58 protein-coding genes (1 of these 58 running past the window's edge) are annotated in these 55,659 nt (G+C 65.3%); 23 read left to right on the plus strand and 35 right to left on the minus strand.

Translation table 11 applies throughout. From position 1 onward, the window contains the following. Positions 1 to 293: the 5' portion of a cyclic pyranopterin monophosphate synthase MoaC gene (moaC, locus tag AC5Y4H_RS04690; protein WP_499978949.1), read on the minus strand. The gene continues 238 nt to the left of window position 1, outside the view; the window shows 293 of its 531 coding nt (coding positions 1–293); it begins with the start codon at positions 291 to 293; its stop codon lies beyond the left edge, outside the window. Between the two features lie 8 nt (positions 294 to 301). Further along, on the minus strand, positions 302 to 502 hold the full coding sequence (locus AC5Y4H_RS04695) for a hypothetical protein (protein ID WP_499978951.1): 201 nt from the start codon (positions 500 to 502) through the stop codon (positions 302 to 304). 150 nt (positions 503 to 652) lie between these two features. Here AC5Y4H_RS04695 and AC5Y4H_RS04700 point away from each other — a divergent pair, with 150 nt between their 5' ends. Both AC5Y4H_RS04700 and AC5Y4H_RS04705 read left to right on the plus strand, forming a co-directional pair. Beyond that, positions 653 to 2,911 (plus strand): helicase-associated domain-containing protein, encoded by a 2,259-nt coding sequence (locus AC5Y4H_RS04700; RefSeq protein ID WP_499978953.1) that lies wholly within the window; start codon positions 653 to 655, stop codon positions 2,909 to 2,911. Positions 2,912 to 2,960: 49 nt separating this feature from the next. Then, complete coding sequence (locus tag AC5Y4H_RS04705; protein ID WP_499978955.1) at positions 2,961 to 4,610, plus strand: DNA repair helicase XPB; 1,650 nt, start codon at positions 2,961 to 2,963, stop codon at positions 4,608 to 4,610. A gap of 56 nt (positions 4,611 to 4,666) precedes the next feature. Here AC5Y4H_RS04705 and AC5Y4H_RS04710 read toward each other — a convergent pair whose 3' ends face one another. Next, positions 4,667 to 5,215, minus strand: coding sequence for a SpoIIAA family protein (locus AC5Y4H_RS04710; protein ID WP_499978957.1), 549 nt, complete (start codon positions 5,213 to 5,215; stop codon positions 4,667 to 4,669). A gap of 76 nt (positions 5,216 to 5,291) precedes the next feature. Between AC5Y4H_RS04710 and AC5Y4H_RS04715 the strand changes: the two genes are divergently transcribed. Beyond that, entirely contained in the window at positions 5,292 to 6,476 is a 1,185-nt protein-coding gene (locus AC5Y4H_RS04715; protein WP_499978959.1) for an FAD-binding domain, read from the plus strand. Positions 6,477 to 6,522: 46 nt separating this feature from the next. On the opposite strand, the gene AC5Y4H_RS04720 is transcribed toward AC5Y4H_RS04715, so the two are convergent. Continuing rightward, the gene (locus tag AC5Y4H_RS04720) at positions 6,523 to 7,668 is read right to left on the minus strand and encodes a thiolase family protein (protein ID WP_499978960.1); all 1,146 of its coding nucleotides are present in this window, start codon (positions 7,666 to 7,668) and stop codon (positions 6,523 to 6,525) included. 16 nt (positions 7,669 to 7,684) lie between these two features. Continuing rightward, positions 7,685 to 8,098, minus strand: a complete 414-nt coding sequence (locus AC5Y4H_RS04725) for a Zn-ribbon domain-containing OB-fold protein (protein WP_499978961.1) — start codon at positions 8,096 to 8,098, stop codon at positions 7,685 to 7,687. A gap of 143 nt (positions 8,099 to 8,241) precedes the next feature. On the opposite strand from AC5Y4H_RS04725, the gene AC5Y4H_RS04730 reads away from it, so the two are divergent. Further along, on the plus strand, positions 8,242 to 8,535 hold the full coding sequence (locus AC5Y4H_RS04730; RefSeq protein WP_499978963.1) for a putative quinol monooxygenase: 294 nt from the start codon (positions 8,242 to 8,244) through the stop codon (positions 8,533 to 8,535). Here AC5Y4H_RS04730 and AC5Y4H_RS04735 read toward each other — a convergent pair. Then, positions 8,532 to 9,515, minus strand: coding sequence for an LLM class F420-dependent oxidoreductase (locus AC5Y4H_RS04735; protein ID WP_499978964.1), 984 nt, complete (start codon positions 9,513 to 9,515; stop codon positions 8,532 to 8,534). The genes AC5Y4H_RS04730 and AC5Y4H_RS04735 overlap by 4 nt on opposite strands. Before the next feature lie 86 nt (positions 9,516 to 9,601). After that, the gene (locus tag AC5Y4H_RS04740) at positions 9,602 to 10,138 is read right to left on the minus strand and encodes a TetR/AcrR family transcriptional regulator (RefSeq protein ID WP_499978965.1); all 537 of its coding nucleotides are present in this window, start codon (positions 10,136 to 10,138) and stop codon (positions 9,602 to 9,604) included. A gap of 79 nt (positions 10,139 to 10,217) precedes the next feature. Between AC5Y4H_RS04740 and AC5Y4H_RS04745 the strand changes: the two genes are divergently transcribed. The 3 genes from AC5Y4H_RS04745 to AC5Y4H_RS04755 all read left to right on the plus strand — a co-directional run bounded on the left by AC5Y4H_RS04745 (position 10,218) and on the right by AC5Y4H_RS04755 (position 12,988). After that, positions 10,218 to 11,426 carry an FAD-dependent monooxygenase gene (locus AC5Y4H_RS04745; protein ID WP_499978967.1) on the plus strand — a complete coding sequence of 403 codons (1,209 nt, stop codon included), beginning with the start codon at positions 10,218 to 10,220 and terminating at the stop codon, positions 11,424 to 11,426. 69 nt (positions 11,427 to 11,495) lie between these two features. After that, positions 11,496 to 12,356: an LLM class F420-dependent oxidoreductase gene (locus AC5Y4H_RS04750; RefSeq protein WP_499978969.1), complete on the plus strand. Its 861-nt coding sequence runs from the start codon at positions 11,496 to 11,498 to the stop codon at positions 12,354 to 12,356. A gap of 26 nt (positions 12,357 to 12,382) precedes the next feature. Further along, entirely contained in the window at positions 12,383 to 12,988 is a 606-nt protein-coding gene (locus AC5Y4H_RS04755) for a class I SAM-dependent methyltransferase (RefSeq protein WP_499978970.1), read from the plus strand. Positions 12,989 to 13,064: 76 nt separating this feature from the next. On the opposite strand, the gene AC5Y4H_RS04760 is transcribed toward AC5Y4H_RS04755, so the two are convergent. Together AC5Y4H_RS04760 and AC5Y4H_RS04765 are read right to left on the minus strand one after the other, a co-directional pair. Beyond that, complete coding sequence (locus AC5Y4H_RS04760; RefSeq protein WP_499978972.1) at positions 13,065 to 15,209, minus strand: 3-hydroxyacyl-CoA dehydrogenase NAD-binding domain-containing protein; 2,145 nt, start codon at positions 15,207 to 15,209, stop codon at positions 13,065 to 13,067. A gap of 4 nt (positions 15,210 to 15,213) precedes the next feature. Beyond that, entirely contained in the window at positions 15,214 to 16,425 is a 1,212-nt protein-coding gene (locus tag AC5Y4H_RS04765; RefSeq protein WP_499978973.1) for an acetyl-CoA C-acetyltransferase, read from the minus strand. 200 nt (positions 16,426 to 16,625) lie between these two features. Here AC5Y4H_RS04765 and AC5Y4H_RS04770 point away from each other — a divergent pair, with 200 nt between their 5' ends. Beyond that, entirely contained in the window at positions 16,626 to 17,801 is a 1,176-nt protein-coding gene (locus AC5Y4H_RS04770) for a pyridoxal phosphate-dependent aminotransferase (RefSeq protein ID WP_499978974.1), read from the plus strand. Here the strand turns inward: AC5Y4H_RS04770 and AC5Y4H_RS04775 are convergent. The 4 genes from AC5Y4H_RS04775 to AC5Y4H_RS04790 form a co-directional block, all read right to left on the minus strand. Then, positions 17,798 to 18,253, minus strand: a complete 456-nt coding sequence (locus tag AC5Y4H_RS04775; protein WP_499978976.1) for an SRPBCC family protein — start codon at positions 18,251 to 18,253, stop codon at positions 17,798 to 17,800. The two genes, AC5Y4H_RS04770 and AC5Y4H_RS04775, sit on opposite strands and share 4 nt — an antisense overlap. A 63-nt stretch (positions 18,254 to 18,316) precedes the next feature. Then, positions 18,317 to 18,769, minus strand: coding sequence for an SRPBCC family protein (locus AC5Y4H_RS04780; RefSeq protein WP_499978977.1), 453 nt, complete (start codon positions 18,767 to 18,769; stop codon positions 18,317 to 18,319). Positions 18,770 to 18,827: 58 nt separating this feature from the next. Beyond that, entirely contained in the window at positions 18,828 to 19,910 is a 1,083-nt protein-coding gene (locus AC5Y4H_RS04785; RefSeq protein WP_499978978.1) for a CaiB/BaiF CoA transferase family protein, read from the minus strand. A gap of 5 nt (positions 19,911 to 19,915) precedes the next feature. Further along, positions 19,916 to 20,359: an SRPBCC family protein gene (locus AC5Y4H_RS04790; protein ID WP_499978979.1), complete on the minus strand. Its 444-nt coding sequence runs from the start codon at positions 20,357 to 20,359 to the stop codon at positions 19,916 to 19,918. A 65-nt stretch (positions 20,360 to 20,424) separates the two neighbouring features. Between AC5Y4H_RS04790 and AC5Y4H_RS04795 the strand changes: the two genes are divergently transcribed. After that, on the plus strand, positions 20,425 to 22,110 hold the full coding sequence (locus tag AC5Y4H_RS04795) for an alpha-keto acid decarboxylase family protein (RefSeq protein WP_499978981.1): 1,686 nt from the start codon (positions 20,425 to 20,427) through the stop codon (positions 22,108 to 22,110). Between the two features lie 4 nt (positions 22,111 to 22,114). On the opposite strand, the gene AC5Y4H_RS04800 is transcribed toward AC5Y4H_RS04795, so the two are convergent. The 5 genes from AC5Y4H_RS04800 to AC5Y4H_RS04820 all read right to left on the minus strand — a co-directional run bounded on the left by AC5Y4H_RS04800 (position 22,115) and on the right by AC5Y4H_RS04820 (position 26,144). Further along, complete coding sequence (locus tag AC5Y4H_RS04800; protein WP_499978982.1) at positions 22,115 to 22,300, minus strand: (2Fe-2S)-binding protein; 186 nt, start codon at positions 22,298 to 22,300, stop codon at positions 22,115 to 22,117. A 10-nt stretch (positions 22,301 to 22,310) separates the two neighbouring features. Beyond that, a complete protein-coding gene (locus tag AC5Y4H_RS04805; RefSeq protein WP_499978983.1) occupies positions 22,311 to 22,937 on the minus strand; it encodes a fatty-acid--CoA ligase in 627 nt (208 codons plus the stop codon). Further along, complete coding sequence (locus tag AC5Y4H_RS04810; protein WP_499978984.1) at positions 22,934 to 24,337, minus strand: FadD3 family acyl-CoA ligase; 1,404 nt, start codon at positions 24,335 to 24,337, stop codon at positions 22,934 to 22,936. The genes AC5Y4H_RS04805 and AC5Y4H_RS04810 overlap by 4 nt, the downstream gene beginning before the upstream one ends. 113 nt (positions 24,338 to 24,450) lie before the next feature. Next, positions 24,451 to 25,641 carry an amidohydrolase family protein gene (locus AC5Y4H_RS04815; protein WP_499978986.1) on the minus strand — a complete coding sequence of 397 codons (1,191 nt, stop codon included), beginning with the start codon at positions 25,639 to 25,641 and terminating at the stop codon, positions 24,451 to 24,453. Positions 25,642 to 25,727: 86 nt separating this feature from the next. Further along, positions 25,728 to 26,144, minus strand: coding sequence for a lipoprotein LpqH (locus tag AC5Y4H_RS04820; RefSeq protein WP_499978988.1), 417 nt, complete (start codon positions 26,142 to 26,144; stop codon positions 25,728 to 25,730). A gap of 109 nt (positions 26,145 to 26,253) precedes the next feature. On the opposite strand from AC5Y4H_RS04820, the gene AC5Y4H_RS04825 reads away from it, so the two are divergent. Together AC5Y4H_RS04825 and AC5Y4H_RS04830 are read left to right on the plus strand one after the other, a co-directional pair. Continuing rightward, positions 26,254 to 27,006, plus strand: a complete 753-nt coding sequence (locus AC5Y4H_RS04825; RefSeq protein ID WP_499978989.1) for an enoyl-CoA hydratase/isomerase family protein — start codon at positions 26,254 to 26,256, stop codon at positions 27,004 to 27,006. Further along, the gene (locus AC5Y4H_RS04830; RefSeq protein ID WP_499978990.1) at positions 27,006 to 27,440 is read left to right on the plus strand and encodes an Rv2576c family protein; all 435 of its coding nucleotides are present in this window, start codon (positions 27,006 to 27,008) and stop codon (positions 27,438 to 27,440) included. The genes AC5Y4H_RS04825 and AC5Y4H_RS04830 overlap by 1 nt, the downstream gene beginning before the upstream one ends. Here AC5Y4H_RS04830 and AC5Y4H_RS04835 read toward each other — a convergent pair. Then, a complete protein-coding gene (locus tag AC5Y4H_RS04835) occupies positions 27,356 to 28,075 on the minus strand; it encodes a TetR/AcrR family transcriptional regulator (protein ID WP_499978992.1) in 720 nt (239 codons plus the stop codon). The genes AC5Y4H_RS04830 and AC5Y4H_RS04835 overlap by 85 nt on opposite strands. Before the next feature lie 193 nt (positions 28,076 to 28,268). Between AC5Y4H_RS04835 and AC5Y4H_RS04840 the strand changes: the two genes are divergently transcribed. Further along, entirely contained in the window at positions 28,269 to 29,564 is a 1,296-nt protein-coding gene (locus AC5Y4H_RS04840; RefSeq protein WP_499978993.1) for a cytochrome P450, read from the plus strand. A 21-nt stretch (positions 29,565 to 29,585) separates the two neighbouring features. Here the strand turns inward: AC5Y4H_RS04840 and AC5Y4H_RS04845 are convergent, their stop codons facing one another. Genes AC5Y4H_RS04845 through AC5Y4H_RS04860 form a run of 4 tightly spaced genes read right to left on the minus strand, consistent with a single transcriptional unit; the run spans position 29,586 to position 32,032 of the window. Continuing rightward, positions 29,586 to 29,867, minus strand: a complete 282-nt coding sequence (locus tag AC5Y4H_RS04845; protein ID WP_499978995.1) for a cytochrome C oxidase subunit IV family protein — start codon at positions 29,865 to 29,867, stop codon at positions 29,586 to 29,588. Between the two features lie 4 nt (positions 29,868 to 29,871). Further along, positions 29,872 to 30,450, minus strand: a complete 579-nt coding sequence (locus AC5Y4H_RS04850) for a cytochrome c oxidase subunit 3 family protein (RefSeq protein WP_499978997.1) — start codon at positions 30,448 to 30,450, stop codon at positions 29,872 to 29,874. Then, positions 30,447 to 31,250 carry a hypothetical protein gene (locus AC5Y4H_RS04855; protein WP_499979000.1) on the minus strand — a complete coding sequence of 268 codons (804 nt, stop codon included), beginning with the start codon at positions 31,248 to 31,250 and terminating at the stop codon, positions 30,447 to 30,449. Before AC5Y4H_RS04855 ends, AC5Y4H_RS04850 begins: the two co-directional genes overlap by 4 nt. Continuing rightward, positions 31,247 to 32,032, minus strand: a complete 786-nt coding sequence (locus tag AC5Y4H_RS04860) for a hypothetical protein (protein WP_499979004.1) — start codon at positions 32,030 to 32,032, stop codon at positions 31,247 to 31,249. The genes AC5Y4H_RS04855 and AC5Y4H_RS04860 overlap by 4 nt, the downstream gene beginning before the upstream one ends. 100 nt (positions 32,033 to 32,132) lie before the next feature. Here AC5Y4H_RS04860 and AC5Y4H_RS04865 point away from each other — a divergent pair, with 100 nt between their 5' ends. Next, complete coding sequence (locus AC5Y4H_RS04865) at positions 32,133 to 32,735, plus strand: TetR/AcrR family transcriptional regulator (protein WP_499979008.1); 603 nt, start codon at positions 32,133 to 32,135, stop codon at positions 32,733 to 32,735. 5 nt (positions 32,736 to 32,740) lie between these two features. On the opposite strand, the gene AC5Y4H_RS04870 is transcribed toward AC5Y4H_RS04865, so the two are convergent. Further along, positions 32,741 to 33,130 (minus strand): hypothetical protein, encoded by a 390-nt coding sequence (locus AC5Y4H_RS04870; protein ID WP_499979185.1) that lies wholly within the window; start codon positions 33,128 to 33,130, stop codon positions 32,741 to 32,743. Between the two features lie 211 nt (positions 33,131 to 33,341). Between AC5Y4H_RS04870 and AC5Y4H_RS04875 the strand changes: the two genes are divergently transcribed. The 3 genes from AC5Y4H_RS04875 (at position 33,342) to AC5Y4H_RS04885 (ending at position 35,412) form a co-directional block, all read left to right on the plus strand. Further along, entirely contained in the window at positions 33,342 to 34,124 is a 783-nt protein-coding gene (locus AC5Y4H_RS04875; RefSeq protein WP_499979012.1) for an Rv1363c family protein, read from the plus strand. Further along, on the plus strand, positions 34,121 to 34,759 hold the full coding sequence (locus AC5Y4H_RS04880) for an Rv1363c family protein (protein WP_499979014.1): 639 nt from the start codon (positions 34,121 to 34,123) through the stop codon (positions 34,757 to 34,759). The genes AC5Y4H_RS04875 and AC5Y4H_RS04880 overlap by 4 nt, the downstream gene beginning before the upstream one ends. 131 nt (positions 34,760 to 34,890) lie before the next feature. Continuing rightward, complete coding sequence (locus AC5Y4H_RS04885; RefSeq protein ID WP_499979016.1) at positions 34,891 to 35,412, plus strand: Rv2253/PknI dimerization domain-containing protein; 522 nt, start codon at positions 34,891 to 34,893, stop codon at positions 35,410 to 35,412. A gap of 54 nt (positions 35,413 to 35,466) precedes the next feature. Here the strand turns inward: AC5Y4H_RS04885 and AC5Y4H_RS04890 are convergent, their stop codons facing one another. The 9 genes from AC5Y4H_RS04890 to AC5Y4H_RS04930 all read right to left on the minus strand — a co-directional run bounded on the left by AC5Y4H_RS04890 (position 35,467) and on the right by AC5Y4H_RS04930 (position 46,690). Then, the gene (locus tag AC5Y4H_RS04890) at positions 35,467 to 37,236 is read right to left on the minus strand and encodes an MCE family protein (protein WP_499979017.1); all 1,770 of its coding nucleotides are present in this window, start codon (positions 37,234 to 37,236) and stop codon (positions 35,467 to 35,469) included. Then, positions 37,237 to 38,589, minus strand: coding sequence for an MCE family protein (locus AC5Y4H_RS04895; protein WP_499979018.1), 1,353 nt, complete (start codon positions 38,587 to 38,589; stop codon positions 37,237 to 37,239). Then, positions 38,586 to 40,016 (minus strand): MCE family protein, encoded by a 1,431-nt coding sequence (locus tag AC5Y4H_RS04900; RefSeq protein ID WP_499979019.1) that lies wholly within the window; start codon positions 40,014 to 40,016, stop codon positions 38,586 to 38,588. Before AC5Y4H_RS04900 ends, AC5Y4H_RS04895 begins: the two co-directional genes overlap by 4 nt. Continuing rightward, positions 40,013 to 41,131, minus strand: a complete 1,119-nt coding sequence (locus tag AC5Y4H_RS04905) for an MCE family protein (RefSeq protein WP_067357585.1) — start codon at positions 41,129 to 41,131, stop codon at positions 40,013 to 40,015. Before AC5Y4H_RS04905 ends, AC5Y4H_RS04900 begins: the two co-directional genes overlap by 4 nt. Further along, the gene (locus AC5Y4H_RS04910) at positions 41,131 to 42,153 is read right to left on the minus strand and encodes an MCE family protein (protein ID WP_499979021.1); all 1,023 of its coding nucleotides are present in this window, start codon (positions 42,151 to 42,153) and stop codon (positions 41,131 to 41,133) included. The genes AC5Y4H_RS04905 and AC5Y4H_RS04910 overlap by 1 nt, the downstream gene beginning before the upstream one ends. Next, complete coding sequence (locus AC5Y4H_RS04915) at positions 42,150 to 43,409, minus strand: MCE family protein (protein WP_499979024.1); 1,260 nt, start codon at positions 43,407 to 43,409, stop codon at positions 42,150 to 42,152. The genes AC5Y4H_RS04910 and AC5Y4H_RS04915 overlap by 4 nt, the downstream gene beginning before the upstream one ends. 19 nt (positions 43,410 to 43,428) lie before the next feature. After that, positions 43,429 to 44,274, minus strand: coding sequence for an ABC transporter permease (locus tag AC5Y4H_RS04920; protein WP_067357593.1), 846 nt, complete (start codon positions 44,272 to 44,274; stop codon positions 43,429 to 43,431). A gap of 7 nt (positions 44,275 to 44,281) precedes the next feature. Next, positions 44,282 to 45,100, minus strand: coding sequence for an MlaE family ABC transporter permease (locus tag AC5Y4H_RS04925; RefSeq protein ID WP_499979026.1), 819 nt, complete (start codon positions 45,098 to 45,100; stop codon positions 44,282 to 44,284). A 384-nt stretch (positions 45,101 to 45,484) separates the two neighbouring features. Next, the gene (locus AC5Y4H_RS04930; RefSeq protein WP_499979028.1) at positions 45,485 to 46,690 is read right to left on the minus strand and encodes a CaiB/BaiF CoA transferase family protein; all 1,206 of its coding nucleotides are present in this window, start codon (positions 46,688 to 46,690) and stop codon (positions 45,485 to 45,487) included. A gap of 367 nt (positions 46,691 to 47,057) precedes the next feature. Between AC5Y4H_RS04930 and AC5Y4H_RS04935 the strand changes: the two genes are divergently transcribed. From AC5Y4H_RS04935 to AC5Y4H_RS04965, 7 genes are all read left to right on the plus strand, one after another. Beyond that, on the plus strand, positions 47,058 to 47,759 hold the full coding sequence (locus AC5Y4H_RS04935; protein WP_499979030.1) for an SDR family NAD(P)-dependent oxidoreductase: 702 nt from the start codon (positions 47,058 to 47,060) through the stop codon (positions 47,757 to 47,759). Positions 47,760 to 47,812: 53 nt separating this feature from the next. Beyond that, positions 47,813 to 48,010: a ferredoxin gene (locus AC5Y4H_RS04940; RefSeq protein WP_499979033.1), complete on the plus strand. Its 198-nt coding sequence runs from the start codon at positions 47,813 to 47,815 to the stop codon at positions 48,008 to 48,010. A 46-nt stretch (positions 48,011 to 48,056) separates the two neighbouring features. Next, a complete protein-coding gene (locus AC5Y4H_RS04945; RefSeq protein ID WP_499979035.1) occupies positions 48,057 to 49,421 on the plus strand; it encodes a cytochrome P450 in 1,365 nt (454 codons plus the stop codon). A 75-nt stretch (positions 49,422 to 49,496) separates the two neighbouring features. Then, positions 49,497 to 49,940, plus strand: a complete 444-nt coding sequence (locus AC5Y4H_RS04950) for a hypothetical protein (RefSeq protein WP_499979037.1) — start codon at positions 49,497 to 49,499, stop codon at positions 49,938 to 49,940. 55 nt (positions 49,941 to 49,995) lie between these two features. Continuing rightward, entirely contained in the window at positions 49,996 to 50,886 is an 891-nt protein-coding gene (locus tag AC5Y4H_RS04955) for an Rv1363c family protein (RefSeq protein WP_499979039.1), read from the plus strand. Then, positions 50,883 to 51,452, plus strand: coding sequence for a hypothetical protein (locus tag AC5Y4H_RS04960; RefSeq protein WP_499979041.1), 570 nt, complete (start codon positions 50,883 to 50,885; stop codon positions 51,450 to 51,452). Before AC5Y4H_RS04955 ends, AC5Y4H_RS04960 begins: the two co-directional genes overlap by 4 nt. Positions 51,453 to 51,659: 207 nt before the next feature. Continuing rightward, complete coding sequence (locus tag AC5Y4H_RS04965) at positions 51,660 to 53,039, plus strand: alpha/beta hydrolase (protein ID WP_499979043.1); 1,380 nt, start codon at positions 51,660 to 51,662, stop codon at positions 53,037 to 53,039. A gap of 4 nt (positions 53,040 to 53,043) precedes the next feature. Here AC5Y4H_RS04965 and AC5Y4H_RS04970 read toward each other — a convergent pair whose 3' ends face one another. Together AC5Y4H_RS04970 and AC5Y4H_RS04975 are read right to left on the minus strand one after the other, a co-directional pair. After that, positions 53,044 to 54,231, minus strand: a complete 1,188-nt coding sequence (locus AC5Y4H_RS04970) for an acyl-CoA dehydrogenase family protein (RefSeq protein WP_499979044.1) — start codon at positions 54,229 to 54,231, stop codon at positions 53,044 to 53,046. Then, positions 54,215 to 55,213 (minus strand): acyl-CoA dehydrogenase family protein, encoded by a 999-nt coding sequence (locus tag AC5Y4H_RS04975; protein WP_499979046.1) that lies wholly within the window; start codon positions 55,211 to 55,213, stop codon positions 54,215 to 54,217. Before AC5Y4H_RS04975 ends, AC5Y4H_RS04970 begins: the two co-directional genes overlap by 17 nt. Positions 55,214 to 55,659: the final 446 nt, after the last annotated feature.

The following is a 55,659-nucleotide window of genomic DNA, read 5'->3' on the forward strand; positions in this document are numbered from 1 at the left end:
TGATGACACAGCGGGATGAGTTCGCTGGTGCGCTTGGCCGCCTGAATGCCGGCTATCCGCGCGGTGGCCAGGGCATCGCCCTTGGGCAGACCGCCGGTCGAGATCAGCGCCAGCACGTGCGCCGACGAGCGCAGGACCCCGGCGGCCACCGCGGTCCGCTTGCTGGCTGCCTTCTCGCTGACGTCGACCATGTGCGCCGCCCCGTGGTCGTCCAGGTGTGACAGGGCGCCCGGGCCGGAGTCTTGCGGCGCCCAGCTCGCCGAGCCTTCGGAGTTCTCAGGGGCCGTGGCCATGTGGCGGCCTACCGATTGACGACGGTGACCGGATGTACGTAGGGCAGGTCGGTGGAGGGCAGCGGGAACACCAGCTCGCCGAAGGGCGACAGCGCGCCCGTGCGATCGGTCACGAGTTCACTGACCGCGTGGTCGTCGGGGTCCGTCGTCGGCCAGCCGTTGTCGACATACTTGGTCTTGCGTGCTTTGCCCTCAGCAGTGTCAGCCACGGGGTCCATTCTGACAGGTGGCCCAACTACACGCGGCGCAAGACCGGAGTTTGGGGACGCGTCGCCGTCGCCGCCGCTGGTCACGGGCTGGTCGGGCGATGGCTCTTCGGGTCTGCTGGGTGCCCCCGACCTGCTTTACGCTGGTCAGCAATGACCGACAACACCCCGGATATCCCGCTGGGGTCGTGGCTGGCCGAGTTATCCGATGAGCAGCTGATTCGACTGTTGGAATTGCGGCCGGACCTCGCCCAGCCCCCACCCGGCAGCATCGCCGCACTGGCCGCGCGCGCCCAGGCTCGCCAGTCGATCAAGGCCGGCTCCGACGACCTCGACTTCCTGCGGCTGGCCGTCCTCGACGCGCTGCTGGTGCTGCAGGCCGACGCGGAACCGGTGCCCGCTGCGAAGTTGCTGGCGCTGATCGGTGACCGCGCCCCCGAAACCGACGTCCTCGACGCGGTGGACGACCTCCGGCAACGCGCCTTGGTCTGGGGTGCGGCCGCGCTGCGCGTCGCCGCCGACGCCGCGACGGGACTGCCATGGCACCCGGGGCAGGTCATTCTCGAGGACACCTCGCGCAGCGCCGAGCAGATCGCCGGCCTGATCGACGACCTCAACCAGGCACAGCTCGACGTCTTGGAGAAGCTTCTCGAGGGTTCCCCGATGGGCCGCACCCGCGACGCCGCGCCCGGAGCGCCCACCGACCGGCCGGTGCCCCAGCTGCTCGCCATGGGGCTGCTGCGGCGCATCGACGCCGAGACGGTGATCTTGCCCCGCCACGTCGCGCAGGTGCTGCGCGGCGAGCAGCCCGGCCCCATGCAGCTGACCGCACCTGACCCCGTTGTCTCCACGACGACGGCTCACGACGCCGACGCGGTTTCCGCCGGGGCCGTCATCGACTTGCTGCACGAGGTCGACGTCCTCCTCGAAACGCTCTCCGCCGCACCGGTTTCCGAGCTGCGCAGCGGCGGCCTGGGAATTCGCGACGTCAAGCGACTGAGCAAGGTGACCGGCATCGACGAGCCGCGACTGGGATTGATCCTCGAAATCGCGGCCGCGGCCGGATTGATCGCCAGCGGCATGCCCGACCCCGAGCCCCTCACCGGCGAGGCGCCGTACTGGGCTCCGACGATCGCCACCGACCGATACACGGCGATGTCGGTGGCCGAACGCTGGCAGCTGTTGGCCGGCAGCTGGCTCGACCTTCCCGGCCGGCCGGCGCTGATCGGCAGTCGCGGCCCCGACGCCAAGCCCTACGGGGCCCTCACCGACGGCCTGTACTCCACGGCCGCGCCGCTGGACCGCCGGCTATTGCTCGGCATGTTGTCCGAGCTGCCTCCCGGTGCCGGCGTCAACGCGGCGGAGGCCTCGGCGGCGCTGATCTGGCGACGTCCGCGCTGGGCCAAGCGGTTGCAGCCCGGGCCCGTCGGGGATCTGCTCGCCGAGAGCACCGCCCTGGGTCTGGTGGGCCGCGGCGCGATCAGCACACCCGGCCGCGCGCTGCTGGACGACGACGGAGATCCGCAGGTCGCGATCGAAGCGATGAACCGGGCGCTGCCCAAGCCGGTCGACCACTTCCTGGTGCAGGCGGACCTGACCGTGGTCGTGCCCGGGCCTTTGGACCGCGACCTGGCCGAACAACTCGCCGTCGTCGCCACCGTCGAATCGGCCGGCGCCGCGATGGTGTACCGCGTCAGCGAGCAATCGATCCGGCACGCACTCGATGTCGGCAAGACCCGCGACTGGATGCATTCCTTGTTCGCCAGGCACTCCAAAACGCCAGTGCCGCAGGGGCTTACCTACCTGATCGATGATGTCGCGCGCCGGCACGGACAGCTGCGGATCGGCATGGCCGCGTCGTTCGTGCGCTGCGAGGACCCCGCCCTGCTGGCCCAGGCCGTGGCCGCGCCTGCGACCGAGGAAGTGCAATTGCGGGCCCTGGCGCCGACGGTCGCGGTGTCACCGGCTCCGATCGGCGAGGTGCTCGCCGCCTTGCGGGCCGCGGGCTTCGCGCCGGCGGCCGAGGATTCGTCCGGCGCCATCGTCGACGTGCGTCCGCGCGGCGCCCGGGTGGCCACCCCGCAACAGCGCCGGCCCTACCGCCCCATCCGGCGTCCCAACAGCGAAAGCCTCAACGCGGTGGTGGCGGTGCTGCGCAAGGTGACCGCGGCACCGTTCGGCAATATCCGCGTCGATCCGGCGGTCACCATGACGCAGCTGCAGCGCGCGGCCAAGGAACAAGACACCCTGGTGATCGGTTATCTGGATGCGGCCGGCGTGGCCACCCAGCGGGTGGTGTCGCCCATCACCATCAAGGGCGGCCAGCTGGTGGCGTTCGACTCCGCGTCCGGACGGTTGCGTGACTTCGCCATTCACCGCATCACGTCGGTGGTGTCGGCCACCGGCCGATAATGGTTCGCAAGCCCGACGTGAACGCAGATCAGGAGGAGTGGCGCTGAATATGTCTGACGGACCTTTGATCGTGCAGTCCGATAAGACGGTGTTGCTCGAGGTGGACCACGAGCTGGCCGGCGCCGCGCGCGCCGCCATTGCGCCGTTCGCGGAGCTGGAACGCGCACCCGAACACGTGCACACGTACCGCATCACGCCGCTGGCGCTGTGGAACGCGCGCGCCGCCGGTCATGACGCCGAGCAGGTCGTCGACGCGCTGGTCAGCTTCTCGCGTTACGCGGTGCCCCAGCCGCTGCTGGTCGACATCGTCGACACCATGGCCCGCTACGGTCGCTTGCAGCTGGTGAAGAACCCCGCGCACGGCCTGACACTGGTGAGCCTGGATCGCGCGGTGCTCGAAGAGGTGTTGCGCAACAAGAAGATTGCCCCGATGCTCGGCGCCCGCATCGACGACGACACCGTCATCGTCCACCCGAGCGAACGCGGCCGCGTCAAGCAGATGCTGCTGAAGATCGGTTGGCCCGCCGAAGATCTCGCGGGCTACGTCGACGGCGAAGCGCATCCGATCAGCCTGGCCCAGGACGGCTGGCACCTGCGCGACTATCAGCAGATGGCCACGGATTCGTTCTGGTCCGGCGGATCCGGGGTGGTGGTGCTTCCGTGCGGCGCCGGTAAGACGCTGGTGGGAGCGGCCGCAATGGCGAAGGCCGGCGCGACGACGCTGATTCTGGTCACCAATATCGTCGCGGCGCGGCAGTGGAAGCGCGAGCTGATCGCGCGCACGTCGCTCACCGAGGACGAGATCGGCGAATACTCCGGAGAGCGCAAGGAGATCCGGCCGGTGACCATCTCGACCTATCAGATGATCACTCGTCGCACCAAGGGCGAGTACCGGCACCTGGAGCTCTTCGACAGCCGGGACTGGGGACTGATCATCTACGACGAGGTCCATCTGCTGCCCGCGCCGGTGTTCCGGATGACCGCGGACCTGCAGTCCAAGCGGCGCCTGGGCCTGACGGCCACGCTGGTCCGCGAGGACGGCCGGGAGGGCGACGTGTTCTCGCTGATCGGCCCGAAACGCTATGACGCGCCGTGGAAGGACATCGAGGCGCAGGGATGGATCGCGCCGGCCGAGTGCGTCGAGGTGCGCGTCACCATGACCGACAACGAGCGGATGCTCTACGCCACCGCCGAACCCGAGGAGCGCTACAAGCTGTGCTCGACGGTGCACACCAAGATCGCTGTGGTGAAATCGATCCTCGCTAAGCATCCCGGCGAGCAGACGCTGGTGATCGGCGCCTACCTCGATCAGCTCGACGAGCTCGGCGCCGAGCTGAACGCCCCGGTGATCCAGGGGTCCACCCGGACCAAGGAACGCGAGGAGCTGTTCGACGCCTTCCGGCGTGGCAAATTGTCCACCCTGGTGGTGTCCAAAGTCGCGAACTTCTCCATCGACCTGCCGGAAGCCTCTGTGGCGGTGCAGGTCTCGGGAACGTTCGGCTCACGCCAGGAGGAGGCGCAACGGCTGGGCCGACTGCTGCGGCCCAAGTCCGACGGTGGGGGCGCCATCTTCTATTCCGTGGTGGCGCGCGACAGCCTGGATGCCGAGTACGCCGCGCACCGGCAGCGCTTCCTGGCCGAGCAGGGCTACGGCTACATCATCCGCGACGCGGACGACCTGCTGGGCCCGGCGATTTAGGTTGTGAAGGGGTCGCCGCTTAGCGCAGCGGCGGCCATAGTGTCGACGCCCCATCATCAACGAAAACTATTGCGCTTCTTGAGATCCTTCGAGACGACGAACCCACCGAGGCTAACAAGACCAGCTCCGACTCCGCCGATGTAGGCCTTGACCATATCGCGGGCGGACACGTCAGCGCGTTCCGGTAGCGAGGCCAGCCACGCGACGGCGTGATCGCGTTGACCGTTGTCGTACAACCGAAGCGGGCATGGCATCCATGAACCGATGGCGCGGCTTGATGCCCGAATCCAGCCAATATCACTCACGACAGCGCATCCGTCGAGCAAGCGCAGATAGGCCGATCCGAGTCGCGCGTCCGCCCACAGCGCTCCCGCCGTGATGTGCTGGAATTCCGGGCCGAACACATACAGCAGCCGCATCCGGTCCCCCGCGCGTCCTGTCTGCTCGATAATCGGCGCGAAGACCCGTTCGTAATCTGCTGCGGTCACTGTCCCGACGGCCTCCAGCGCTCGAATGCCCGCGGGCATGCCAATGAGTTCCTTCAACACCGCTGTCTCCTCTCCGTCGTCGACGGGCAGATCGACGCGCTCGTCGGAACCCTCCAAACCAAATTACTATCCCAGCGCAACTATTGCCTAGTGCTATGATAATTCCGACCTTACTCGCCGCGGAGGTACGCACATGAAGGTTGCCGTCGTCGGTGCTGGCATCGCCGGTCCCACACTTGCGTACTGGCTCTCGCGCCATGGCCACGAGCCCACCCTCATCGAGAAGGCGGGGCGTCTTCGCACCGGCGGCTATGCAGTGGACTTTTGGGGCGGCGGGTATGCCGTTGCCGAACGGATGGGTCTTACCGCTGAATTGCACGCCGCCGGATACGCGGTCCAGGAGGTGCGAATCGTGGACCGGAATTCGCGCAAGGTGGGCGGCTTTTCGGCTGAAGCGTTCCGGCGGAACGTCGATGGCCGGTTCGTGACGGTGCCCCGCGGCGATTTGGCGGCAATGATCTATCGCTCCATCGACAACCATGCCGAAACTCTGTTCGGTGAGAGCGTTTCGGCGATCGAACAACACGCCTCAGGCGTGCAGGTGACTCTGGATCGCGGCGGGTCACGACAATTCGACCTGCTCGTTGGCGCCGGCGGTATCCATTCGCCCGTGCGGAATTTGGTATTCGGCCCGCAACCCCGGTACGAGGTCGACCTCGGCTACCGAGTCGCGGCGTTCGAGACCGAGGGCTATCGACCGCGTGATGAACTCGTCTACGTCGCGCACACCATGCCCGGCCGCATGATCGCACGATTAACGATGCGCGATGATAAGACGATGTTTCTTTTCGTCTTCACGCCTGATCACATGAGCGGCCCCGATCCGCGAGATGTGTTACAGGCCAAGGCGACCCTTCATCAGGTCTTCGGCAACGCGGGCTGGGAATGCCCGGAGATCCTGCGTCAGCTCGACGACGCCTCCGATGTCTACTTCGATCGCGTCAGCCAAATCGTCATGGACCACTGGTCGGATGGGCGTGTAGCGCTCATCGGTGACGCCGCGGCCGCGGTCTCGCTGCTGGCTGGTGAGGGAACGGGTCTCGCGATGGTGCAGGCCTACATACTGGCCGGCGAAATCAATGGCGCAGGAGCCAATCACCGGGATGCGTTTATCAGCTATGAGCGGAAGCTGCGTCCGATCGTCGAGGCCAGGCAGCGCTCGGCACGCGCATTCGCCACGATGTTCGCGCCAAAGACGGCGCTGGGCGTGTGGACCCGCAACCAGGCGTCGAAACTGCTGAACATCCCGCGGCTGGCCGATTGGGCCATCCGCAGCGAATTCCGCGACGACATCGCATTACCCGAATATGCCGCATAGCCGGGCCGACGACTATTGACCTGAAAAGCGTTGCGAATCGGACGATTCAGAGCGACAGGATGGTCGCCGACGCGGTGCCGGGCGCGCCGTACACCTGGGCCAGCCCGACGCGCGGGCTGCCGGGAACCTGACGCTCCCCCGCCTCGCCGCGCAGCTGACGCACCAATTCGTGCATCTGCCGCAGTCCCGACGCGCCGATCGGCTCGCCGTTGGCGATGAGCCCGCCGTCGGTGTTGACCGGCATCGAGCCGTGGATCTCGGTGGCGCCGTCGGCCAGCAGCTTCTCCTGCTCGCCGTCGGCGCACAGGCCGGTCTCGGCCATGTGGATGACCTCGTTGCCGGCGTCGGTGTCCTGCAGCTGGGCGACGTCGACGTCCTCGGGCCCGATGCCCGCGGCTTCGTAAGCCGCCTTAGCCGCGTACACCGTCGGGGAGACGTCCTCGTCGAGCGGTGCGAAGGTGGCATGCACCTCATACGCTCCGAACGTGCGGGTGCGGATCTCACAGGCGCGCACGTACACCGGCTTGTCGGTGAACTTGTGCGCGATGTCCGCGCGGCACATGATGACGGCCGCGGCGCCCTCGTCGGGCGCGCAGAACATGTACTGCGTCAACGGGTAGTTGAGCACGGCCGAATTGAGGATCTCTTCGACCGAGATCTCCTTGCGCCGGAAGGCGTTCGGGTTCAGTGCGCCATTGCGGAAGTTCTTGTTGGCCACCCGCGCCAGCGTCTCCTGCGAGATGTTGTGGTCGTGCAGGTATTTGTTGGCCTTCATCCCGAAGAACTTGGTGGTGACGAACTGCCCGTTCTGGGCGTACCACTGCGGCAGCGCCAGTTTGGCGGGGTCGTCGGTGAAGGCGCCGCGGGGGTGCTTGTCCAAGCCGATGGCGATCCCGATGTCGTACTTCCCCAGCCGGATGGTGTCCGCGGTCTGCGCAATGGCACTGGCGGCGGTGGCGCAGGCGTTGAAGACGTTGGTGAAGGTGATGCCGGTCAGTCCGACCAGACGGGTCACGGCGTCCGGGTTGGACACTTCGTGACTGCCGCCAAAGCCGAACTGGATGTCTTTCCACTGCACACCGGCATCGGTGAGCGCGTTTTGGATCGCTTCGGCGCCCATCTGCATTGCGGTCTTCTCGAACCGGCCGAAGGGATGCAGGCCCACACCGATGATCGCTACATCGTTGGTCATCTCAGGCTCCCTCTGTCTAGACCGGCTGGAACGCGAACGTGATGATCTCGTTGCCGTCCGCGTCGGTGGTGAAAGGCACCATGGTCAGCTCGACCTCCTGGCCGAACTTCAGCTTGGCGGGGTCGTTCTCGGTCAGCCGGCCCTCGACACGGATGACGTCACCGAGCTGGACCAGACCCACGCCGAACGGCACGAAGTCCTTGCCGGTCGGGCCGGCATACGGGGCCCCGGGCGGGAAGCCCTGGGTGGTCCAGGCGACGACGGTGCCAGTCCGCGGCAACAGCACGTCGCTCATCGCGCCGCCGCTGCACCGCGGGCACCGCTCCTGCACCGGGAATGTCGTGGCGCTGCAATCGCCGCACCGACTGCCGATCAGCTGCGGGTTCTCGTCGGGCCAAGTTGAGATCTCGGGAGCGAGTGCCTTCTGCATTGAGGGGTCCTCCAGGAACGTCCACGGTGTGCCAAAGTCTGACTGAACCGTATAACAGCTTTCCGAAAAGTGGAAACCGCATTCTCATCATCGGAAGGACGGGCGGGCCGTCGACCTACCGGGCGCGACGATATGTTGGGCCCATGACGGTCACGGTGATACTCGAGCTCAGGTTCAAGCCCGACGAGGTCGCTGCGGGGCGCGAGCTGATGGGCCGGGCGCTACAGGACACCCGCGCGTTCGACGGCAACGTCCGCACCGACGTGCTTGTCGACGAGGACGATGAAGCGCACTGGCTCATCTACGAGATCTGGGAGTCGGTCGAAAACGACGAGGCTTACCGCGCGTTTCGCGCCGGGGAAGGCAAGCTCACCCAGCTTCCTCCGCTGCTGGCCGCGCCTCCCGTCAAGACCCGGTACGTCACCAGCGACGTCTAACTCAGCGCGGGAATGACCTCGCGTTCGAACAGTTCGATACCGGAGCGGTCGTAGGCCGCCTCGGGGAAGTAGCAGATTGCGTACTCGCAACCAAGGTCGCGGACCTTGGCGATCCGCTCGATGACTTGTTCCGTTGTGCCCGTTGCCCCCTCCGAACCGCCGGAGAGCATCGCATCCGCCGCGGCTTCCGGGACGTAACGCGACATTCGGTCGCGTATCCGCCGCCGCCGGTCTTCGACGTCGGCGTCGGAGCTGCCGACGATTGCGCTGAAGTTGGCCGAGCGCACGATGGCGTCGAAGTCGGTGCCCACCGCACGGCAGTGCTCGGCCAGCACGTCCGATTTGTGCTTGAAGGCCTCGAGCTCCGGGGTGAAGTTGGTGTATTGCGCGTACTGCGCGGCAATGCGCAACGTCACCTTCTCGCCGCCACCGGCGATCCAGAAGGGAATTCCCCCGTCCTGCAACGGCTTCGGCTCGACGATCGCGCCGTCGACCTGATAATGCTTGCCGTCCAAGCTGACCTTGCCGTCGCGCCACGCATCGCGCATGATCTGCACGCCCTCGTCCAGTCGGCCCAATCGCACACCCGCCGAGGGGAACCCGTAACCGTAAGCGCGCCATTCATGTTCGTACCAACCGCCGCCGATGCCCATCTGAATACGGCCACCGGAGATGATGTCGGCCGTGGCGGCCACCTTGGCCAGGTAGACGGGGTTGCGGTAGCTCATCGCCGTGCACATCTGGCCGAGTTTGATCCGCGACGTGGTTGCCGCGTAGGCCGCCATCAGTGACCACGCTTCGTGCGTCGCCTCGCCCGTCGGCATCGGCACCGTGTGGAAGTGGTCGTAGACCCACAGCGAGTCCCACGCGCTGTTGTCAGCGTAGGTGGCCAGGTCGCGCATCACCGCCCAGTGTTCTGCGGGTTCGATGTCGACCAGATCCATTCGCCAGCCCTGCGGAATGAAGAGTCCAAAGCGCATAACTAGGGACTGTAGCCCGCACGGGCTCACAGCGGATCGATAGTCGCGACCAGCCGCCGCCAGCGGCCGGCGTAACTGCCTGCGCCTCACCCGCCGAGCGCGTCGAGAGAGGCCGCAACCGACTTCTCGCGTAGTTCTTCGTGTGGCGCATCGGGAAACTGCACGCAGCAATCCTGCAAGCCGCCGAACGCGACCACCGCCCGAGTGGACTGCGCGAGCGTCGGCTTCTTGCCGAACACCAGCCTGGCCAGCCGCTCACGCCACGCCAGCACGGTGTCGATGAGGTCGAGGTCGATGAGCGTCGACAGCTCGGTCAACAACAGCACCAGGTCCCGGCGGTGCCGATAGTGGAAATCGAAATAACCCTCCAGCAGCTCGCGCGCATCGTTGCGGCGGCGGCCCTCGTGCTCGGCGACGAAGCGCTCACCCTCGTCGATCAGCGGCACCAGGATGCTGCGTACCAAGTCTTCTCGCGAGGGAAAGTGATAGTACAACGCGGGTTTGGTGATGCCCAGCTGGTTCGCGATGTCCTGCAGACTGGTGCGCTGCACGCCGCGCTGCGAGAAGAGCTCGCGGGCGACCTCTTGGATGCGCTCACGGGTGTCCGATCGGGGCCTGCTCACCCTCACGAGTTTATCTGACTTACCGATAGGTAAGTGGGATGTTACGCTTACCGAACGTTAAGTAAGCGCGGAGGTGATCATGCGGATACTCATCTCGGGCGCCAGCATCGCCGGCCCGGTTCTGGCGTACTGGCTGACCCGGTACGGCTTCGACGTCACCGTCGTAGAACGTGCACCGACGCTGCGCAAGACCGGTGGCCACGCCGTCGACTTGTTCCGTCCCGCAATGGAAATCTCGACGAAGATGGGTGTGCTTCCGCGCATCGAGGCGCGGGCCACCGGAACGGAACGGTTGACGATGTACCGCGAAGGGCGGACGAAGGCCATCGAGGTCGACCTCACCAAGATCTACGCCGCGACCTCCGATTCGCACGTGGAAATCATGCGCGACGACCTGAGCGAGATCTACTACGACGCCGCCCGCGACGATGTCGAGTACGTGTTCGGTGATTCCATCACCGCGATCGAGCACGACGGCACCGTGACATTCGAGCGTTCGCCGGCGCGTACCTTCGACGTCATCGTGGGCGCCGACGGTCTGCATTCCAACGTTCGGCGCCTGACCTTCCGCGGGGAAGCCAGCCTGACGCGTTTTCTCGGCGGATACCTGTCGGTGTTGTCGGCGCCCAAGGCGCTGGTCGAATCCGGCGAGATGGTCGGCCATGTCGGCGTCGGCCGCTTCGCCGGAATCTATACGGCGGATCACCTGGACGACGCCCGAGCGGTATTCCTGTTCCGCAGCAAAGAGGAATTGGACTACGGCCATCGAGATGCGTTGCGGCAGAAGGAAATACTGCGTGAGGCATTCGGCGGAATGCACGAACAGGTGGACACCTGGCTGGCAGAACTGGAGCGCACGCCCACCTTCTACTTCGACTCGATCACCCAACTGCGCACCGACCGGTGGTCCCGGCGTCGGGTCACCCTGGTAGGCGACGCGGGATACTGCCCGGGACCCGCGGTGGGCGGCAGCACCAGCCTCGCCGTCCTCGGCGCCTATGTGCTGGCCGGAGAACTCGCCGAGGCGGACGGCGACCACCTGCGCGCATTCGCCGCCTACGAACTGCGGATGCACCAATCGGTGCAGCGCAGCAGGACTTTCGCCCGCGGTGCCGCCAAAGGCATCATCCCCGGTTCACGAATCGGAGTGTGGGCGTTAACTCGTGGAGCTCAGCTGATCTCGGCGATGCCCGGGTCGCTGTCCCGGTCTGTGGCGAAGCTCAACACCAAGGGCATCCGGATGCACGATTCGATGCCGGTGCCCGAATACACCGGATGCGACGTCTGACAGCATGTCGTGTAGGCCGCGGCCGCGGGGCCACCGCGGCCGGCGCGCACCACGACGGGGAGGCTGCACATGGAACTGACCGGTGTTGGCATCTGGAGCAGTCAACTGCGCTACGGCGACCCAGCCGAATCCGCCGAGGCCGCAGCCGAACTCGACGAACTGGGGTTCCCGGCGCTGTGGATACCCGATGTCGGTGGGCCGGTGTTCGACGCGGTGGGGAATCTACTGGCCGCGACCAGGCGGACGGTGATCGCCACCGGAATCCTGAACCTGTGGATGCATTCGCCCGGCGACGTCGCCGACTCCTACGCGACCCTGACCGCCGAGCATGGTGACCGCTTCCTGCTCGGGATCGGTGTCAGCCATGCCCCGCTGATCGATGCCGGCCAACCCGGGCGCTATCGCAAACCGCTCGCGGCAACCGCATCCTTCCTGGACGGCCTGGACGCCGCGCCGCGGCCGGTCCCCACCGAGCGCCGGGTGCTTGCCGCGCTGGGCCCGAAGATGCTGACGCTGTCGGCGACCCGCGCCGGTGGCGCCCACCCGTACCTCGTGACCCCTGAGCACACCGCTTCTGCCCGTTCGACTTTGGGCCGCGGTCCGTTGCTGCTGCCCGAACAAACCGTGATCTTGACCGACAGTGCCGACGAGGCCCGCCAGATCGGAACCGATTGGCTGCGGTCGTATTTGGCTTTGCCCAACTACGCCAACAACCTGTTGCGCAGCGGCTTCACCGAAGAAGATCTGTCGCAGGTGAGCGATCGGCTGTTCGACGCGATCATCGCGTGGGGGGATGAAGAGGCCATCATGCGCCGCGTCGCCGAGCATCGTTCTGCGGGCGCCGACCATGTCTGCGTCCAGGTGCTGCTGCCCGATCCCCGGGCATTCCCGAGGGAGCAATGGCGCCGCATCGCCGCCGCTTCCAGGTAAGCCGCCCTGCGGGCCTAGGGTGAGCTATGGCTTCCAAACAAACGCTGTTTCAGATCTTTTACCGCATAGGGTTCACTCCATGGGACGGTCATCCCCTCGCGCAGAGCCTCCGGGAGCTGGTCGAGGGAACGCGTGACGCCGCCGCGCTGCGCGCCGGGTCGGCCCTGGAGGTAGGCTGCGGCACCGGTGACTGCTCCATCTACCTCGCCCAACACGGCTGGAAGGTCACCGCGGTCGACTTCGTGGCGAAGCCGCTGGAGCGCGCACGTGCCAAGGCAAGCGCGGCCGGCGCAGCCGTCGACTTCCTCCGGGCCGACGTCACGCAGCTGAGCCGGGCCGGCATCGGCGCGAACTTCGACTTGATCGTCGACAACGGCTGCCTGCACAACATGAGCGACGCCGACCGTGACGCCTACGTCCGGGAAATCAGTGCCCTGGCGGCACCGGACGCGCGGCTGCTGATCGTCGCGTTCGTCCCGGGCGGTCGTGTCGGGGTGCGCGGAGTCGACCGCGCCGAGATGGAACGTCGATTTACGCAAAGTTGGACGCTGTTGTCGGCCGGCCCCGAACGCGAGCTGGACCGCGCCGAGAAGACACCGGCGTGGTACTACCTGTTTCAAAGGCGCCGTTAGCCTTTCGCGGCCAATGCATGCAGAAGCCCCCGGAACGTCGTTGTTCCGGGGGCTTTTGCGCCTGCGTGACGCAGGACTAGTTCAGCGACGCCGGCGGCAGGAAGCGGTCGCCGTACCTGGCGGCCAGTTCCTTGGCCCGGGCCACGAAGGCTTCCTTGCCGACACCGTGCGCACCCTCGTAACCGACGATGAACTGCGCGCTACCGCCGGTGTACGGCGGGAAGCCGATGCCCATGATGGACCCGATGTTGGCGTCGGCGGTCGACGTCAGCACGCCCTCGTCGAGGCACTTCTGCGTCTCGAGCGCCTCGGCGAACAGCATGCGATCGATCATGTCCTGCAACGGGATTTCCGCGCTGCCGGACTTGAACGTCTCGCGCAGGCCCGGCCACAACCGGGTCCGCTTGCCGTCGACGTACTCGTAGAAGCCGGCGCCCTTCAACCGCGAGGGCCGCTCCAGCTCGATCATCTTCTCCACGACGGCCTCGGCCGGGTGCGGCTCGTACGTGCCGCCCGCGTCCTCCACACCCTTGCGGGTGGCCGTCGCGATCTTGTGCATCAGCTCCAGGTTGAGCTCGTCGGACAGCTGCAGCGGCGGCGCCGGGTAGCCGGCCTGCGAACCGGCGTGCTCGACGCTCGCGGGCTCCACGCCCTCGCCCAGCATCGCCAGCGCCTCGTTGACGAAGGTGCCGATGACGCGGCTGGTGAAGAACCCGCGGCTGTCGTTCACCACGATCGGGGTCTTGCCGATGGCCAGCGTGTAGTCGAACACGCGGGCCAGCGCCTCGTCAGAGGTCTTCTCGCCCTTGATGATTTCGACCAGCGGCATCTTGTCGACCGGCGAGAAGAAGTGGATCCCGATGAAGTCCTCCTGGCGCTTCACACCGGTCGCCAGACCGGTGATCGGCAGCGTCGAGGTGTTCGACCCCAGCAGCGCGTTGGGCTCGACGATGTCCTCGATCTCCTGGAACACCTTGTGCTTGAGGTCCTGGTTCTCGAAGACGGCCTCGATGACGAAGTCGACGCCCTTCAACGCCTCGGGGTCAGCGGCGGGGGTGATGCGGTCCAGCAGCGCCTTGCTCTTCTCCTCGGTGGTCTTGCCCCGCTGAAGTGCCTTGGCCTCAAGCTTTTCCGAGTAGCCCTTGCCCTTCTGGGCGGCCTCGAGGCTGACGTCCTTGAGCACCACGTCGTAGCCGGCCTTGGCCGACACGTAGGCGATACCGGCGCCCATCATGCCCGCGCCCAGCACACCGATCTTGTTGATCTTGACGGGCTCGATGCCGTCCGGCCGGGAACCGCCGCCGTTGATGTGCTGCAGGTCGAAGAAGAACGCCTGGATCATGTTCTTGGCGACCTGGCCGGTGACCAGCTGGGTGAAGTAGCGGCTCTCGATGCGGCTGGCGGTGTCGAAGTCCACCTGCGCGCCCTCGACGGCCGCGTCCAGGATGGCCCGCGGCGCCGGCATCGGCGCCCCCTTGAGCTGCTTCTTCAGCAGCGCCGGGAAGGCCGGCAAGTTCGCCGCCAGCGCGGGGCTGGACGGGGTGCCGCCGGGCATCTTGTAACCCTTTTTGTCCCAAGGCTGTTCGTGTGAATCGGGGTTGGCCTTGATCCACGCCTTGGCGGCGGGCACCAATTCGTCTACCGAGCCGACGAGCTCGTCGACCAGGCCCATCTCCTTGGCCTTGTCGGCCTTGAAGCGGGTGCCCTGCGACAGGATGTTCATGAACGCGTTCTGGATGCCGAACATCCGCACGGTGCGGGTCACCCCGCCGCCGCCGGGCAGCAGCCCCAGCGTGACCTCGGGCAGGCCGACGACCAGACCCTTGACGTCCGCGGCGATGCGGTGATGACAGGCCAGCGCGATCTCCAGGCCTCCGCCCAGCGCGGCGCCGTTAATGGCCGCGACGACCGGCTTGCCGAGGGTCTCCAGGGCGCGCAGGTCACGCTTGACCGACTCGACGGTGTCGAATGCCTCGCCCGCGTTCTCCGGGCCGAGGTTGATCATGCCCTTGAGGTCACCGCCGGCGAAGAAGGTCTTCTTCGCGCTGGTGATGACCACGCCAGTGATCGAATCCTTTTCGGCGGCAAGGCGTTCCACAGCGTTGTGCATGGACTCGCTGTAGTGCTCGTTCATCACGTTGGCCGACCCGGTGGGGTCGTCCAGGGTCAGCGTGACGATGCCGTCGGCGTCCTTGTCCCAAGCAATGGTGTTCTCTGCCATGGTCTTAAACCCTCTCGATGATGGTGGCGACACCCATGCCGCCGCCGATGCACAGCGTGACCAGGGCGCGACGCGCGTTGCGGCGCTCGAGCTCGTCGACCATGGTGCCGGTGATCATGGCGCCGGTGGCGCCCAGCGGGTGGCCCATCGCGATGGCGCCACCGTTGACGTTGAGCTTCTCGTCCGGGATGTTGAGGTCCTTCTGGAACTTCAGCACCACCGACGCGAATGCCTCGTTGAGCTCGAACAGGTCGATGTCGTCGATCGTCATGCCCGCGCGGTCGAGCACCTTGCGGGTGGCCGGGGTCGGGCCGGTGAGCATGATGACCGGGTCGGAGCCGCTCGTGGCGGTAGCCACGATGCGGGCCCGCGGGGTCAGCCCCTGCGACTTGCCCGCAGCTTCCGAACCGACCAGCACCAGCGCGGCGCCGTCGACGATGCCGGAGCTGTTACCGCCGGTGTGGACGTGGTTGATCTTCTCGACGTAGTGGTACTTGGTCAGCGCCACGTCGTCGAAGCCGCCCATCTCGCCGATGCCGTCGAACGCGGTCTTGAGCTTGCCCAGGCCCTCGAGGGTGGTGTCGGGGCGCATGTGCTCGTCGTGGTCGAGGATGACCAGACCGTTCTGGTCGCGCACCGGCACGACCGACTTGGCGAAGTAGCCGCCGGACCATGCCGCGGCCGCCTTCTCCTGTGAGCGCAGCGCGTAGCGGTCGACGTCCTCGCGGGAGAAGCCCTCGATGGTGGCGATCAGGTCCGCGCCGATGCCCTGGGGCACGAACCCGATCTGGTAGTTGGTCTCGGGGTCGGTCGCCCAGGCGCCGCCGTCGGAGCCCATCGGGACGCGGCTCATCGACTCGACACCGCCGGCCAGCACCAGGTCGTCCCAGCCGGACCGCACCTTCTGCGCGGCGGTGTTGACGGCCTCCAGGCCGGAGGCGCAGAACCGGTTGAGCTGCACGCCGCCGGTGGTCTCGGGCAGCCCGGCGGCCAGCACCGCGGTGCGGGCGATGTCGCCGCCCTGGTCACCGACCGGGGAGACGACGCCGAGGATCATGTCGCTGATCAGGTTCTCGTCGAGATCGGGGAAACGACGCCGGAGCTCGTCAACCAGGCCCACGACCAGGTTGAGTGGCTTCACCTCGTTCAGCGAACCGTTGCGCTGCTTGCCTCGCGGGGTGCGGATGGCCTCATAGATAAAAGCTTCTTCGGACATGGCGACTTCCTGATCTGGCGAATAGGGTTCGAATCCGTCTTCAAGACTAGATCCCGCCCCACCCTAACAGGGCCCCCGGCCAACCTGTTGGTTGGCAAGTTCGCCGCTGGTCACGGCCCCGAACGTGACGCGACAGTCACATTCGGCGCCGAACGTGACGCTGCAGTCGCGCTGGGAGCCGGAAGTTAAGCTCGACCACCATGACGGTGTCGCGACTGCGCCCCTACGCGACCACGGTGTTCGCCGAAATGTCGGCGCTGGCCGCGCGGATCGGAGCGGTGAACCTCGGCCAGGGGTTCCCCGACGAGGACGGACCCCCGGCGATGCTGAAGGCCGCCCAGGAGGCCATCGCCGACGGTGTCAACCAATACCCACCGGGCATCGGCATCGCACCGCTGCGCCACGCCATCGCCGCCCAGCGGCAGCGCCGCTACGACATCGAATACGACCCCGACACCGAGGTGCTGGTGACGGTCGGGGCGACCGAGGCCATCGCCTCGGCGGTGATCGGCCTGGTCGAACCCGGCTCCGAGGTCCTACTCATCGAGCCGTTCTACGACTCCTACTCGCCGGTGGTGGCGATGGCCTCCTCGCAACGGGTGGCCGTCCCGCTGGTCCCCCATGGCCGCGGCTTCGCCCTGGACGCCGTCGCCCTGCGCCGGGCGGTGACGCCACGGACCCGCGCGCTGATCCTCAACTCCCCGCACAACCCGACCGGGACGGTGCTGAGTGCCGAGGAGTTGGCAGCCGTCGCCGAGGTCGCGATCGCGGCCGACCTGCTGGTGATCACCGATGAGGTCTACGAGCACCTGGTGTTCGACGGGCGGCAGCATGTCCCGCTGGCCGGATTCGACGGCATGGCCGAGCGGACCATCACCATCTCCAGCGCCGCCAAGATGTTCAACTGCACCGGCTGGAAGATTGGCTGGGCTTGCGGCCCAGCGCATCTCATCGCGGGGATGCGCGCCGCGAAACAGTATCTGAGCTATGTCGGCGGCGCCCCGTTCCAGCCGGCGGTGGCACTGGCGCTGGAAACCGAGGACGCGTGGGTGGCCGACCTGCGCGCCACTTTGCAGGCCAGACGCGATCGACTGGCCACCGGGCTGATCGACGTCGGATTCGAGGTGCACGACAGCGCCGGCACCTACTTCCTGTGCGCCGATCCGCGTCCGCTGGGTTACGACAACAGCAGCGCGTTCTGCGCGGCGCTCCCGGAAAAGGTTGGAGTCGCTGCGATCCCGATGTCGGCTTTCTGCGACCCGGCCGCAACGCAGGGCCCGGCCGATGTGTGGAACCACTTGGTGCGCTTCACCTTCTGCAAACGCGACGACACCCTCGACGAGGCGATCAAGCGACTCGCCACGCTGCGCCGCTAATTAGCCGGGCCGAAACCCTGTAGTCCAACCACCCGCGTGCGCAAACCTTCCAGAGCCGCATGAAGGATTTTCTTGCGGGCCCGGGCGACCCAGAACTCCGGTAGGGGCGCCCACGGCTCGACTGTGATAGTGAATCGCACCCGGGTCTGGTCGTCGCCCAGCCGGCTCAAGTTGTACTCACCGTGCTGGCCGTGTTGCTGCGCCGTCTTGTGGGCATCCCACACCATCCAGTCCGGACCCCAGTGGTACTCCAGCAATTCAGTGTCGTGGATGCCGGTCACCGAGATCGTGACCTTCACATGATGCGGTCGCCCGTCGGGGTGCTTGTCGACCACCTCGACCCGCTTGTGTACCGACGACCATGACGGTACCGCGTCCATATCGGCGAGCGCCTCCATGATGAGTTCCGGAGGCGCGTCAATGACGATTTCCGACGATGCTTGTACAGCCACCGCTTATAAGTTAACAACAGCGTCGGCGCCGGCGAAGGCTAAAACCGCAGACGGCGCGGACCATCAGGACTCGGGCGGACGATTTCCGTTCTTCACCAATTCGCACAATCCCGTTACCGCGGCGTCGAGAACACTCTCGGCTGCCCGCCGCACGATGAACGCAGGCATGGGCCGGCCGGGTTCGACGGTGATGTCGAAGCGCACCCGAGTCTGGTCGACCCCTTCGGGTTTGAGGGTGTATTCAACGTGTTGCCCGTGCTGCTGTGAGGTCCTTTTGGCGTCGTAGACAACCCAATCAGGTCCCCAGTGGTATTCCAGGACCTCTTTGTCGACCAGCCCGAGAACCTTGATGGTGGCGTTGACGTGGTGCGGCCGGCCGTCCGGATACCGATCAATCACTTCGATGTGTTTGTGCAGTGGCGACCACGATGACAGAACGCCGACGTCTGTCAGCGCTTCCATGACCACTTCTGGCGGCGCGTTGACGACAAATTCCCGTGATGCTTTTACGGCCACTGAGGATCAACTTAGCAACGGCGACCGCGGCGCGGACCGGTTCGCCTTAACCGATTTTCTACCAGTCGATTTCGTCGAGCGGTGTGGTCGCCGCCGGAGGCGGTGCGACGGGCCCGGCGGAGGTCCGCGAAAAGCGTGGCGCAGGTGCGGCCTGGTCGACGCCGTGGGCGGTGATGATCGTGGACCGCCCCCGCAGGTGGTCGTCCGCGGCCGCCTCGCTCCACGTCAGCACCGGGGTGACGCACGCATCGGTGCCGGCGAACGTCCGCGCCCATTCGTCACGGCTTCGGCTGGCGAATCGTTGGGTGAAGATCTCGCGCATGCGTGGGTAGGACGCTCGGTCATGCTGGGCGGGCACGTCGTCGGGTGACAGGCCAAGCCCATCGAGCAGGGCCGAGAAGAATTGCGGTTCGATCGCGCCGACGGCGACGTACCGCGCGTCGGCCGTTTCGTAGCAGCCGTAGAACGGGGCGCCACCGTCGAGCAGAAAGGATTCGCGTCGGTCCCGCAAGGCGCCAGTGGACTTCATGGTCCACATGATCTGGGCTAGCGAGCTGACCCCGTCGACCATCGCCGCGTCGATCACCTGCCCCGCGCCCGAACGTTCCCGTTCGTAGAGGGCGGCCGCGATGCCGATCACCACCAGCATCGAGCCGCCGCCGAAGTCGGCGACCAGGTTCAGCGGTGGCATCGGGGGCCGGTCGGCATACCCCAGCGCCGACAGTGCACCGGTCCGCGACAGGTAGTTGATGTCGTGACCGGCGGTCCGCGCCAGCGGCCCGTCCTGTCCCCAGCCGGTCATCCGAGCGTAGATCAGCCGCGGATTGACCGCCTCGCAGTCGTGCGGCCCGATGCCGAGTCGCTCGCAGGTTCCCGGCCGGAAGCAGTCCACCAGCACGTCGGCCTTCGCGGCCAGGTCCAGCAGCGTTTGCGGCTGCGCCTTGACGTCCAGGTCGACGATTCGCTTGCCGCGGTGCAGCAGATCGCGCGCCTCGGCCGGCATCGTGAGCCCGCCCGCCGGGCGGCGCACCCGCACCACGTCGGCTCCCAGATCGGCGAGCAGCATTCCCGCGTGCGGCCCCGGCCCGATGCCGCCGAGTTCGATGACCCGCACCCCGGCCAGCGGGCCCTCGCCGCTCACCGTGGCTATTTGCCCTTCTTCACCTGGAGCACCCGGTCGCGCAGCGCCTTCGTCGCCGAATCGATCGTTCCCTTCACCGCGCGCTTGAGCACAAAACCGGGCAGCGGCACATTCGGGTCCGCGAGAAGTTCGAACTGGACCAAAGTCTCGTTACCTTTCGGCACCAGGGTGTACTTCCCGTCCTGCGCCTTCTGCTGCGAAGAGCTGACCAGCTTCCAGCTCACCACGTTGTCACCCCACGTGTAGGCGACCACCTGTTCGTCGGTGATCCCGGCGACCTTGACCTTCATCTTCACTTGGCGGGGGCGCCCGTCGTCGCCGGTGTCGAGGATCTCCGCACTCTGATGCGGTTCCGACCATTCGGGCATCGCTTCGAAGTCGGCGATGACGTCCAGAATCTCCTCCGGACTGGCTTCGATGACGATGTCGCGGGATTCTTTGAGTGCCATGGCCCGCACGATACTGGCCGGGCGTCTCACCCGGAACAGATTCGGCCGAGCGTACCGTCGTGCCTGTGACTGATGCCGCGACCGAGCCCGCATACACCGTCGGTGACTACCTGTTGGACCGTCTCGCCGAGCTCGGCGTCTCGGAGATCTTCGGCGTTCCTGGCGATTACAACCTGGAATTCCTCGACCACATCGTCGCCCATCCCAGCATTCGCTGGGTCGGCAACGCCAACGAGCTGAACGCCGGCTACGCCGCGGACGGCTATGGGCGGTTACGCGGAATGTCGGCTTTGGTCACGACTTTCGGCGTCGGCGAGCTCTCCGCGGCCAACGCTGTCGCGGGCAGTTATGCCGAGCAGGTACCCGTCGTACACATCGTCGGCGGCCCGTCCAAGGACGCCCAAGGCACCCGCCGGGCGCTGCACCATTCACTCGGCGACGGGGACTTCGAGCGCTTCTTCCGGATCAGTCGCGAAATCACCTGCGCCCAAGCCAATCTCATGCCCGCGACGGCCCGCCGCGAGATCGATCGGGTGCTGTCCGAGGTACGTGAGCAGAAGCGCCCCGGGTACATCCTGCTGTCCATCGACGTGGCCCGCTTCCCCACCGAGCCGCCCGAGGCACCGTTGCCCCGCTACACCGGTGGCACCAGTCCCCGCGCCCTGGCGATGTTCGCCGAGGCCGCGGCCGGCCTCATCGGCGACCACCAGCTCACCGTGCTCGCCGACTTGCTGGTGCACCGGCTACATGCGATCAAAGAACTCGAGGCCTTGCTGGCGGCGGATGTGGTGCCGCACGCCACACTGATGTGGGGAAAAAGCCTGCTCGACGAGAGTTCGCCCAACTTCCTTGGTATCTACGCCGGGTCGGCAAGCGCTCCCGCGGTGCGCACCGCGATCGAAGAGGCGCCCGTGTTGGTCACCGCCGGCGTGGTGTTCACCGACATGGTCAGCGGATTCTTCAGCCAGCGCATCGACCCGGCCCGGACGATCGATGTCGGCCAGTATCAGAGCAGTGTGGCCGGAGAAGTCTTCGCGCCGTTGGAAATGGGTACCGCGCTCGAGGCGCTGACCACGATCCTGGTCCGCCGCGGAATCTCTTCGCCACCGGTGATGTCGCCGCCGGCCGAGCCCGTGCCGCAGTCCCCGCCGCGCGACCAGCCACTCACCCAGAAGATGTTGTGGGACCGCCTTTGTGTGGCCCTCACGCCCGGCAACGTAGTGCTGGCGGATCAGGGCACCTCGTTCTACGGCATGGCCGACCATCGGCTGCCGCACGGCGTGACCTTTATAGGCCAACCGCTTTGGGGCTCAATCGGTTACACGTTGCCGGCCGCGCTCGGGGCGGCGGTGGCACATCCGGACCGCAGAACGGTGTTACTCATCGGGGATGGCGCCGCGCAGTTGACCGTCCAAGAGCTGGGCATCTTTTCGCGGGAAGGCCTGTCCCCCGTCATCGTGGTGGTCAACAACGATGGCTACACCGTCGAACGGGCGATTCACGGCGAAACCGCGCCGTATAACGACATCGTCAATTGGCAGTGGACGGACGTTCCCAGCGCGCTGGGGGTCACCGACCACCTGGCGTTCCAGGTCCGGACCTACGGCGAACTCGACGACGCCCTGACCGCCGCCGCCGAGCACCGGGACCGCATGGTGTTCGTCGAGGTGATGTTGCCGCGACTCGAAATTCCCGACCTGCTAGTCGAACTCGTCCAGCCGGCATCCCCGGATGGCAGTCCGCGCCGCTGACGCACTAGTGCGAGTTCGGGCTTCGATCGGGGCTGGAAGAGCGCAGGAGGGCCTGCACCGTGCGCCGGCAGCGTCCGCAATCGGCTCCCGCACCGCACGCCTGGGCGACTTCCTTCGTGGTCGACGCCCCGCACTCGACGGCCTCGCACACCGTCTGAGTGGTCACTCCATTGCACAGGCACACGAACAACGGCGAATCCTCAGTCCGCCTCGATGCGCATCATGTCGAAGAACCGGCCGACGAACAATGGCGGGTAGGCACCCATGCCCGCCCCGGACATCCACTGCGCCGAGGCGTCGGGGTGGTCGATCCACTCCAGGGCGGTTTCTTCGTCGGGGAACTCCTGCAGGATCAGCACTTCGTGGTCGTCGTCGAAAGCCTGGAATACCCACGTCTTTCGGATGCCGGCGGTGGTGAATCTGTCGATGGCCGTGCTGACTTCGGAGGTCAGCAGGGACACGTCGTTGACGGAGGCGATGGCGGCCACCACGACGCCCGGCGCCGCCGGGGTTTTCGGTGGCTCCGCGATGAACCTGTCGACGATTTCCCCGGCGAAGACGGCGGGAATGTCTTCGACGCCGGCCTCGTCGAACCAATCGAAGAAGACCCGGGAGCGCAGCAGCTCCACGATCGGCTCACGGCTGTGCACGCCGATCATCACCAGTACCCGACCGTGGTCACGGGTTGAGGTGTAGACCAGCACGTGGTGCGCGCCGATATCGGCCAGGGCGGCCTTGTTCCGTTCCAGCAGCGGCCACACTCGGGTGGGATCGGGAACGCGATAGTCGGACGCGATCACCATCGAATGAATATCGCCGTTGTTCATCGGAGTTGGTCCTTCATCACTTTCCCCGTCGCGTTGAGTGGGAGTGAATTGAGGAACTCTACCGTGCGTGGCACCTTGAACCCGGCCATACGGTCACGACACCAGCCGATCAATTCGTCGGCACTGAGATCGCCGTTGGGCACCACGAACGCTTTTCCGACTTGGCCCATCCGTTCGTCGGGGACGCCGATGACGGCGGCCTGTGCCACGGCCGGATGGTTGAGCAGAAAGCCCTCGATCTCGGCCGGGTACGCGTTGAAGCCGCCGACGATGAACATGTCCTTCTTCCGGCCGACGATGCGCAGCCGCCCGGTCTGCGTGAAGTCCCCGAGGTCTCCGGTGTGCAGCCAGCCGTCACCGTCGATCGCTTCGGCGGTGGCCTCCGGTTCGTCGAGATACCCTCGCATGACTCCGTAGCCACGAACCAGCACCTCGCCGTCGTCGGCGATGCGCACCTCGACCCCCTCGCACGGCACGCCCGCGGTGGTGGCGACATCCTCGAAGGAATCGCCCGGCAGAGAAAGGGTGACGTTGCCGGCCTCGGTGAGCCCGTAACCGGTCATCAGCGTCTCAAACGGCAGTTCGTCGTGGATGCGACGCACCAATTCGACGGGGATGTCGGCGGCGCCGGTCACTCCCGCACGCAACGACGACAGTCTGGACTTGTCCGGCACCGTCAGCAACGAGTGATACAGCGTCGGCGGGCCGGGGAGCATCGTGATGCGTTCGCGCTCAATGAGATCTACCACCGCGTCGACGTCGAACACCGCGACGGGCAGCATCGTGGCACCGCGCAGGAAAGACGTGACCAAACCCGCCTTCAGCCCGAAGGTGTGGAAGTACGGGTTGATCTGCAAATAACGGTCACCCTCGCGCAAATCCGCAAGCGTCGCCCATTCCTCATACATGCGCAGCGTTTGACCGTGATTGAGCATCGCGCCCTTGGGGCGCCCGGTCGTGCCCGAGGTGAAGATGATGTCCGAGATGTCCGTACCGCTCACCGGCCGCTCGAATGGCGATCCACTGGACAGGAAGTCGGACTTGAGGTCGATGACCGGCACCCCGGCTGGCGCGGTGTAATCCTGGTCCAGGAAACCCTTTTGGACCAAGACGGCCTTCACCCTGCTGCGGACGATGATGTCGCCGGCTTCCTCGGTCTTGAACCGCGTGTTCACCGGGACGAGCACGCCGCCGGCGGTGAGCAACCCGAAGGCCGCGATGATCCACTCGGCCGAGTTGGGCGCCCAGACGGCGACCCGGTCGCCTTTTTCGACACCGAGGTCGGCGAATGCACCTGCGGCGCAACGGATTCGCTCGACCGCCTGCCCGAATGTCAAGCGCAGCGAACCGTCGACGATCGCTTCCGCGTCGCCGAAGCGGTCCGCTGCGCTCAGGACCATCTCGGGGATGGTCCGCCATGGTTGACTGGCCGGCTCTCCCCCGCAAGCGGGCGGTGCCCCCACCTCATGCACGCTTCGCGCCCTGCATCGTCACCGCCCGGGTTGCGCTCGGGTCACACCGTGACGAGCCGACCGAGGTTGCCACCCATGATCTTTGCCTGGTCTTCGACGGACAGGTGCGACAGCGCATTGACGTAGAACGTCGGCTCCGCCAGCCCTTCCGGGTGCGGCCAGTCCGAGCCGTACAGCACCTGGTCCACACCGACGAGGTTGACCAAATCGTCGATGCCGTCCTCGAAGAACGGACTCACGTGGATCCGGTTCTTGACCATCTCGACGGGGTCGCTCGGGAAGACCTCCGGGGCCTTCCGGAAGACCTCGGCCAGGCCGTCCAGTAACGGGGTCATCCACTTCGAACCCGCCTCGACGATCGCGACCTTCAGCTTCGGGTGGCGATACAGCGCGCCGTGAATCACCCAGGAGCCCACCGCGTCCTGGATCGGCCGCCACTCGTTGAGGATGCCCATCGCATTGGTCTGGAAGGGCAGCATCTCTTGTTCGGCGCCGTCCCACTCGGAGGTGTAGCGGGAGTAGCCGCTGTCGCTGGAGTGCATGCCGACCAGCAGGTCGTGCTCGACGACCCGCTCCCAGAACGGGTCGAATTCGGGCACCGCGAACGAACGCGGGCCACGGAAGCCGGGGACCGGCGCCGGACGGACCAGAATGCAACGCGCACCGCGCTTGACGGCCCACTCCAGTTCCTCGATCGCCTTCTCGACGATCGGCAGGGTGATGACGGGGGTGGTGAAGATCCTGTTCTGGTAGTTGAAGCCCCAGACCTCGTCGAGCCACTCGTTCAGCGCGTGGATCAGGACGTGGACGGCGACCGGGTCGTCGCGCAGCCGTTCCTCGAGCAGGCTGGCCAGCGTCGGGAACATCAGGGTGCGGTCCAGACCCAGCTCGTTCATCTTCTCCAGGCGCGGGCCGGGCTCGAAGAACGCGGGGATCGCGCGCATCGGCTCACCGAAGAGCTCGCGCTTGCTCTTGCCGTCCGGGTTGCCGTACTTGAAGTACTCCTCCCAGGCGCCCGGCCGGGCGACGACCTCGAAGGTCGGGTTGGGGATGTAGTTGCTGATGTGTCCGCGGATCGCGATCTTGGTGCGGCCGTTGATCTGCACGTACTGAACGAAGTCCTTGTACTCCTTGGGTAGGAACTTGGTCAGCGCCTCCGGCGGCTCGTACAGGTGGTTATCCGCGTCAAAGATCGGGAATGGGACGTCTTCCCGATGCGACAACTGGCCCATGAAATCCTCCTTCTTGATTTGTGAGAATACTATTCTCTATGCGAGCGTAATCGCAACGTGGCCCTCTGGATCCTGGTTTGACGTGGTCAGCACGCCACGGAGATCTTGTACGTGGCGGTGGCCGGTTCGCCGGGTTTGGCGGTCAGGTAGCCGTTGGCGGTGCCGCTGACGGTGAATTTGTCACCGGTCATGTTCATGCCGGCGTCCCCGTCGCCGCCCCGGGAGTACATGCCACTGAAGCCACCCAGGTTCTGGATGTGTACCGACTCGACCGTCGCGGGTTGCGCGCTTTCGTCGATGACGAGTTTGGCTCCGGCAAAGTCGCTGCCGATGTCGACCGTCCGGGTCCACTCCCGCTGACCGCACTTGACGACGTGAAAAGTGCGGTCGTTGCCGTTGACGGTCACCGATGCCGTGCTGGCGATCTGGCTCGGTGGCCGCGACGTGCACGCCCCGACCAAGACGCTAAGGACCGCGGCGGCGGCCACAACTCTGTTCCGCATCGAGCCACCTCTGTCCTCACCGACTGAAGTTCTTTGGCCTGTAGCGATGATGTTATTCTCGCGAAAAGAGAATGCCAATATCGTGTTCTTGTCGAGGAGCGAAACACACATGGTGGACCTGGAGATCGACGCCGGGTTGGCGGTGGTCACCATCGATCGCCCGCAGGCGCGCAACGCCATCGGTCTGGACACCATGGACCAGCTGGAGAAGGCGCTCGATGCGGCCGAAGGCGCTGTAGCGCTGGTGATCAAGGGCGCCGGAGATAAGGCTTTCGTCTCCGGTGGCGACCTCAAGGAATTGAGCGCGCTGCGGACCGAGGAGGACGCCGCGGCAATGGCCCGGCGGATGCGGTCCATCTGCGACCAGTTGGCGGACTTCCCCGCCCCGGTCATCGCCGCGCTCAACGGCCACGCGTTCGGCGGCGGAGCCGAAGTCGCTGTCGCTGCAGACATTCGGGTGGCCGCCGATGACATCAAGATCGCCTTCAACCAAGTGCAGCTGGAGATCATGCCTGCCTGGGGCGGAGCCGAGCGGCTGGCCGCGCTGGTCGGAAAGAGCAGGGCGCTGCTGTTGGCCGGCTCGGGAACGGCCCTTTCCGCGTTCGAGGCCGAACGCATCGGCCTGGTGGATCAGGTCGTGCCCCGCGACGTCTTCGATTCGCCCGACGAGGGCTGGCGAGCCATCGCAAGGTCGCTGACCCGCCGCCCGGCGACCGAGATAAAGCGTGTAATCCGCGGAGTTTCCTCTGAGGAGGCGATAGCATCCTTCGCACGGTTATGGGTTGCCGACCCGCACTGGCAGGCCGCAGAGCGGGTGATGAACCGCAACACCAAGCCGCGCCCGGCCGCCGGAGGAGCGTAATGACCACAACGAAGACAGTGATGGGTTTCGGCTGCATCCTGTCGTTGGCTGCTGTATTGGTAGCGGCGGGCCTGCTGGTGGGAAGCGGCCGGGCACATGCCGACCCGGTCATGCATCACGTCAGGTACACGGTCACCGCGCAGAATCCGATCTATACGTCCATCTACTACCTGGACCACCAGCCGGACAAATTTTCCGACTACAGCCACAACCCCTACTCGTTCACACCCCACGTCGACGTGGACCTCGCCCCTGGCAAGCCGTGGGGCTTCGATCTGGACATGTCGGACCCCGACCATTACGCGATGGTTGTGGCGAGCACGGGCACGGAGCCCGGCACGCCGGGGCTTCACTGCGATCTGGCGGTAGACGGGGCCGTCGTCGTATCCAAGGACGGTCCCAAAGGCGTGCTCTGCTCGCTGCGGAATTGGTGAACCACCCAGGTCTCCGGTACGCCCTCCATCGGCTGCGGTTCGCCCTCCAGGCGGCGCAGGTAGTTCTCCACCAACTCCAACGTTTCGGCATGTCCGGCGGACATGCCGATGGCCTGCTCGAGTACCAGGAAACGCGACAGACTGCTCATCAACACCGTCCACACCACTGGAGGGATGTCGATGTCTTGGCCTTCGTCTTGGATCCTGGACCCGTAGCGCTCCAGCGCGCTTGCCACCGCTTGGCGCTGTTCTTCGCGGAAACGCTCCGCGTAATAAGCGATTTCGGCCCGCATCTCCTTACGGTGATTGGCCAGCGCCATGAATTCCATGGAAATCCGCGTGAAGGCGGGGTTGGTACCGAATCGCCACAGCGCCCACAGCGGCTGCGGGAACTTCAGCATTTGCGCGTGCACTTCGAGCGCTTCTTCCGCCCGGCGCCGAAAGACTTCCAGGAACAGCTCTTCCATGGTGCGGAAGTAATAGTGCACCAGCTGGGGCTTGAGTCCGGCCTTGTTCGCGAGGCGGCGCGACGTGACCGCGGCGTAGCCCTCCTCGAGCATCAGCCGCTCGGCGGCATCGAGCAACAAGACGCGGTTTTTGGCGTCCGGCGCCCCGATTCTGCGGGCCGATGTCATGTCCCTGCTCCGTACTGTGTGCCATCCCGTGCCGACCACAGGGATCGTATCGTGGCGCGGCGTTGCAACCTTGACCCTGACATTACCGCCATGCTAAGCAGGTGCTCAGCACATTTTCGATCTCGAAATCGGGCGGCGGTACAGCTTGCCGCCGAATACCGCCGGTAAACCCAGCCCAGGGAGACGCAATCCGATGAGCACCTTCGACTCGATCGACTTCTTCACCGATCCGTCACTGGTCCCAGATCCGCACCCTTACTTCGACTACCTGCGCAGTCAAAGCCCGGTGCTGCGCCTGCCGCACTACGGGGTCATCGCCGTCACCGGCTACGACGAAGCCTGCGAGATCTACAAGGATCCGGATACGTTCTCCAACATCGTCGCCCTCGGTGGGCCCTTCCCCCCGCTACCTTTCGTGCCAGAGGGCGACGACATCAGCCCGCAGATCGATGCGCACCGAAGCTCTTTTCCGATGAACGAGCACATGGTCACCATGGATCCGCCGGAACACACCAAGGCCCGGTCGGTGCTCGCCAAGCTGCTGACCCCGAGCCGGCTGAAACAGAACGAGGAGTTCATGTGGCGCCTCGCCGACCGTCAGCTTGACGAGTTCCTCGGCCTCGGTGAGTGCGAGTTCATCGCCGAATACTCCAAGCCGTTCGCCACCTTGGTGATCGCCGACCTGCTCGGCGTGCCGGAATCCGACCACAAGGAGTTCCGTAAGGTCTTGGGCGCCGACCGCCCCGAGGCGCGGGTGGGCGCCCTCGACCACGAGTCGGTGGGCATCAACCCGCTGGAGTGGCTCGACGACAAGTTCTGTCATTACATCGAGGATCGTCGCCGCGAGCCACGCGGCGACGTGCTGACCTTCCTGGCGGAAGCGAAGTATCCGGACGGATCGACGCCGCCGGTGATCGAGGTCGTCCGCTCGGCGACCTTCCTCTTCGCCGCAGGACAGGAAACCACGGCGAAGCTGCTCAGCGCCGCCCTGCAAGTTCTCGGCGACCGCCCCGATATCCAGCAACAGGTGCGTGAGGACCGCAGCCTGATTCCCGGGTTCATCGAGGAATCGCTACGGATGGACAGCCCCGTCAAGAGTGACTCGCGGCTGGCCCGCAAGGCCACCACCGTCGGCGGTGTCGACATACCCGCGGGCACCGTGGTGATGATCCTGCCGGGCGCCGCCAACCGCGACCCGCGCCGGTTCGAGAACCCGCACGAATTCGACTTGCGCCGCAAGAACGTTCGCGAGCACATGGCGTTCGCCCGCGGCGTGCACTCGTGCCCCGGTGGTCCGCTTGCCCGCGTCGAGGGGCGTGTCTCGATCGAGCGGATCCTGGACCGGATGCCGCACATCGAGATCAACGAAGCCCATCACGGGCCGGCCGCCGATCGTCGTTACACCTATGAGCCGACGTACATCCTGCGGGGCCTGAGCGAGCTGCACCTGACTTTCACCACCGCGGACGCGATCGCGCCAGTCGCCTAGGAACTCGCCGCCGGGCGAGCGCTACCGGAGCTGCATCCCGATGAAATAGCTGCTCAGTAAGACGGCGGCGATCAGCACCACCCACGCGTCGGTGAGTCGGCAGAGCAGCACCGGGGCGTCTCGCACCTCCATGAACTCGCGAAAAATGATGCGCACCTTGATAAGTGCGATGACGATGACACTCGACGTCACTACCGCACTGGACTTCAGCAGTCCACCGGCGGAGTGATCTATCCACAGGTACGCCAGCGTCATCGCGGCCAGGATCACCCAGACGAACAGCAACCGCTTGTTGAATTTCACTCGCTCACCTCACCACGTAGAGCAGCGCAAAGATGAGCACCCACAGGAAATCCACGGTGTGCCAATAGGTTGCGCCGGTTTCGACGAGTTCCTGCGAGCGCCGCGCCGGACTCCAGAGTTGGTAGACGATGACGCCGAGGACGACGAAGCCGATCAGCAGGTGAACGAAGTGGATCCCGGTGAGGAAGAAGTAGTACATGAAGAAGTCGTTGCGGTCTACGCCATTTTCGGCTTGGGCCAACCGCGCCCACTCAAACACCTTGAAAAACAAGAACACTACGGCGAGTCCGGCCGTGATGAAGACATCCCGGAGAGCCGCGCGATAGGCGCCGGCGCGTGCCGACTGGACACACCGCGCGACCGACCATGAGCTGAGCAACAACACCAACGTGTTGAAGACTCCGACGCGCAGGTCGAGGTGTGCTTGCGAGTGCAGGAAAAGTTCGGGGTTGCGCCCCCGGGCGAACAGGTAGAAGGCGAAATACCCCGTAAAAACCAGGCTTTCGAACAATACGAAGGCCCACATGTCCGGCTGGCCGGGCACGGCCCTGACGCGTCCGCGTTTGTCGGCTAGGCCGGTCACTGTGCACCCGCCCTCTTCCGCGGCAAGGCCGGCAGCTCACCGGTTCCGAAGTCTTCGCGGCGGATCATCTGAAAAAGCATGACGATGAACGTGACTTGGTAAATGCCGAATACGACCATGTCCAGCCACCAGGCGATCTCGCCATCCCAGGCGAACACGCCCCGCCGGAAGATCCAGCAGGGCGCCACGACGACCTCGGTCAGCGCGTTGCACAGGTTGAGATAGCCGAACCATTTGGGAAACACGCGATTCTTGTCCAGCAGGATCGCCAACATCCAAATCAGCGAACCGATCAGGAACACTCCCATGGTCCCGTCAAAGGACAAGAAGGCGAAGTCGTAGAGCCAACCGATCACTCGGGGGTCGCGGTCCGGTCGCAGCGTGCCGACGATCAGCGCGATGTTGAGCAGCAGCATGCCGGGAACCGCGGCGAGCGAGTAGATGACGAGATACGAATAGCCAAACGCGCGGCTGACCGACATCCGGCGCATCGAGTACGCGATGAGGGCGTTGTTGACCGCGGTCATGCCGCTGATGGCGAAGATCACCCCGAAACCGACCGGTACGCCGAGGTCACGTTCGGCGAACCAATGGGCCTGCGTCGCGAGGTCCCACGTGGGCTCCGGCGGGGGCTGGACTTGCGCCACGATGAAGAACATCGGGAAGAAAAGGCTGTAGAACACCATGAGCACCGCCCACGCCAACCACAGCTCTCGCTTGGGGTCGCGCCTCAGGTGCCAACCGATGCGGTGATGCAGACGTCCTGAAGGGGGCGTCACCGGTGTGATAACCACGCTCACGCGGTGACCAATTCTTCTGGGCGGCCGCCGTTCTCGGCACGCTCGCGGTAAACGGCTTGCCCCAAGACCACGCCCATCACAATGATCCAGACGGCAATGGCGACGTTCTTCACCCAGAACGACAAGAAGCCGTCCCACGCCAGCGGGCCGGTCAACGAGACGCCGACGAATGATGCCGGCACCAGCGCGGCCGCGACGAGAAGATTGAAGTATGCCACCCAGCGGTGGAACACCGGACGAGACGGATCATCGAAATAGATTGCCAGGGCCAAGATTACGCATTGTCCGATGAAGAACGGGACCAGGATGGTGAATGTGATCCAGGCGAGATCGTTGAGCAGCTGAGTCAGTTCGGGGCTGCGCTCGGGGCGGAAGGCGGCCAGCAGCCAGCAGACGTCGGCGACGAGAAACAGCGTCGGACCGCCGGCCGCGCACCCGAGCATGGCGTAGGAGAAGATCGGCGTCCGGTGCGCCATGCGGCGGATCTGCAGCACGATCAGGGCCAGGATCGGCACGAGGCACACCCCGAACCAGTTGAACAGGATCATGCTGGAACGGATCAGCGGAATGTGCCCCGGATCGCGGTAGAAGGCGGCCACCTGGTCCGCGGGCATCCTGGGTGACATCGGCGGGTTGAATCCCGGGAACAGGAAAAAGGATGCGAGCCAAAGGATGAGCGCCGCGGGCAATGTCCAGAGCAGGATCAACTCGCCGTCGGTCCGCCGCGAGACGGTCCGCCCGGATCGGCTGCCGCCTGCATCGTTCCCGCCGACGTCGGACATCGGTACTCCTTCCCCGCTCGAATCGCCGCCGAAACTCGGCTAGAGAGCGAAGCTAGCCGATCGGCTAGCCAGGGTCAAGTCCGTCGTCTAGTCTCGGTGCGTGGGAACAGCACGTCAGCCCGTCACCGGTGAGCAGTTCTGGCTCATCGAGCACAGCCCGGCCCGGACTCGGGTACTGGACGCCGCGCTTGATCTGATCGCCACACACGGCGTCAGCGGTACGTCGCTGCAGATGATCGCCGACGCCGTCGGGATCACGAAAGCCGCTGTCTACCATCAATTCCGGACCAAAGAGCAGATCGTCATCGCCGTCACGGAGCGCGAGCTGGGCCGCCTCGAGCCGGCGCTCGAGGAGGCCGAAGCCTACGAAGACGGACCTCAGGCGCGCGATGCCTTATTGGTGCGCGTGGTCGAGATGGCCGTGCGTGACCGCCGGTTGGTGCGCACGCTGCAGTTCGACCCCGTCGTCGTCCGATTGCTGGCCGAGCACAAGCCGTTTCAACTTTTCATGGACCGTCTGTACCAGGTGCTGCTCAGCGATGCGGGCCTGGACGGGCGGATCGAAGCCGCCATGTTCTCCGGGGCGCTCAGTACCGCGGTCATGCACCCGCTGGTGGCCGACATCGACGACGACACTTTGCTCGACCGGGTCACCGACTTGAGCCGGCGCCTACTCGGCCTGCCTCGCACATCCGACGACTGACGCGGCTACGTGTCTGCGCGGACCCAGCTCGATATGCCGTCGTGGGCGATACAGATCAGGAACAGACCATCAGGCGCCTGTGCCACGTAGTTCAGATAGTTCTGACAGTCCGCGTTTTCCTCCTTGACCCCCGCCATCGGAGGTGAGCGGAACCATCGCGGTTGGTATCGCCTCGGCGAGCCGCAGAACATCAGCCGCCCGGGCTCCGAGGCGAAGGAAACGTATCCGTCGGCGACACCGAAGGCGTAGTAGGTGGTGTTGTCACACGGCGCGCCTAGAACCTGATGGGGCATGATGCCCGGCGTGCAGGCGGGGTAGTCGCAGACAGTCGGCCCGGCCGAGGCTGGCGGCGCCGCCAGCAGACCGGCGCCGAGCAACGCGGCAACCACAGCCACGATGGATCGCACCCGACTACTCTGCCACAACCGAAAAGAAAATTCTCCTAGTTGGAGAGGATCATCTTGACCAAACATGCTGGGGCGTCGGGCCACCCCGACCGGCTTCGCCCCGCTATCTGGCGGCCGAGCATTTCCGCATGTGGGAGGCGCATTTGGCGCTGCATGACGGCACCGTGGAGGCGAGACCGAAGTGATAAGCTCATTCTCCGTGCACGATCCGGAGGGGCCTGACGCCGACCATCGCGACGCGGCGAATAAGACTGATCCCGACGAACCGCAGTCGACTGCCGGCGCCGTGGCGCCCGCCTCGGAAGTCGACGCGGAAGACGAAGTTGCCAAGGCTGAAGCCCGCGCCGAGGTCGCTCTAGCCCGCCTTTTACGGCTGCGGGTGGCAGCCGAAACCGGGGGCACGGACGACGACGCCCGGGATGCCGAGCAGCGTGCCGCGAAGTGGACCCAGGCACGACGACTATTGCGGCGCCGTGGGCGACCACGGTGGCTCCGCCGCCCGGCGCGCAAAACAGTAGCCGCTGGCGTCGGTATCGTTCTCTTCTCCACTTCCCTCGGAGCCACCGGCTACATGCTGTGGCAGCACCACATCGCGGTGCATAATCGCCAACTCGCCGCGGAGTTCAGTGCAGCCGCCCGACAAGGGATCACGGCCTTCATGTCGATTGACCCCGCTCATGCCAAAGAGGATGTCCAGCGCACGATCGATGCCTCCACGGGCGACCAGAAGAACCAGCTGTCTGTGCTGTCGACCCTGATAGTCAATAAGGCGGAGGAAACGAAGGTCGGCACCAAGGTCACCGTCGAAGCCGTTGCCGTCCAGTCGTTGAGCGAGAATTCGGGAGTCGTGCTTGTGGCGGCGAAAACCGATCCGATTGGGCCGGATAACGCCAAACCGCCCCCGGCCTTGTTCCGGCTCAGCGTCAATATGGACCGCGACGGCGGCCAGCTCAAGATGTCGAAAGTTGATTTCCTGCGATGACTGTCGAACACGGCTCGTCGCTGGACGGCACCGAAAACACGACCGGCGACGCGGAGACTTCACCCGCCGACGACGGGACGCCGCCCACCAGCGAGGGACCGAGACGCTTGCGCCGGCTGGCGGCGATCCGGCGCCGGGCCCCCCGGTATCTGGCAAGGTGGCGTTCGATCGTCGCGACAACTTTGGTGATTGCCGCCGTGGGAGTCGCTGCCGGCGTGTACTTGATCCTCTACCGGCCGGATCAGCGGGTCGGTGACGCGGCGGCGCACCGGGCAATCCAGGCGGCGTCAGATGGTGCCGTGGCGGTGTTGTCGTATTCCTATGACCATCTAAACCGCGATTTCAACAACGCGAAATCACATCTGACTGGCGACTTTCTGGCCTATTACAACAAATTCACCGACGATGCCATCGCGCCGGTGGCCGAGAAGGGAAGACTGACGGCGACCGCCAAGGTCATCCGGGCCGCAGTCTCGGAAATGCATCCCGATTCGGCCGTCGTGCTGGTTTTCGTCGACCAGACCACGGCAAGCTTACAAAAGAAAGACCCCGAGACGACGCAGAGCAGCGTCCTGGTCACGCTGAAAAAAGTCAATGGTTCCTGGCTGATCGCGAAATTCGACCCGTCCGGGTGAGCGCAGCAGAAGTTGTCCTAACCGTTATCTGGCGGCCCGAAGCGGTGTAACGTCATCGCTCGAGAACGCCGCAACCGACGGCGAAAAGGTGCCATCGGCACTCTCGGATTACGCGCTTCGAGGAGCACCTGATGCGTTCAGTCAAGACACTCACCACCGCAACGCTGTTGGCTGCCACTGCATTCGGCGGTTTGATCACGGCATCCACAGCCCAGGCCATAACCAAGGAAGACGTGGCCATCAATGGGACTTTCCGCGCCACGTCCATTGGCGATTACGCCCAGAGAAATGACCAGTACTTCGGCGAGCCAACGGTCTATCAAGTATGGACCATCAGCTCGACCTGCGACTCGACCATAGAATGCCATGGCACGGTGACGAGCGACCAGGGATGGAGCGCGGCCCTATACATGAAAGACGGCGAGATGTGGAAGGTGAGACGCGAAGTGCCGAACTGGGAGCGGTGCCAGGACGGTACCGCGTTTGCCGGGCAGCAGCAGTTCTTTTTCTACCCGGTGAACGACAATGGTGGATTCCAAATCGGGTCGCGGGTTTTCGCGGGCAAGGACAAGACAGTCGGCCCGAGCGGTGCCTGCGGGCAAAACCAGTGGCTTGATATCACGATGCCGTTGCGCCTGGACCAGCTCTCCTGACCGGGCGGTCCTGGCTTCATTGCCCCCCTCGGGCCGCTTCGTCTCCCGGCGAATTCAGTTGGGAAGCATGTCCTTCCACGTCCTGGGTGCTTTCGGAGTAACGAGATCCGACTGCTGGTACAACTTTCCGTCCGGACCGACGTAACGACCGGTGCGCGGATCGTACTTCGCCACCACGACCGACGGCCCGAGCTTAGACGCTTTGGCCCCGAACGAGCTTGGCGCAGCCTGGGGTCCTCCGCCGCCAGCCGTGTCAGCCGGTGCGGGATCGGGAGGAGAGGGCGGGGCTGGAAGCGGGACCGGAAGCGGGGCTGGCGCCGCGGGCGGCGGGGGAAGATCTCCCGCCGCAGGAACGTCGAGTGGCGCTATGGGCGGAAGGTCCGCCGACATTCTCGACATCGGCGCCAGCGCGGGGGGTCCCGAAGACGGGACGGGGGGAACTGCGGCCCCGAGCGTGCCCGGCGGTGGATTTTCTCCCCGCGGCCCCACAGGAGCTCCGCGCGGCACCGCCCCCGGCGGTAACGGCGTACCCTCGACCGGGCCGAAGATCCTGTCATTGGTGGTGATTCGGTCATCGGGCGGGACACCCTGGGCCAGCAGATTCGGGTCCAGCGGATAGGGGCCGAGGGTGTGCTGTCGCATCGCTAGTGGCATGTACGGCTTGTCGCTGTTGCAGATTTCGACAGTCGGTGCGCGCTTGCCCGGGTGACCCATGCAGGGATAGTTGCGGGCACCGCGAACCGCGATCGGTGAATCCTGCGGGAGTTTGCAATACAACCCGTCCGGTGTGTCGATGTCGGTGAGGTCGTCTGGGGACCGCCAGGTATTGGGCGGCATGAAGCCGACCGTGCAAATCGGCGGATCGTCGACCGTGGCCGCGAAGTCGCCGTAAGCCCTACCGTCGGGATGGTTTTCGCCCGCAGCGGCCTGCTCGACAGCAACGCCCGACGGTAGCAGCACCAGTAGCTGCTCGATCGAAGGATGGTAGGTGACGCCGATCTGCCCGATGGTGGTGAGGTTGGCAAGCAGCACCGGCAGCGTCGGTTTGATTTGTTCGAGGAGCCGCGACGCCTCGTTCGCGGCGTCAGGGCCATTCTCCAAGATGGTGCGGAAGTGGGAATCGTTATCCACCAGCGTATCCGAGATGCCGGCGAAGCTGTGTGCCCACTTCCTGATCGAATCGGTGGTGCTCGCCTGGGTATCCAGCAGCGGCCCAGTGTCTTCGGTGAGGGCTCGGGTGCGATCGACGACGCCGTTGGCATCGCGGGACAAAGTCTTCGAGGAATCGATCAGCGACCCCAAGTCATAACCCGAACCGTTGAAGCCCTGGAAGGCCTCGTCGAGCAATTGGCCAAGTTTGGTCTTCGGGATGCTCTTGACCAAGGCATTGACTTGCTCGAGCATCGGGGCAACCGGCTGCGGAATCGTCGTGTCGCGCACGGCGATAACCGAGCCGTCGTGCAGATAGGGCGGCGAATCGGTTTTGGGCTGCAAGTCCACGTACTGTTCACCCACCGCGGAAACGCTTAGCACCTTCGCCGTCAGGTTCGCAGGGACCTTCGGCGAACTGCTAAGCGAGAGTGTGGCTTTCGCGCCGGTCGGCGTCAGATCCACCGAGGTGACCTTGCCTTGCTGAACCCCGCGGTAGGTCACGTTGGAAAACCGGTACAGGCCGCCAGTGGCCGGCAGCTCCAGCGTTACCGTCATCCGGCCGATGCCCAGCAGGGTCGGCGCTTGGATATAGAAGAGAACCATCGCGATTACGCCGATGATTCCGGCGATCGCGAAAACCGCCAGCTGGATGCGAACGAAGCGCGTCAGCATCTATCCACCCGCTCCCGTTCCAGGCGCCTCTGCGGGCGGCGGCGTTTGACCAAGTCCCGCGTCGGGCACCGGAGCCGCACCCGGCGGCGGACCGGGCAGAGGGGCCGCGCCCGGCGGCGGGCCGGGCAGCGGTCCGTAATTGCCGGGACCCGGTCCCGGTACCGCAGCCGGCGGCGGGCCGGGCAGCGGAGCCGCACCGGCCGGTGGTGGGGGCAGCGGCAAGGCGTTGGGATCGATCCACGGTGGCCTCAGCGGGTTATGCAAAGGATCGAGTGTGTAAGTCATGCGATACGGATCCCCGGGCACCGGTGGCACAGGCATATCCAGCTGCCCCCAGTGGGTTCCAAGCAACAAACCCTTCTTGAGCCGTGGAATCGTGAGGTCGAAGTCGAAATGCAGGTTGAAGAAGTCGCCTCGGACCGCGCGGTCGACGAAGTTCTGGGTGAACGGGAACACGAACGCCGCCGCGATGGCCGCGCCGAACTCCGGTCCGACGTCGGCGAGCGCTTTGATGGTCGGCTCCAGATTCTTGAGGTTCGTGACCAGGTCGGCCTGGGAGTCGTTGATCAGCCGGGTGGCGGTGTTGCTGAACACCCGAAGATGGTCCAGGGCGGCCGTCAGACGCGGCCGCTCCTTGATCAACACCTCGAGCGCCGGCGGTATCTTGCGCAGCGCGTCGGTGATTACGTCGCGTTGGTCGGCGAAGGTGGCCGACAGCCGATTCAGCGCCTGGATGGAGGCGACGATGTTGTCCCGCTGGTCGTCCAATGTCCCGACGAACGTGTCCAGGCGGGTAATCAGATCGCGCACCGCACCCTCGTGCCCGGACAGGGCGGCCGAGAAGTTGTGGATGACTTCGCCGATCTGTCCCAGTCCCCCGCCGTTGACGACCGCGCCAAGCGACGACAGCGTCTGCTCTGTCGATGGGTAGGCCGATGATCGGCTCAGCGGGATGGTGGCGCCCGGCTGCAGCCGTCCACCTCCCGATTGCCCGGGCGGCGTATTGAGCTCCACATGCATCGAGCCCAGCAGGCTGGTCTGACCGACGGTCGCTACTACATTGGCCGGGACCACCACATCGCGCTTGACCGAGATCTCGACGTCCGCGTGCCAGCCTTGCACCCGCATCGTGCCGACACTGCCGACGACGACGTCGTCGATCAGCACCGGCGAATTCGACTCCATCGTCCCGACATTCGGGAGCTCGACGTGGTAGATGTTGGCCCCGGGCCCACGTCCGACCGCGCCGGGCAGCGGTAGTGAATTCAGGCCGTGGAATGCGCATCCCGTCGTCATCAACATCGCGCAACAGCCGACGGTGAATATCCGCCTAGCGACCACCCGGGCGATCATTGTTGTGGCCCTCCGTCTGGCAGCAGCATGCCCGACACAGACGGCGCGGGTGGTGGTGGTGGCATCGGTGTCGACGGTGGCGGCGGCAGCGGCATCGCCGCGCCCGGTATCCGCTCCGGCGGCACCGCCCCCGGCGGTCCCACCGGATCGCCGGGCAGGCCGGTGTAGGCCGACACCGCGGGCGGCATCTCGGGTGGTCCGGGCTTCGGGCCCTCGCCGCCGGGCGCCAGGCGCGGCTCGGTGTAGAGAACCCGGCCCGGATCAACCGATTTGGCGATGATTATGTTGAGGGGAATCGGCGAGTTGTTCCAGCTCGTCTGCCGCAATCCGGGACCGAGGAACAGGGAGCACAGCTTGCCCGATTCGACCGCCGTGATGTTCTCGATGGCGCCGATTTGCGTGCAGCCCGGTGTGGACAGCAGAACCTGTCCGCCCCAGGTGGGGTTCGCCATATTCATCAGCCCGAACCCACCCACGATCGTTCCGGTGTCGGCGTTGTAGTCGTTGAAGAAGTTGCCGAACGCGTTCGGCGCCGCGTGCAGAATGTTTTCCAGGGCCATGTGGTGATCGACCAGGTTCTGCGTGACATCGGCCAACCGGGCGATCTGCTCGCTGGTCTGGTTGCGGGTTTCGGCGATGAATCGCCGCACCTCGCCGACCGCCGTGGACAGATCGGCCAGCGCCGCATCCAGGTCGGATTTGCTGTCGTTGACCACGCTGGTGAGCGTGGCCAGGCGGTCGTTGAACTGCACGAGTTGCACGTTGCTGTCGCGCAGCGCGGCGACGAAGGTCTGCAGGTTTTTGATGATGTCGACGATGTTGCCGCTACCGTTGGCGAGGATACGTCCCACGCCTGACAATTGCCCTAGCGTTTGACGCAGCTTGTCGCCGTTGCCCTCAAGCGCATTGGCGGCGCTGTCGATGAACCGGCCCACCGACGTGCCCGATACCCCACTCTTGGGTCCCAAATCCGTTGCCAGCCGCATCAACTGGGTTTTGACCTCGTCCCACTCGACCGGCACCGCGGTGCGTTCGACGGGTATCACTGCCCCGTCGTGCATGACCGGCCCACTATCGCGGTAGGCCGGTGAGAGCTGGACATAGCGGGCGGCCACCAGATTCGGGGCGACGATAACCGCTTTCGCGTCCGCAGGAATGGGCACGTCGTGGTCGACCTTGAGGACCATCTTGGCCTGAGTGCCCTGCGGCTGAATGGATTTGATGCTGCCGACTTTGACACCGGAAACCCGCACCTCGTCGTGGGGATAGATCGCGGTGGCGGTGGTGAAGTAGGCGGTGATCGTCCGTGGGCCGAAGAACGTGTTACGGATGACCACGGCTGCGCCGGCGACGATCAGCCCGACGAGCACAACCGCCGTCAGTACCGTCAGCCGCTTGCGCGGAATGCGCGAGATCGGGGAGGTCACTGTGATCCTCCGATCCGTCCGCCCAGGGTGCAACCGGGGCACTGTGGAATGGAGTTGTACGGCCAGGGGGTCAGTGCCCGAGGTACCGGCGATGGGAATCCGGGTCCCTTTGAAGTATCGAAGGTCCGGAATCCCCACAGGTAGTCGACCAGTTCCTGGAAGAGTTGGGGGATAAGGAAGTTCGGGGCAAAGGCCTGGTACGCGTACATACCGGAGATGGCCTCACCGACCGTGATTTGGAATTTGGCCAGACCCGGCAGCGCTTTGCCGATGTTGTCGCGGTTCTTCTCCAACACCCCGAGAACCCGATTCAGCCGCTCCAGCGTCGGTGCCAATGTGCTTTCGTTGTCGTGCACCAACGCCGTCAGTTGCTTGGCCACCACGGACGTGTTGGCCAGCAGGTCCACGATCTCTTGCCGGCGTGCGACCAGCACTTGCAGCAAGGAATCGGAGTTGAGGATGAGCTTGTTGACCTGCATGCTGCGTTCGGAGAGTATGCCGGTGACGTCGCCGGCACTCTTGAACAACTCGCCCAGGTTTTTGTTGCGACTGTTGAGGGTTCGCGATAACCGGGTGAGCGCGTCGAAGGCCGGCCCCATCTGAGGTGCGATCTGATCGAGCGTCGCAGCCAGCGTGTCCAACGACTGATTCAACGCCGTGGTGTTGGTGCCGGCCGTGTCCGACGTCAGGTCACTGACCGCCTCGGTCAACGAATAGGGCGAGGACGTGCGGGAGATGGGGATCAGAGCCATCGGATGCATCGTGCCGCTGCCGGCTGACTCCACTGTCAACATCCGCTCGCCCAGCAGCGTGCCGGTGCGGATGTGCGCGGAAGTCTCCGAGCCGAGCAGGATGTTGCCCTTCATCGCGAACGTCACCAGCGCATCGCCGTGGCGCAGCTTCACATCCGACACCGTGCCGACCTTCAGCCCCGACACAATTACGGGGTTGCCCGTCGCAAGGCCGCCGGCTTCGGTAAACAGCGCCTGGTACCTGACCATCGACGCCCATTGGGTGAACCGGTCGGGCGAGAGGCCCACCAGGATGACCATCACCGCCAGGACGACGCCGATCAGTCCTGCCTTGACGAGCCCAGCTCCGCGATACTTGAGCATTAGGGTTCCGAGCACCTTCCTGCTTCTGACCTAAAGATGTTGGCGCGCACGGTCTTACCCGAAAGATCTGTGCCGCGGAGCCCGAACTGGCAGATGTAGTACGGAATAGTGGAGCCGTTCACGCCGAGCCGGACCAGCTTGCGGTAGTTCTGTGGCGCCTTGCCGAGTGCGGCGTCGAGGCGGTCCCTGTCGCCATCGAGGATCGGCGCCAGCCGATTCAACTGCGCTATGGTGCCCGACAGCGGGGGTCGGGCCTCGGCCAGCAGGTCCGCCAGCGAGGCGGTTCCCTTGTCCAGGGCGTCAATGGCGGACCCGATCGTGTCGCGGTCATTTGACAGGCCGCTGACAAGCTGCTCGAGGCGATCGATCGCGCCGGAGAACTGTTTGCCGTCCTTCGAGACCGTGCCGATCACGATGTTGAGATTGTCGATCAGTTGCTGGACGGTTTGATCGTTGTCGGCCAACGCGTTCGAAAACGAAGTCGTCTTGGCGAACAGCGAGTCGAGGGTCCCCCCCTGGCCCTGGAAAACTTGCAACAGTCCTGAGGTCAGCGCGTTGACATCGCGCGGATTCAGGCCCTGGGTGACGGGTTTGAGTCCGCCGAGCAGCAGATCGAGGTCGAGCGCCGGCGCGGTGCGGTTGACCGGAATCTGACCGCCTGCCGGCAGATGCTTGGTCGAGCCCGGACCATCGACGAGTTCGAGGTAGCGATCGCCCACCAGGTTCAGGTAGCGGACGGCTGCCCTGGTGCCCTCGGTGAGGACGACGTTGCGGTCGGCGTCGAACTTCACCACGACCTTTTTGTCCGGCCGCAGCGAAACGCCGCTGACGGTGCCTACTCGGATCCCGGCGACCCGCACTGACTGCCCCGTCTTGAGCCGCGACACATCGTTGAACACCGCCGTATACCCGGTCGTCGCGCCGGTCCGGTACTGGCCGAAGATGAAGAACAGGAAGGCGGTCAGCATCGCCATCACGACCGCAAAGATCGCGAACTTGATCAGCGTGGCGCGCGTCCTCATCCGGGTTGTCCGATCTGGGCGGAGTTGCGGGGTGGACCGGCGATCGGCCCGTACAGCAGCTGTTTGAGCAGATCGGAGTTGAGCAGCAGCTGCGGATTTCCGTAGTTCACCGGGTCCGCGCCGATATCGGCAATCAATTGGGGTGGGCTCGTATTGAACGGCAGCGGCAGATTCACGCACTGCGGGCCGCCCGTCGCAGCGACCTTGGGCAGGTTCGTCGGATACCGATAACGTTCGGCGCCCCACGTGAGGCTCGCCGAGATGTTGATGCTCGGTTCCGACAACGGTGCCCCATGCGATAGCCGTACGAGGCCGGTGAAACTGCATGTGAGCGCAGGGTTGTACTCATTGAGCAGGTCGGTGGTCGGCACCAGCAGATGCAACACATTCGTCAGCGGTTGGCGGTTCGTCGACAAGACGTCGTTGCCGATGTCGGCCAAACCAATCGCGCTGATCAGCAACGCGTCCAGGTTGTGCTGTTCCTCGACAATCGTCTTGCTGATCCGGGTGGCATTGGCCGCGGTCTTCACCAGGTCCGGTGCCGCGTCGGCATAGGCGTTGGACACCGCGGGTAAGACCGTGAGGTCATGTTTCAATGCGGGAAGGCTTGGCTCCCACTTGGCCAGAAACGAATCCAGGTCGCTCAGGGACTGGCCGAGCTGTGGGCCCCGCCCGCTGAACGCTTGCGCCAGCGCACCCAGTGACTCGTTGAGCTTCGGCGGGTCGATGTGCGACAGCACCGACACCAATTGCTGGAACACCGTGTTGATTTCGACCATGACGTGCTGGCCCTGCAGCGTCTGGCCGGCGCGTAGCCGCTGCGCCGAGGGCTGGTCGGGCGGCACCAGCTCGACGGACTTCGCGCCGAAGACCGTCGATGAGGCGATGTTGACGAGCACGTTGCCGGGGATGAAGTGCATCTGCGACGGGTCCATCGCCAAGTGAATGGCCGCTTGGCCGTTGGGCAGCGACTCGATCGACGCGACCTTGCCCACTTGCACGCCGCGCAGCTTGACCTTGGCGTCCGGGTTCATCACCAGGCCGGCGCGTTGCGAGATCACAGTCACCGGCACGGTTTCGGTGAAGGAACCCTGAAACAGGCCTACCGCCACGGCGAAAATCAAGCAAATGATGAGGACGGTGGCCAGTCCGAGCAGGGGCGGCAGGTAGTTCCGTCCGGCCGGGGGCCGCGCATGGCCGGTGCGCGGGGGTCGGCCTGCGACCGCGCCGCGACCCGCCGGCACATTCTGAGTCATTTCGGTTCCACCTCCTTTGCTAACCGGACAGGTTGAAGTTGCCGTTCGTACCGTAGATAGAGAGCGAGACCAACAGCGTTACCGACACCACGACGATGAGCGAGGTGCGCACCGCGTTGCCGGTCGCGTTGCCGACACCGGCCGGCCCGCCCGAAGCGAAATAGCCGTAATACGTGTGGATCAGCAGGATGGTAAGCGCCATCAGGATGGCCTGCAGGAATGACCACAGCAAGTCGATCGGGTTCAGGAACGTGTTGAAGTAGTGCTGGTACAGACCCTGCGACTGACCGAGCAAGAACGTCGTGGTGAACTGGCTTGCGACAAACGACAGGATCACGGCGATGCTGTACAGCGGCGTGATCGCCATCATTCCCGCCAGGATCCTGGTGCTGACCAAATAGGCAACCGGGCGGATGGCCATGCTCTCCAACGCGTCGACTTCTTCGTTGATCCGCATGGCGCCCAACTGAGCGGTCACCCCGGCGCCGAAGGTGGCCGCCAGGCCGATCCCGGCGACCACCGGCGCCGCGATGCGCACGTTGATGAACGCCGATAGAAAGCCCGTCAGCGCCTCGATGCCGATGTTGCCCAGCGAGGTGTAACCCTGAATCGCCAGGGTGCCGCCCGCCGCCAGGGTCAGGAAGCCGACGATCACGACGGTTCCGCCGATCATCGCCAAAGTGCCCGCGCCCATGCTGATCTCGGCGATCAGTCGAACGACTTCGCGCGTGTAGTGCTTGGCCGCAAACGGCACCCCGGCGAGCGCCTTGCCGTAAAACAGGGTGTGGTCGCCGATCCGCCCCATCAGGGCGACCGGCCTCTCGAGTTGGCGGCTTAATCGCGGATATGTAGCCCTCAGCGCCATTGCAGCCCTACTTCGCCGTCATCTTGATGCCGATTGCGGTGACGAGCACGTTGACGACGAACAGGGACATGAACGCATACACCACGGTTTCGTTCACCGCGTTGCCGACGGCCTTGGCGCCCCCGCCGGTGATCGACAGGCCCCGATAGCAGGCGACCAAGCCGGCGATGAGGCCGAAAAGCGCGGCCTTGACGCACGAAATAATCACCTCGGGCACGCCGGTGAGCAAGGTGATACCCGCGGCGAACGCGCCGGGATTGACGTCTTGCACAAACACCGAAAAGACGTAGCCGCCAAGGACGCCGATGATGACGACGAGGCTATTGAGCAAGAAGGCCACCAGTCCGGAAGCCAGCATGCGCGGTGTGACCAATCGTTGCACCGGGTTGATGCCCAGCACTTCCATCGCGTCGATCTCTTCCCGAATCGTTCGCGCCCCCAAGTCCGCACACATTGCCGTAGCACCCGCTCCCGCCACGATCAAAACCGTGACCAGCGGGCCCAGCTGGGTGACCGCGCCGAACGCCGCGCCCGCACCGGACAGATCCGCGGCACCCAGTTCGCGCAGGAGGATGTTGAGCGTGAAGCTGACGAGGACGGTGAACGGGATAGCTACCAACAAGGTGGGAGCCAGCGACACCCGCGCGACGAACCAGGACTGCTCCAGAAACTCCCGCCACTGGAACGGCCGGCGGAACACGAACCTGACCGCGTCGGCCGACATCGAGAACAGGGCACCGACGGCCTGCATGGGCCCCGAGAGGTCCCATTTCAGTTTCAGCTGCGGTAGTCCCGCTGACCAGTGGTCGGCGCCCTTGGTCGTCATCGGCGTCAGACCCTTCCTCGTGTTACGAGACCGGTAGTCTTGTTCTGGCGCAACGCCTGCGGTAGATTCAGCAGAATTGACGGCTGTGAACGCGCGCTGACGAGGGCGAAATGCCTAGCGGGCAACCGCGTTCCGGCATCGATCGCCGATACGACAGCCGCGAACTCGCTCACGCCAAACCTCCGTCCCGTTGCGTGAGATCACGCCGCAAAACGAGGGACTCCGCGTCTTGGAGCGTCCGGCGATTATGACTCATGCCGCGTCCAGGCGGAGCGAAAAATGCATAACCGTTATCGCGCAGTTCGCGGTCGGTGCAGTGACGCAAGGCAACTGCGTCCCAACACAAGCGACGGTCTGCTCAACCATGTCAGAGCTGCTCCGGTCTTAGGTGACGGCGCCGGCCGTCTTGAGTTCGATGATGCGGTCCCAGTCGAGGCCGAGCTCCATCAGGATCTCGTCGGTCTGCTCAGCGAATCCGGGCGCCGGCCCGGTCTGTGGCGCTGCGACGTCGAACTGTACCGGGTTGGCCACCAGCTCGAGTTCGCCCGCCTTGACCATGTACTCGTTCGAGCGGATCTGCGCGTCGTCGGCCGCCTGCAGGGTGTCCTGGACGGGAGCCCACGGCCCGGAGAGAGTGGCGAAGCGCTCGCTCCACTCCGTCAGCGTGCGGGTGGCGATGGCCTTGCTCAGCAATTCCACTGCGGCGGCGGTGTTGGCAGCGATGTTCTCCACCGTGTCGAAGCGCGGGTCGTCTGCCAACTCCGGCAGCTCGACATGGCGGCACACGTCGGCCCAGAACTTGGTGGGCTGCATCATCACGAAGGAGATGTAGCGGCCGTCGGAAGTCGTGTACAGACCGACCAACGGGTTATTGGGCGCCCCGTGCACGCCTGGCGGCGGCGCCTCCAGTCGCTGGCCCAAATGCTTTGTCAGCGCGACGGTGTGTCCCATCGACCACAACCCGCTGCCCAACAGTGACACATCGACGACGGACGGTTCGCCGGTACGCTCGCGCTTGAGCAGCGCCGCTGCGATGCCACCGGCAAGGTTGGTACCCGAGATGGTGTCGCCGTACGCCGGTCCGGGCGGCGCGATCATGCCCGGCATGCCGGCGGGCGTGATGGTGGCGGCGGTGCCGGCCCGGCACCAGAAGGCGGTCATGTCGTAGCCGCCTTTGGTCGACTCCTCGCCGCGTGGGCCGAGCGCGCTCCCACGCGCGTAAACGATGTTCGGGTTGACCGCCCGGATGTGCTCGACGTCGATCCCGAACTTCTGCCGGTGATCGGGCAGGAAACTGGTCAGGAAGACATCGGCGCGACGGGCCAGCTCGTAGAGCACCTCCTTGCCCTCGGGTACCGACATGTCGAGTCCGATGCTGCGCTTGCCGCGGTTGGCATGCTCGATGTTGGGGTTCGGGTCGCCTTCGACGCGCAGCATCCCGGTCTGACGGAGCCCGCGCTGCGGATCACCGGTCACCGCGTGCTCGACCTTGACCACGTCGGCCCCCCATTCGGCAAGCACCGCACCCGCCGAAGGAACGAACCCGTACATGGCTACCTCGAGGACGCGGATGCCTTCGAGCGGCCTCATGCGCCGGCTACCTTCGCCAATACGGCTGGTGATGCGATGGCCGCTGCGGTCCCAGTGGCAGGCTCTGCCGTGTCCTGGGCAGGCATTACGTACCCCCTAGTGTGGTGGCGGTCACGATAATTTCATTCTCTTCCCCGGCGAATCTTACATTCGACTTTCGATAATTCAAGAAAGTCCCAGGAACCGTATCGAGGTGTTGACCAGGGCGAAAAACCGCTGCACCCTGTGGGCTTGGGCCTCTCCATGCAGGCAGGACGTGCTGTTGCGCGCGTGTTGCACGCCGCTCCGCGCGGAGAGTAAGGTTCTCATAATTGTAAGGGAGATTCTTTGTGACTGAAATGGCCCCCTTCGGAGCAAAGGCCTCAACATGAAGACTGCGGTAGTCACGGGCGGCGGATCTGGCATCGGCCTCGCCGTCGCGCAACGCCTGCGGGCCGACGGGTTGAATGTCGCCTCGATCGACCTGCGTCCGTCGGAGGCGGACCTCGCTTTCACCGCCGACGTCACGGACCGGTCGCAAGTGGATGCGGCACTCTCGGCCATCCGCGCCCAACTCGGGCCGGTGACGGTTCTGGTCAACGCCGCCGGGCTCGACGGGTTCAAGAAGTTCAACAACATCACCTTCGAGGACTGGCACCGGGTGATCGACGTCAACCTGAACGGCGTCTTCCACACCGTCCAGGCGGTACTGCCCGACATGGTCGAGGCGGGGTGGGGACGCATCGTCAACATCTCGTCGTCGAGCACGCATTCCGGCGCGCCCTACATGAGTCACTATGTGGCGGCCAAGTCGGCCGTCAACGGCCTGACGAAGTCGTTGGCACTCGAGTACGGGCCCAAGGGCATTACAGTCAACGCGGTGCCGCCGGGTTTCATCGACACCCCGATGCTGCGCGCGGCCGAAAAGAATGGATTCCTCGGCGACATCGAAGAAACCATCGCGCGGACCCCGGTACGCCGGATGGGCACGCCCGAGGACATCGCGGCGGCGTGCGCGTTTTTGGTGTCCGAGGAAGCCGGCTACATCACCGGTCAGATCTTGGGCGTCAACGGCGGTCGAAACACCTGAGCGGTGACGATCTACCAGTTGCGCGCGGCAACCAGTGTGAGAGGAGAAAGTCCGTGAAGGTCTCGGTGGATTCAGAACGGTGCCAGGGCCACACTCTGTGCGCGATGATCGCTCCGGAATCGTTTCAGCTCAGCGACATCGACGGCAGTTCGTCGGCGGTCGACGAAGTGGTGCCCGCCGACCGCGAAGACCAGGTGCGTGAGGCCGCCCAGTCCTGCCCGGAGCAGGCCATCATGATCACCGACGACTGAGCCGGCCCCGCCCATCACACACGAAACACATAGGGAGACTACAGCGTTGAGTGTCGACGATGTCGTCAATGACAGCGACCGTAAGAAGAACCGGTACCACTTCGACCGGCATTCCTCCGAGTATCGGTCGCAGTTCAAGACGATCACCGAAGAGATGCACGCAAAGTGCCCCATGGCTTGGACGGAAACCTACGGCGGCCACTGGGTCGCGGCCGGAAGCCACGAGGTCTTCGAGCTGGCGCGCTGCCCTGCCGTCTCCAACGATCACGACATCCACGGCGAACGACGCGGCTACAAAGGCATTTCGATCCCCACGGCCAGCCGGGTCAGCGCGGTGCGCGGCGGCATCTTGGAGATGGACGACCCCGAGCACCGCACGTACCGAACCGTGCTCAACCCGTATCTGTCACCGGCGGCGATCAAGCGCTGGGAACCCGTCATCGACGACGTGACTCGCGCCTGCCTCGACGAGAAGATCGAGAGTGGCCGCATCGACTTCGTCGACGACCTGGCCAATATCGTGCCCGCCGTCTTCACGCTGGCGATGCTGGGCATCCCGCTCCAGAAGTGGAACCTGTACAGCGAGCCGGTGCACGCCGCGGTGTACACGCCCGAGCACTCCCCCGATATCGAGCGCGTCACCGCGATGCACCGCGAGATGGGCCTCGACATGGTGAACAACATGCTGGAGGTCCGCGAGAACCCACGGCCGGGGATCATCAATGGCCTGCTGCAGATGCGCATTGACGGCGAGCCCGCTCCGGATCTGGAAATCCTGGGGAACCTGGGCCTGGTCATCGGCGGCGGCTTCGACACCACGACCGCCCTGACCGCCCATTCCCTGGAATGGCTTTCGGAGCACCCGGACCAACGACAGCTGCTCAGCGATGAGCGCAAAGCCCTGCTCGACCCGGCGACCGAAGAGTTCCTGCGCTTCTTCACCCCGGCGCCCGGGGATGGCAGGACCTTTGCCGACGACACCGAGCTCGACGGCACGCAGTTCAAAGAGGGTGAACGGCTGTGGATTTCGTGGGCGATGGCCAATCGTGACCCATCGGTGTTTCACGACCCGGACGAGATCATCCTCGACCGTAAGGGCAATCGGCACTTCAGCTTCGGGCTGGGGGTCCACCGGTGCATCGGGTCGAATGTGGCGCGCACCGTGTTCAAGTCGATGCTGACCGCGGTGCTGGACCGGATGCCCGACTACAAGTGCGACCCGGAGGGAACCGTCCACTACGAGACCATCGGTGTCATCCAGGGCATGCGTAAGCTACCGGCCACCTTCACGCCCGGGCGTAAGGTCGGAGCAGGCCTGGACGAAACGCTGGAAAAGCTGCAGCGCATCTGCGACGAGCAAGAGCTCGCCAGGCCGATCACGGAACGCAAAGAAGCGGCTGTCATTGACTGAGCAGCTCATAATTTTTGCGAGTAGGCCTGTTCAGTGTGACCGCGTCTTATATTGAGGCAACGCGCGTGTGCAGAGATGGGAGACGCATCCGTGAAGACTTTCGCAATGAGCCTTGCGCTTGCGATGGCCGCGCTGACTCTCACGCCAACCGCCCACGCGGACATGGTGCCTGGCAACTACCATCTGGACACGAACCGGGATCCCGGCCACTTCTGGATTTGGTCGATCAGCCCGTGCGTCCAGCCAACGCCAGGATGCGCGCAGGTGTACGCGACCCCGCAGCCCAACGGGCAAGCGACGGTCTACAGAGGCATAGCTCAGCTGGCCAACGGCCGCTACACCCTGGCCGTCGATGTGCCCGACGGTGTTCGCTGCGTGGTCCAGTTCTTTCCTTCGCACGACGTCTACTCGTGGGATGCGGTGACACTGGCGGGTCAGGTCGACTCGACGTTCGACACCGGCTGCGGAGGCGGCCCGGGGGGCACCAACAGTTACCCGTTTTCGCTCGTGCGATTCTAGCCGCGTGAAACGTACGGGAGTCGGTCGCTCATGAGGGCGACGGGGAGTCAGCACGATGCCTAAGGCGAAGAAGCCGCCACAAGACTCGGCCACCTCGAAAGCCGACGCAAAGGCTTTGCTCGAGGAAGCCGAGGCTGAGGCCGCGGAAGCCGAGGCGCTGGCGGCTGCGGCGCGCGCCCGCGCCCGCGCCGCCCGGCTCCGACGTGAAGCGCTCGCGGCTGCCGAGGCCGAGGCCGCCGCGGCCGCGCCTGAGGCCGAAGAAGCCCCGGACGCTGAGGAAGGATCTCCCGACGCCGACGATGGTGACACGGCCGAGGCGAAGATCGACGACGACGAAACCGACGAGGACATCGCCGAAACCTTCGATGCAAGCGACGCGGCCGAAGCGGAATCCGACGACGAAGTCTCCGACGACGTGGAACCGGAATCCAGGCCGGCCCGCTCTCGGCGACGCCTGCGGCTGCCCTCGTGGTCCGTGGCGTGGAAAGCAGCCGTAATCGCCCTCATCTGCGCCTTCGTCGCGGCCAGCGGATACATGGTGTGGCAAAGCCATGAAACCGACGAGCGCAAGCAGCGCGCCGCGAACTTCATCGCGGGAGCGAGACAAGGGGTCGTCAACCTGACGTCCATGGACTTCAACAAGGCCAAGGAGGACGTCCAGCGGGTGATCGACAGCTCGACCGGCCAGTTCCACGACGACTTCCAAGCGCGTGCAAAAGATTTCACGACCGTCGTCGAGCAGTCCAAAGTGGTCACCCAGGGAACCGTGAAAGCGGCGGCCGTGCAATCCATCAACGGGGATTTTGCGTTGGTTCTCGTCGCGGCGACATCGCACATCACCAACGCCGCTGGCGCCAAAGACGAACCACGCAATTGGCGGCTCAAGGTGACGGTCAAAAACGACGGCGGGCAATACAAGATGTCCAACGTGGAGTTCATTCCATGAGCGATGACACGCCCAGCATCGAGACCGCCGAAGGCTCTGCCGAACAAACTGAGCGCGGACCTAGTGAACCGCGCAAGCGTCGCACGGTAAAAGTCGTTCCCGTGATTCTTCTTGTGCTGCTGCTGCTTTCCGGTGGCGCGGCGACGTGGCTGTACTTCGAGCAATACCGGCCCGATAAACAGACCGACGCCGGCGTCGCGAGCGCGGTCGCCAACGCGGCGTCCGATGGGACGGTCGCGTTGCTGTCCTACTCGCCCGAATCTCTCGACAAAGACTTCGCCGCCGCGAAGTCTCACCTGTCCGGGGACTTCTTGTCGTACTACAACCAGTTCACCGAGCAGATCGTGGCTCCGGCGGCCAAACAGAAGTCACTGAAAACCAACGCTCGGGTGTTGGGGGCCGCGGTTCAGGAACTGCATCCGAATTCGGCCGTCGTGCTGGTGCTGGTCGACCAGAGCACCACGAGCAAGGACAACCCCGACCCTGCAATGGCTTCCAGCAGCGTGCTGGTGAGCTTGACCCGGGTCAACGGCACCTGGCTGATCACCAAATTCGATCCGGTCTAGGCTCAGCGAGCGTCTAGAGCGACGCCAACTCCCGCGGTGCCCGGCCGACCGTGAAATTACTCGCACGTTCGAAGCCGAGTGTGAAGCTGGCTTGACACTCGACGTCGGAACACTCCCTTACCGCCGAGGCCGTCCCAAGAATCCACCAAGAATTCGCCGAGGCCGCCGTTCGACCCTTTTCTCGTACAGCTGAGACGAGGAGTCGCCATGTCGCTACCGGGCATATCTCTGATCGACGGTTGGGCGCCGATCACGGCTCAACTCGTCACGCCGATCGCGCTGGGGCTCGCCGCCGGATGGCGCTCACGCCGTTGGCGCATGCTGTGGCTGCCCGCGGCCGCCGTCCTCGGGGTGATGACGGCGCTCGGGGCGCACTCCTTCGTCGCGGACGGCGCCAGCAAGTCGGCACCTGACGCGCTGTACGTGTGGATCGCGCTGGCCGGAATGGCCATGGCGGTGCTGATCGTAGGCTGGCGCGGTGCGAGGTGGTGGCGGCGGGGACTATCGATTCTGGCCGTGCCGCTGAGCCTGCTCTGCTCGCTGCTCGTGCTCAACCAGTGGGTCGGCTACCTCCAAACCGTGCAGGGCGCGTGGGATCAGTTCACCTCCGCTCCGCTGCCCAATCAAACGGATAAGGCCGCCGCGATCGCGTTGGCGGCGAAGGGCTCGATGCCGCCGCACGGCAGCTTGGTGCCTGTCGTGATTCCCGACGACGCATCGCATTTCAAGCATCGCGAGGAACTCGTCTACCTGCCGCCGGCATGGTTTGCCAGCTACCCGCCTCCGCAACTGCCGACGGTGATGATGATCGGCGGGATGGTCAACACGCCCGCCGATTGGGCGCGCGCAGGCGGCGCGGTCGACACCGCCGACGCCTTCGCGGCCGCGCACGGCGGCAACGCACCGGTGCTGGTATTCGTGGACCCCAGTGGCGCGCTCGACAACGACACCGAAGGCGTCAACGGTGTCCGCGGCAACGCCGCCGACCATCTGACCAAAGATGTTCTGCCCTACATGGTCTCGAACTTCGGGGTGAGCCCCGACCCGTCCCGTTGGGGCGTCGTCGGCTGGTCGATGGGGGGGACGACCGCGCTGGATCTGACCGTCATGCACCCCGACATGTTCAGCACCTTCGTCGACATCGAGGGCGACCTGACCCCCAACACCGGAACCAAGGAACAGACCATCGCCACTCTGTTCAACGGCGACGCCGACGCGTGGGCGAGATTCGACCCGACCACGGTGATCAATCGCCACGGCCGCTACACCGGAGTATCGGGTTGGTTCGCCATCGCGACGGGTGGTTCACCGCGTCGGGACATCACGACCGTCGACACCCCCACGATGGCCGTCGCCGGCCGCGCCGCCGCCGACCCGGGTAACCAGGTCGCGGCCGCTTCGTTCCTGTGCGGACTGGGCCGGGCGAACGGCATCGACTGCGCGGTGGTCGCTCAGGCCGGAAAGCACGACTGGCCGACCGCCGGCACGGTGTTTGCCACCTCGTTGCCGTGGTTGGCGGGCCAGCTGCACACGCCGGGCGTGAACCGGACCGCGTTGCCCAGCAACACGTCTCGGCAAGCGCTCTGACGCACTAGCCGCGCGGCAGGCCGAGCACCCTCTGCGCGATGATGTTGCGCTGGATCTCGGAGGTGCCGCCGGCGATGGTCCCCGAGAAGCTGCGGGCGTAGCGCTCGAACCAGCTGGCGAAGTAGTGGTCGAGGTTCATGTGCGCGTAGGGCCCCGTCAGTCCGGGGTGCATAAGCCCGTCGGATCCCGCCGACGTCAACGCCAACTCCATGCCGCGCAACTCCGCTTCGGAACCGAGCAGCTTGAGCACCGAGATCGCGGCCACGTCATCTTCGCCGCGCGCAGCGCGGGCCAGGGCCGCGGAACCCAACAAGCGCAGTGCCTGCCTGTCCATGATCGTGGTGGCGTACTGATCGCGCTCAACCTCGTTGCCGGGGTGGAAGTCGTCGATCATGTTCTCGAGGCGATCGGCGAAACCCAGCCACATCATGGTGCGTTCGTGCCCCAGCGATCCGTTGGCCACCCGCCAACCCTGGTCGAGCTCGCCGACCAGGTTTTCGGCCGGCACCCGCACGTCGGTGAAGAACACCTCGTTGAAATCCAGATCGTCGGCACCGCAGATCGACGGGAAGGGACGGCGCACCAGACCCGGGGTTTCGGTGGGGATGATGAGCGCGCTGATTCCCTTGTGCTTCGGCACATCTGGGTTGGTACGGACGAACGCCAACAAGACGTCGGCATCGTGGGCACCGGAGGTCCACACCTTCTGGCCATTGACCAGGAAGCACTCGCCTGCTGAATCAGATGTGCGCACCGCGCGAGTGCGTAACGACGCCAGGTCGGAACCCGCGCTGGGTTCGCTCATCCCGAGCGACGCGGTGATCTCGGCCCGCAAGATCGGCACCGCCCAGCGGCGCTTCTGCTCGTCGCTGCCGAACGACAACAGCGACGCCCCAACGATGTTCACGCCCTGCGGGTTGAAGCTGTGGTAGATCCGGCGGCGGCTCAGCTCCTCCAGGTATACGAACTGCTGAATGACCGTTGCGTTGCGTCCGCCGAACTCCGGTGGCTGGCTGGGCAGCAACCAGCCGTTGTCGAACAACAGCCGCTGCCAGTCGCGCGCCCACTGCGGCATGTGCGAGACCGACCGCGGTCGCTCGAGCGTTTCGCTTGCGGGAGGCAGGTTTTCGTCGAGGAACGCCGAGAACTCCGCGCGGAACTCCTCGACGTCGGAATCAAAAGTCAGCTGCACGGTATTCCTCCGCGATGCGCGCCCGGTGCTCCGCCGCGCCGCCGAGCATCAGCTCACCCGCTTTGGCTCGTTTCAGCGCGAACTGCAGGTCGTTCTCCCACGTGAATCCCATTGCGCCGTGCAGCTGTAGGCCGTGCCGGAACACCAGCGACTGACACTCCCCCGCCGATGCCTTGGCCATCGCGGCCGCCAACCGACGCCGGGGATCGTCGGCCGCGCTCGTCAGCGCGGCGAAATATGCCAGGGCCCTTGCTCGTTGGATCGCGACGTGCATGTCGGCGGCCTTGTGCTGGACGGCCTGGAACGAGCCGATCGCCACGCCGAACTGCTGTCGGCTTTTGACGTGCTCGAGCACCAGGTCCAGGATGCGTTGGCAGGCACCGACCATGGTGATCGCCATGCCGGTCAGCGCGAAATGGTGGGCGCGCTCGGCGTCGACCGTCAGCCGGTCGGTGTCGGACACCCGAACCTCCGCGAACGACAGGTCGGCGACGTGCAGGACCGGGTCGAACACCGCCGAGCGCCGGGCCGCCACTTGACCGGACTCGACGAGGAACACCCCCGCATCGGTTACCACCGCCAGCCGATCCGCGCGGTCACCGTCGAGCACATGGCGCGCCGTGCCGTCCAGCACCCAGCCCTCGGCGTCGCGGTGCGCCGCGATGCCGCCGTAGACCGCGGTGCCCGACTGATGTGGGTCGAACCGGTCGGCGGCCAGCGGTGCGAACTGGCTCATCGTCGCCAAGAACGGGGTGGGGTCGGTGGCGCGGCCGAGCTCTTCGAGCACAATCGCGAGCTCGACGGCGCTGTCCGCATCGCTGAGCTCGGTCCAGCCCTGGTCTACATACGATTTCCACAGCGGGCTCGGGTCGACGCCCTCTTCGGCCACGCTGCGCACCAGCGAGGGCGGGCACTGCTTCGCGACGGCATCGCGCACGGTGTCCTGCCACAGTCGCTGATCAGCATCGAACTCCAACAGCATCCGCGCCGCCTCCCGTCGTGACTGTCACGCGAGAATAACATTCTCGGTTGCGGAAGTAATAATCTCTGAATCGGCGTATGGCGTATCGATGCAGGCTATGCCCGCTAAGCGCCCGGTTGGCGGGCCGAAGGCTTCGAACGCCCCGCTAGCCGGGGGCTCGCGCACCATCGACGGCCCGCTGCCCGGGCAAACGCAGCACGGTGAAACGCCGGATTGTTCGGGCCGTTGACATCACTTCCCGGATGTCCGCGGTCGCTCCGGCCACTGCTTCTCCTTAATCTGGTGCGCCCAGAACCTGTGCCGGCGCTGCGCCTGTATCGCTAGTTGCTGCAAGGGAATTAGTCTGCAGCCAAGTGTCGGCGGCGCCCCCAACGCAGACGGGCCGCGAGGGGGCGGGCGCATTTGAATCACGACTGTAGACCCCGCGAAGCGTCACCGGTGCAAGA

The sequence above is a fragment of the Mycobacterium sp. NGS58 genome, from assembly GCF_059812385.1.

Bases quoted from the DNA above. Each gene is read 5' to 3' on its own strand.
- AC5Y4H_RS04700 (WP_499978953.1), top strand. From the start codon at position 653: ATGACCGACAACACCCCGGATATCCCGCTGGGGTCGTGGCTGGCCGAG.
- AC5Y4H_RS04705 (WP_499978955.1), top strand. From the start codon at position 2,961: ATGTCTGACGGACCTTTGATCGTGCAGTCCGATAAGACGGTGTTGCTC.
- AC5Y4H_RS04715 (WP_499978959.1), top strand. From the start codon at position 5,292: ATGAAGGTTGCCGTCGTCGGTGCTGGCATCGCCGGTCCCACACTTGCG.
- AC5Y4H_RS04720 (WP_499978960.1), bottom strand. From the start codon at position 7,668: ATGACCAACGATGTAGCGATCATCGGTGTGGGCCTGCATCCCTTCGGC.
- AC5Y4H_RS04725 (WP_499978961.1), bottom strand. From the start codon at position 8,098: ATGCAGAAGGCACTCGCTCCCGAGATCTCAACTTGGCCCGACGAGAAC.
- AC5Y4H_RS04730 (WP_499978963.1), top strand. From the start codon at position 8,242: ATGACGGTCACGGTGATACTCGAGCTCAGGTTCAAGCCCGACGAGGTC.
- AC5Y4H_RS04735 (WP_499978964.1), bottom strand. From the start codon at position 9,515: ATGCGCTTTGGACTCTTCATTCCGCAGGGCTGGCGAATGGATCTGGTC.
- AC5Y4H_RS04745 (WP_499978967.1), top strand. From the start codon at position 10,218: ATGCGGATACTCATCTCGGGCGCCAGCATCGCCGGCCCGGTTCTGGCG.
- AC5Y4H_RS04750 (WP_499978969.1), top strand. From the start codon at position 11,496: ATGGAACTGACCGGTGTTGGCATCTGGAGCAGTCAACTGCGCTACGGC.
- AC5Y4H_RS04755 (WP_499978970.1), top strand. From the start codon at position 12,383: ATGGCTTCCAAACAAACGCTGTTTCAGATCTTTTACCGCATAGGGTTC.
- AC5Y4H_RS04760 (WP_499978972.1), bottom strand. From the start codon at position 15,209: ATGGCAGAGAACACCATTGCTTGGGACAAGGACGCCGACGGCATCGTC.
- AC5Y4H_RS04765 (WP_499978973.1), bottom strand. From the start codon at position 16,425: ATGTCCGAAGAAGCTTTTATCTATGAGGCCATCCGCACCCCGCGAGGC.
- AC5Y4H_RS04770 (WP_499978974.1), top strand. From the start codon at position 16,626: ATGACGGTGTCGCGACTGCGCCCCTACGCGACCACGGTGTTCGCCGAA.
- AC5Y4H_RS04790 (WP_499978979.1), bottom strand. From the start codon at position 20,359: ATGGCACTCAAAGAATCCCGCGACATCGTCATCGAAGCCAGTCCGGAG.
- AC5Y4H_RS04805 (WP_499978983.1), bottom strand. From the start codon at position 22,937: ATGAACAACGGCGATATTCATTCGATGGTGATCGCGTCCGACTATCGC.
- AC5Y4H_RS04810 (WP_499978984.1), bottom strand. From the start codon at position 24,337: ATGGTCCTGAGCGCAGCGGACCGCTTCGGCGACGCGGAAGCGATCGTC.
- AC5Y4H_RS04815 (WP_499978986.1), bottom strand. From the start codon at position 25,641: ATGGGCCAGTTGTCGCATCGGGAAGACGTCCCATTCCCGATCTTTGAC.
- AC5Y4H_RS04820 (WP_499978988.1), bottom strand. From the start codon at position 26,144: ATGCGGAACAGAGTTGTGGCCGCCGCCGCGGTCCTTAGCGTCTTGGTC.
- AC5Y4H_RS04825 (WP_499978989.1), top strand. From the start codon at position 26,254: ATGGTGGACCTGGAGATCGACGCCGGGTTGGCGGTGGTCACCATCGAT.
- AC5Y4H_RS04830 (WP_499978990.1), top strand. From the start codon at position 27,006: ATGACCACAACGAAGACAGTGATGGGTTTCGGCTGCATCCTGTCGTTG.
- AC5Y4H_RS04835 (WP_499978992.1), bottom strand. From the start codon at position 28,075: ATGACATCGGCCCGCAGAATCGGGGCGCCGGACGCCAAAAACCGCGTC.
- AC5Y4H_RS04840 (WP_499978993.1), top strand. From the start codon at position 28,269: ATGAGCACCTTCGACTCGATCGACTTCTTCACCGATCCGTCACTGGTC.
- AC5Y4H_RS04860 (WP_499979004.1), bottom strand. From the start codon at position 32,032: ATGTCCGACGTCGGCGGGAACGATGCAGGCGGCAGCCGATCCGGGCGG.
- AC5Y4H_RS04880 (WP_499979014.1), top strand. From the start codon at position 34,121: ATGACTGTCGAACACGGCTCGTCGCTGGACGGCACCGAAAACACGACC.
- AC5Y4H_RS04885 (WP_499979016.1), top strand. From the start codon at position 34,891: ATGCGTTCAGTCAAGACACTCACCACCGCAACGCTGTTGGCTGCCACT.
- AC5Y4H_RS04890 (WP_499979017.1), bottom strand. From the start codon at position 37,236: ATGCTGACGCGCTTCGTTCGCATCCAGCTGGCGGTTTTCGCGATCGCC.
- AC5Y4H_RS04895 (WP_499979018.1), bottom strand. From the start codon at position 38,589: ATGATCGCCCGGGTGGTCGCTAGGCGGATATTCACCGTCGGCTGTTGC.
- AC5Y4H_RS04905 (WP_067357585.1), bottom strand. From the start codon at position 41,131: ATGCTCAAGTATCGCGGAGCTGGGCTCGTCAAGGCAGGACTGATCGGC.
- AC5Y4H_RS04910 (WP_499979021.1), bottom strand. From the start codon at position 42,153: ATGAGGACGCGCGCCACGCTGATCAAGTTCGCGATCTTTGCGGTCGTG.
- AC5Y4H_RS04915 (WP_499979024.1), bottom strand. From the start codon at position 43,409: ATGACTCAGAATGTGCCGGCGGGTCGCGGCGCGGTCGCAGGCCGACCC.
- AC5Y4H_RS04920 (WP_067357593.1), bottom strand. From the start codon at position 44,274: ATGGCGCTGAGGGCTACATATCCGCGATTAAGCCGCCAACTCGAGAGG.
- AC5Y4H_RS04925 (WP_499979026.1), bottom strand. From the start codon at position 45,100: ATGACGACCAAGGGCGCCGACCACTGGTCAGCGGGACTACCGCAGCTG.
- AC5Y4H_RS04930 (WP_499979028.1), bottom strand. From the start codon at position 46,690: ATGAGGCCGCTCGAAGGCATCCGCGTCCTCGAGGTAGCCATGTACGGG.
- AC5Y4H_RS04935 (WP_499979030.1), top strand. From the start codon at position 47,058: ATGAAGACTGCGGTAGTCACGGGCGGCGGATCTGGCATCGGCCTCGCC.
- AC5Y4H_RS04950 (WP_499979037.1), top strand. From the start codon at position 49,497: ATGGGAGACGCATCCGTGAAGACTTTCGCAATGAGCCTTGCGCTTGCG.
- AC5Y4H_RS04955 (WP_499979039.1), top strand. From the start codon at position 49,996: ATGCCTAAGGCGAAGAAGCCGCCACAAGACTCGGCCACCTCGAAAGCC.
- AC5Y4H_RS04960 (WP_499979041.1), top strand. From the start codon at position 50,883: ATGAGCGATGACACGCCCAGCATCGAGACCGCCGAAGGCTCTGCCGAA.
- AC5Y4H_RS04965 (WP_499979043.1), top strand. From the start codon at position 51,660: ATGTCGCTACCGGGCATATCTCTGATCGACGGTTGGGCGCCGATCACG.
- AC5Y4H_RS04975 (WP_499979046.1), bottom strand. From the start codon at position 55,213: ATGCTGTTGGAGTTCGATGCTGATCAGCGACTGTGGCAGGACACCGTG.